Below are 47,034 nucleotides of genomic sequence, written 5' to 3' on the forward strand. Positions count from 1 at the left end.
GCGCAATCTCGTCGGCATGTTGCGGTCCGCCACACGAGCGCCGCCGCCGTACACGTTGCGGGGACCATAAAAATTCGAACCAAACCCTCTCATCGCTTCCGGTATCGGATCGGCGAACGAAAGATTCTCCAAGTCGCCATCGAGCCCCTCGGAGCCATAGCGATACAATCCGATCGGCTTTGGTCTTAAGAAGCGAGCCATGTTTCGCGAACTTTCTCATCTCTTGGCGTCATCGCGATCGACGGACTCGATCGAGGCAATCACACGCGGGCCTGGATCTGCTCTCGGATCTTGGCGTCGACCGGCTCCGACACGCTGGCCCAGATCACGATGCCGGCGGTCTCCTCGACCTTGCCCTCGCCGCAGGCCCTGGCGATGGCGATGCGATCGCGGGGTCATTGGCTCGACCACCAGGTGCACGAGGTCGGCCAGCGTCTGGTGGCGGTAGCGCGGCAAGTTCGCCAGCACCACCTCGCCGACGCTGGCCTGGATCCTGGTCTTGAACGCAGTGATCTGCGCCAGCAATTCCGGGTTGAGCGCGCGGTCCTTTGCGGCCGCCGGCTCGGCCGCAGCGCCACCGTCGATCCCGTTGAGCGCCGGCTTGTCGGCTGTCGCTGTCGTCCCGTTGGTGGTCTTGGCCATCGGTCTTTCCTCTCCGCTCTTCAATCTGCCCAACGGGGCATGTCGTGTTCACTCGGCAAGCGAGTTTGCTGTGATGGAATGGGAGAGCCGTCCGCGCGCGAATGCCTCTCTCCGTTCGCCTCGCGGATCGAAACGGAAAGCCGGTATCGTTCTGTCGCAGGTGATCGGAAACAGCCCCACTGTCCCTCCCCTTGCACGTTCATAGAACGTTAACTTGTCTACAACCTCAAGACGAAATCGCCGTAAGCGCGAAAGAATGTTGCTGGATTTGTCCATCGGTTGCGCGTCGCGTCTGTTGACAAGCACCCGCGCGGCTGACTTTGGAGCCGTTTGGAGAAATGGGACTCGGCCCTTTGTCCGCCATGGAACCAGGCCTTCGCAGACGGTGCGATGATGGATCGCGCCGCAATATGCGGGTGCATTATCGTGCGGCGCGGACTGAAGTCTCATCGCCATGCTCGCTCGGGGCGAAGCCGCAGAATGTCTTTGTTGCAGCAACGCGGCCAGGCGATCGGACGGACGCGTCAGGCGCGTCGAGCCGCCGGTCGGCAGATCAATCCGACCTGTCGCTGCGTCTATCAGCCAAATCTATGAAAAGCTGGAGCGGGTGAAGGGAATCGAACCCTCGTATTCAGCTTGGAAGGACGTATTTACATCCTTCACGGCACCAACTTCCGCGTTAATAAGTTATTGATAATACTGAATATACTGCAATAATAGCACTTGGGAGCGCTCCAAGAACGCAGGGGTGATTTTTATGGCTGTTTTGTATGAGCGTTGTACAAGGTTGGCACTCCCGACGCCGCCCCCGAAGTTCCTGCGTAAGTCGCTACGGCTGACCGACGGCCACCTCTATGACGCTGTTGCAATGAGTGAAGACGAGCGGCTCGCTCGCACTGTGGTTGAGCTGGGAGACAACAAAGCCAAGGGTCTCACGATCCGCATCACCCCGCACAAGCCAATCTGGTACGTCCGCAGAAAGGAGAAAACGCTTCGCCTTCGGGATGTTCGTGAGCTCTCGCTGGAGGACGCCCGATACGTTGCGGAACAGATCACGCTCGGCGCCAAGCGCAATAGGGACCTGAACGACCTGGCGCACGTTCTTCTCGAGTACATGCCTCTCCCTACTGAGGGCAACCTTGTTCGGGATCGTGACGTTGAGGCCAAGTTGGACCACATATTGGCTTCCCGGGATAAGGCGAAGGCTATACCTGCACCAAAGGCTATACCTGCGCCGCCGTTCTGGACCTGGAAGCAGCTGACCGACGAGTTCTTGAACGACAAGAAACCGGACCTGAAGGCTTCTTATCGCAAGGCGTACGAGCGCTACCTGAGACTCGAGGAATTCGGACCGATCAACAACAAGATGGTGCGTGACATCGAACTGAGCGATCTGGAGCGAGTGCGAAACTCTATCCACATCAATCACGCCCCATCCGCCGTAAAGCGCGCATTACAGCAATCCAAAGAGATGTTGACATGGGCCTGGAAGAACCATGCGACCGCTTCCGGATTGGACAAGGTGCAATACCAGTGGTGGGACCGGTGGTCTTACCGATACAAGCCTAAGAAGCGGCCCCCCCGTAGTCCCACCATCGAGGAAATCGCCCGCACCCTTGTCATCGCCGAGCGCTATAGACATTTGGCCAATGGCGAACACGACATCCATCCAGGAACACTCGGCGCGCTCTGGGCCGTGGCTTTGACCGCGCAGCGAACCGGCGCGTTAACAAAGCTTGGGACGGGCCGGCTCTTCCCAACTGACAAGCAGTACCGCAAGCTCACGGGATGGAAGATCGCCAATTGGAAAATGGAAGAAATGAAGGGAGGTCGAGATGGCGGCCGGCCCCATTCACTTCCAATTCCACCCGAAGCGCTCAAGATCATGTACCGGTACCACAAAGAAGCTGGCGGAGAATCCCCGTGGATGTTCCCTGCACGCTCCCCCGACAAACATGTGGGCAAGTCTTCGCTCGATCAGTTGATCTACCGGCTCCAAGGGCAGGTCTACGACCACACAGTGAGGCAGAAGCCCCACCGCAAAGGGAAGCCCGGGCCGACGCCGCGCCCGTTGAAGGTGAGGCCAAACCTGTTCGAACAATTCGGCATCCGTCCGTGGACTCCGCACGACTGCCGGGACACGATCACGACGTTCCTGGAAGACCGCAGACTGGGTGGCGCTGCGAGCGCCATACTTGGCCACAAACAGCCCAATTCGGATCCGGATCGGGAGGAGCGCGAGAGACTCGCTAAGGTCACGGAACAACACTACAATCACTCGCAACGCATTCGATTGAAGGCAGAAGGCATGTCCTTGTGGGTGAAGGCCCTGCTAAGCGCCTACAACCGGGAGCAGAAGCGCCTTCAGCCGAGCTTTCAACGCCGTACCGCCGCATAACACGAAGCGCTTCGCTCGGTAAGTCGCGCTCCGCCACGCGAGATCAGGCCGCTCCCTGTCCTTCTGTCGCGAATGGGGGATGCGCCTTCGCCCGAAATGCATCATACTCGAGAGCACGTCGCGCGCAGGAAATCCGAATAGCCAAAATAACTCGGTTCCCCACTGCCGATTCGAACCGCTAAATGACGTAAGCCTTGTTGTGCCGCAGCACGAAATGGACGCGACAACCCGAAGTCAAATGGACCGAAGGAAATAGCGAAATCGTGCCATCGGCCTCCGAGCGAAATTTCCAAGCTGGAGGCATCGCCTCTGATACGCTGATCCTCCTCACCTCCCCGCAGTCATCCGGACAGTTCATGAGAAGCCACTTCGCACCCGAGGTGCCTTTCACCATGACGATCCCGTTGCTTGAAAGCAACGGCTTGGCCTCGGCCTGAGAACTGACCCAATGGATGGGACCGTACTGCACGACGCAGCGATATGCGGGTGCCCGCGAAGGGGGCGTACGAACCTCCGGTGCCGTTGTCTGTGGCGGCGACCTCTTCCAAAGAGAGGCCAGCCATTCGAAAAAGGCCATTAGGAAGCGCATAGGCCAGCCTCTGCACTCAGAATCAGTCCGGCCGCCAATCGATAGGCTTCAGGATTCTTTTTGCGCGCCCACCAAAGCAGATGAGCGGCCACCATCAACTGATATTCAATCTCACCGACGATTGCTCCCATCTGCATTCTAACCTGGCAGACGGCATCGAATCTGCCGTTACCTGGTCTTGGCATCATCTTCGGAAGGAGAAGCGGTGGCGAGTAGAGTTCGTGTAGAAGCCTGTTGTCCAACCGCCGTCCGGCATCGGGATCGAAAGCGATCGAGCACTCCAGCTCGGCGGGATCCCGGGAGGCTGGCGCAATGCCGCTGCGGAGAAAATCAATGAGGACGACTTCGCCCGATTGCCTGACAAAAATATTCCTCAGATGAAGATCGCCGTGCGAACAAACTTCATTCACAGGCACAGGGGGCATATTCCGCAACTTCTCAAGCAGAACTTCGGGTCGTGGCACGCTCGCAGCGTCCGGCAGGTTCGCGTGCGCAGCACCATAATCCTGCGGAGCACTCCTTATTATGCGAGCAGTGTCGAGAACGTAATTGCCCAACGCATAGCTTTTCGTCGTCGGATGGGACCGCCAGACTCGCAGCGCATCGTCAAAAATGGAAAGTACGGCCCGATTCAGATTATGAGATTTCGCATATTCCGACAGCAGCATAGCACGATCGACAAAGTGCAACACCAGTGCCGATCTCTCCGTGCCTGGAGCATAGCGCACGGGAATCATAGGAGGCACGAATGGAAACGGGATCGTGTCGGAACATAGCTCCGCAATGTTGGCGCGCTCCGAAGTTACCCTTTGAGCAGTATCGACCTTAACGAGGTATGGCACCGGGTGAGGTGCCGTCGGTTTCACAGCATCTACGCGATAAACCGTATTCTTACGCGGCTTCGTCGGGTCGTCTTTATCGCGAGCTATCTTGCACACCGATAGTGATTCGCAGTCCGAGAACGCGCGCTGGATTAGAGCTCTATCCTCGATGTTCACGTCTGTGCCGATCTCCAAGTCTCGCCAAGCGGGGCCGGGATCGTGTTGAAGCACGCCTTTTACCGCCAGACCGATCTGGGCTTTGTCGGAAGCATACGCGGATGAGCCAAAGTAGCTTGGCCCGAGGATGTCCATGCCCTTGGCCAGATCATCCGCACTACCTTCGACGATTACTGCAATGAGCAAAGCCTGCTTTTCAGCCGAGATCTTTACGGCGTTGATAATTTTTCGAAGGAGCTGCTGAGTAGGGAGATCGTTGATCAGAGGCCCCGAGAAGATCATGACGGCTCTGGAGCCTGCGGCATGTCCTTCAATCTGCGCCCGCAAGACCTCAAGATCTTTGGCATCGAGTTGAATTGGCTTCAGGCTCAGCGCCTCCAGCTCTGCGGCGAGATTGGACGGAGCTCCAATACACAGTACCGCCGTTCTCGGCGCATCGATGCGAGGCAGCTTGAGCGCCTCGCCGACGGCTACTTGTTGCGCCACGGAATCGGCCACGAGTCACCCTTAGCTAAAGCGCCGCGGCTGGACGAACAAACGATGCAATCCTTGAGCGGGACGGTCGCAACGCCGCGCACCGTACCTTCGCCGATCACGTAGTTCTGGTGTCGTGCTCGCATGGGAAAGCCAGCGACTGCCGCGAGAAACATCGTGACCGCCAGCGAGGACACCGTCGAATTCAAGCTGATGACGGCAGGCTGCGGTTGGGCATCGCCAATAATGTACCGATCGGCAGCTCGTTCGGCGTCCGACATGAGTTCGCGCCGGACCATCTCAGGATCCAGAAATCCATTGCATTGAAGGCAGGCCAGAGAAGGAGCAAGCATCTGGACCCTTCCCGCCATCGCCTTGATTCGTCCCCCTTCCGCATCGATGCGGATGCCGACGTCGATCGTCGGCAGCAGATACTGATACGCGATCTGATTGAGGACCATTCTGCTGCCGTGATTGTCGGTGCAGCAGAAGACGAAATTACAGCCGAAGAGCCTTGCCGCGGCGGACTGGTCAAGCACCGACCCCGCAACCTCTTCGGTGTCGGTCGCTCCCATCCCCGATCGTCTGACCGCGTCCGCCGCAACTGCAACCTTGCTCCGCCCAAGGTCCGCATGCCCCGAGCCGACCACGCGGTTCAGATTGGTCTCTTCGAGGACGTCGTCATCGATCAGAACCAGCTTCCCGACGCCGAGATATGCAAGCTCCTGTGCAATGACCGATCCCGTGCCTCCAAGCCCCACAACTCCTATCGTCAGCGAGCGTAACAGAGACTGCCCTTGCTCACCCAAGGCCCGAACATTCCTGTCAAAGACGGCCTCGCTGGCCTCTTCCGCGGCCTCAATCCCGAAGAATTTGACAACCGAGGAGACCTCGGAGATCTCAGCCAAAGCGTGGATGTCCTCCTCTGCCCGATAAACTCTTCCAGAGAAGCCCTCTTGGCCCAGCACGAGCGTGCCGTGCGGGCCACCCGGAGCGCGCGCGAAAACCGCAGGCATCAACACGGCCTCGCCCTTGTCATCGACGGCGGAAAAATTCGGAAATTGATCGAACGGATGCGTATGGCAGAAGAAGGCACACTGAGACGATTGCCGAGCCTGCTTCAGAGGTTTGGCGAGGAATTCGGGCTTGAGAACAATCCGCATCTCCGATTGCGTCTCGTAGGCGTCTTGTGGAGCGTGAACCACGGTCTCCACGAGAAAGCGGCCCGGCCCTCCCCGGTTCGCCAGAAGAACGCAGCTTGCCTCCCGCGGCGAAGCGGCCATGAGTTGGCTTTTCATGCCCGTGAAAGACGAGCCTGCGAAAATCAGCGATGATTTCAAACGCCCTGCCTCAACCGATCGAGTACGACTCTCAGATAGGTATGCAGTGTATCGACGTTTGGATTCCATTTCGAGACATGCCAGGAAAACCAGAGCAGGTTTGGGCCGAGCTGGTTGTTTGGCTGGGCATTTTGCGGCAGCCCCCCAGATGAAAGTCTCACGTCCGCATCGACCCAAAAGCAATCCGGCCGCGCCTGCGGGTACGCCGCCGGGGCCACAATCCGCACTGTGGTGGAAGGTTTGTTCCACTTTCCGGACGGCTCCAGTGGAACGTTCGGAATGGTGATGACTGCTCCACCCGGTCCGGGCTGCATCTGAGCCTGCGGGTAATCCCGCCTCAGGGCTTCGAACTGCGCTTGTATGTGCGGTGTCATAAGCCAAACGTTGCCGGCGGAAGGGAATAGAAGCGTTGTCCGTCTTCAATCTTGACCGACTTGTCGTTCGAGATTGGCAGATCGTCACCAGGCTGCTCCAGAAACAGCTGATAATCGCTTTCGATGCCACCTAAAGCGCGGATCTGCGCACCACTCAAGTGCGGCTGGTGCACGATATGCGCGGTGTCATTGATGAAGATCGTGGGGTCTTTGGGCTTTCTAACTTTTGAGACAAAATGCTCAACGCCGGCGCCCGCGAGATCAACCGAAGCATCGTCAGGGGAGATCTCGCGATCCGTCGCGTGGCCCTGCGTCCACAGCGCAACCTTGCCTGCGTCCAGGTTCGCAACATGATAAAGCAACGAGCCTGACAAAGGCGAAATCGGCCATTCGTATTCGACGCCATCGATTTGAAATCGAAAAAGTCGATCGCCCGGAATGACGTAGAAGCGTTGCACCTTGGTGTGCTGCAAATCGATTTCGTCGCTCTGCCTGAGCTCTCTCAAACCGCCATTTTCCGGCGTGTAGAGCACAAAGAAGCCGTCGATCGGCTCCTTTTGCGCCGCTTGCACAATATCGGCACCTGTCGGATGCGACTTGCTGAGTTGACGGTTTTCTTCGTGCAGCGTTTCATCGATGATAACGACCGTTTCGTGCCTGGTTCCACCGTTGTGCTCAGACATGAACACCCCTCCTTCGAATCCACCAAACTCTGCTGCCTCGTTTAGCGAAGCTCATGCAATGTTGTCAATACACACAACAAAATGTTTACTATAAACACAATTGTGCTTCTCGTTGACAAGAAGGCTCGCTTGAGACAAACAGACGTATGGGCCATCAGACGATTTATCTCACCTTCGGCAAGGCCGTGGCGACGAGGCGAAGAAAGCTCGAGCTTACACAAGCCGAATTGGCGGCTCGCGTCGGCATTTCAAGGGCGTCGCTGGCCAATATAGAAAGCGGTCGCCAGAGCGTGCTGTTGCATCACGTTTACGGCTTGGCGGAGGCCTTGCAGCTGGACAAGGTGGCAGATCTCCTTCCTTCGTTACCGAAGGCTCAGCCAGAGGAGGATGTTGGGATGTTTCTACTTTCTGACGACAGCGTCACTCCCCTCGGCAAGGCCCAAATCCGCGAGCTCATCGAGAATGCGTTGGCCCATCGCGGAAAGAAGGGTGACGCGTGAGGGCCGATCCGGACAAGGCGCGAAAGGCGGCTCGAGCGCTAATCCGAAACTTCGGGATCAGCGCGCCACCGGTGCCGGTCGAACGCATCATCAAGGCACGGAACATCGTGCTGCAGCACGCGGCGCTGGACGACAATCTCTCCGGTATGGCTTACATACAGGATGGCGTTGGCATCATCGGCGTGAATGCGCTTCATCACCCAAATCGTCAGCGGTTTTCGGCTGCTCACGAACTCGGCCATCATGAACTTCACGGAGCGGAGATAAGAAAGGCGGTTCATGTCGACCGAATGTTCCGAGTTCTCCTCCGTGATGATGTTTCGTCTCAGGGCGTCGATCCCCTTGAGATTGAGGCCAATGCCTTCGCCTCCGAACTGCTCATGCCCAGTGAACTTCTCATGAAAGTCGTTAACGCCAGCGGGCTCGACATCGAGGATGAAGCGGGTATTGAGTCCATTGCGCGTCGATTCCGCGTCAGTGCCGCAGCGATGCGCTACCGATTAGCTAATAGGTTTTGAAACCGCTCGCGTCCCCTTCGTGCTAGCTAGCGTTTGGTCTCGGCATCTCCGTCCGAAGGTGGTTCGAAGAATTTCTTCGCCTTCAGATGCCCCTGTAGCGCGACTGGGCGATACGGACCAAAGCTCGTGTAATTGCGCACCGACTTCATCGCGAGCCGCTGATAGACAGTTTCATGAAGTTGCGCCGTAGCTGGAACATCGCGCACCGCCTTCGACCAGTGCAGCGACGTCCCGCCCACGCCGACCATGCACTCGTCGTGCATCATGCCATCGGCGGACGGGTAAAGCCGTAGCATGTCCTTATCGACCAACACCCGACCTGGCTCGGGTATCTTCTGTGTGATGAAGTCAATCATCCAGGCAAGCGTGACATCCGACAAGCGAGACTCGTTTTCCGGATAGCTGCCGCCAATATCCGCATGGTTGCCGGCAAACCAGATCTGGTCGAATTGCTCCGGTTCGCCCTGCCTGTCCGGCCACTTCACGGTTCCGCTGCCGCCCCATGGCACTCGTTTGAAGTCCTTCCGCCCTTCGTCGATCGACTGCAGATGCCGCGCGTATTGAACATCCGACGCAAAGTGCCGGTCGTAGGCCCAATCAGGAAAGAAACGTTGCCACCCGATCGCAGCAACAGCATCCCAGATGCCAATGAAATAAGCCGATGCGCCCACGGCGCGCCCGACTTCCGACCTGTGGGAGGTGCGGAACTCCCCTGCCCGCTTGTCGATCTCCGCGCTGTCCCGCGGCATGCCGAGCCAGTAGACGCAGGAGACCCCCTCCTTAGCGATACGCCTCAACGACTTCGGATCTAGGCTGATGGATTCCCCGTTTGGCTCCTTCCTCGGAATCCCGCAGGCCTCGAGCACGTGCGACAGGCACCTGGCGGTATAGGCTCCGCGGCTGAAGCCGAACAGATAAATGCGATCGCCCGGCTCCCAGACCCCGACAAGAGCGACATAGCAATCGACAATCTTCTTCGTAATGCCGAACCCGAACATCTGCTGGACGGTCTCTTTGAGACGGCTCCAACGACTGCTCCGGCCCGGCGCCGGGGTCCCGATGCCGGGGACATAGAGCGCCAACTGCTGTTTGGGGTCGATTATGGAATCGGGCCCGGTCCGCGTCGCCCGATACAGCTTGTAAACGTTGGTGCGGCTTTCGTCGGGCAGGAGACCGCCCTCGTTGCCCGTACCGTCGGCGAACACCAGAATGTTCTTGCTCATGCCAGCCCCTCTCACGTGACAATCGGCTCGATCGCCGCGTCTTGTATGGCGATACCCGTTGCGTCCGTGAAGATCGCAGCGACATCACGGGCCTTCTGCCGATAGGCGTCGTAGGTCTCTTGGCCGATCAAGGGAATGGCTTCGGCAAGGCTGGCCACCTGGCCCTGCTTTTTCGCGACCGCGGCCGCCTTGAGCTTTTGCTCCTCGGTGCGAAGCCCGACAATCGCAGCATTGAGATCGGAGATATTGGTTGGCGTGACAAGCTTGCCGCCAATGTAGACGACCTGGCTCAGGCCAACGATGCCCAATATCGTGTTCGGAACGACGAATGTCGACAGCTGGTTGACTCCGGCTGCGATCAGTCCGCCGATCACCACGAGGCCAAAGATGAAGCTTTGGTAGCGGTAAACATCGAAGACACCGTCTGTTGAGAAGAAATCGCGCCACGTCGCGTTCGATGGATCCACAACGGTCTTGGCTACCGGAATCCAGCCGTGCCTCAAGAGCCATGCCCGATTGTCGGCGGAGAGCGTATTACGCTGGCTATCTGTTCCTTTTGCAATCGTCGCCCCGATGCCGCTGATACCGAGGAGCGTCAGGATCGAACCGGAGAGATCCACCAACGTGCCCGTCTGTAGCAAGAGCAGCGTAATGAGCGCCGCAACCGCCAGTGAGAAGGCGAGCGTCTGGAAGGTTGAAAGACTGCCCTTCCCGTCAGGTCCCGCAGAAACCTTAGCGGGGTTCAATGCGCTGAGAAACGATGCAAACGTATGATCTTGTTTGCGGAGCGCGAACGCGATCCAGAGATACAGTATAAGCACCTCCGCGATCACCGCGAAGATGCTGAACCAATACGGGCTGAGACGAACGCTTACAGAGGAAACCCGCCAGGGAGATTGGCCGACCGGGTTGTTGCAGGTGTAGAGATAGAGATCGACCCGGCTCCAGAACCAGGCGAGATCGTCGGCCATGTTCAGCGTGACAATGGTCTGATCTGGCTCCAATAGATGTCTTTGCACCAGCGGGGCGGACTCGGTCGCACGGTGGGTGACGGCGTCTTGCCGCTTGAACAGATAGGTCTCGTCCCCGTAGTCGATCCCCGCAAAGTATCGGACGCCGTCCTCGTATGGAGCCCGCACCCCAACGTCGACACGCTGATTCGTCGGCAAGAAATTCGTCGCAAGCACGATGGCGGCCCCGACAGGATTGCGCCCGGATCGCAGCTCGACAGCAAACTCGTTGGGTTTGACGCATTGCTTCTGGGGGTCACTCGGCGCCGCGGCCTGAGCCGAGGCGCCCGCCGTCGGCGCCGGCTTGGGATCGCCCTGATCGGTACGCTGTGGCTCGGGTTCCGGAGTCTGATGCCCCGCGGCGTTGGCCGGCGCCCCCTGTTGCTGTGCGCGCACTGGTCCGCAATAGATCGCGCCCACCAGCGAAAGCGCACTGGCCACGACGACAAAAGATCGTGTCATTCATTCCCCCAGCCTGGACCAGCCAGACACGAAATTTACTGAAAGTTGCATCGCAATCGCAAGCCAACCCGCTTTGTTGTCCCCGTCTATCCGGCTCCGCCAACTGGCGCGCTCGAGGCAGCATCCGCCTTTGACCAGAGAGAGATATGCGTCTCGATCGTGAGAACGGCCGCTCGGCCAAACAAGCGAAGATAGAGGCATCGTGCCACCGCATGAGGCGGCCACGCAGAAACCGACAGAAGGACGACAGCCTGACTTCGGCTCTAGATTTCAGGAGAACTTGCGATGATGCGCAATCGTTCTGCCCCCGACGCCAATGAAACGCTGATGCGCGATCGGCTCCCGTCGCACCGCCGGCCTCTGTCGGTCGCCGAATTGCCGGGCGAAGACATCGCGTTGATCGAACGCGCCGAGGTCATGACCGATAAATCGTATAGTCTTGGGGATATCCCGAACGTCGAGAATGAAGTCTCGATGCATGTCCTCGCGACACGGTCTCAGGCGCTTGCCATTGCGACGGCATTGGGACTGATTGCCACGCCAACCGCCGAGTGAATGCATTCCCGCAACCGTCGGACATAGTCCGTGCGCTCGTGGACCGGCCTTCTCATCATGAAGGAGGGATGCTCGAGGCGCATCAGCGTTGGCCCGGCCCGATCGCCGGCTTCAAGTCGTGTGCTCTGGACCCTCTGGAGAGCCTCGCCCACGATTGCGCTCAGCCCGATCACGACGTCGGACCTAGAGAGCTTCCACAAGGCGTGCCCCTCCAGCTCCTCGACGAGTTCACCACAGCTCGGATAGCGCTCCCGGCCTTCCTTGTCGAACAGCGCGCGCGGTATCACGTTGTCGAAACGTATGATGACGTCGCTGGACGCTGCCGTGGCGTCGATCGCGTTTCGCAGGAACTTGCCCGAGCGAGACTGGGGAGAGAATGCGGGAAACGGCTTGGACGTTGCCGGGTCGAACTTGCGGCATGGTCCCAGAAACAAAATCGTCGCCCGCTTCATCGCAATCGCTGCTCCCGCATGATCATCGCCAGATTGCGGCGAATGACGTCGACCGGCACGTCGCCGAACTGCAAGCCGGTCGAAAAGTTGAACTCGTCCCGATCCGGTGGACAGTCGGCGTCATCCATCCGGTCCGAATAGTCCAACATGGCCTCCGGCAAGTGGCCAGCATCGACTAGCCGCTGCCAGTCCGGTGTCCCCGGATAGGGCCGGTATTCGAACACGCTGCAGCGGAAACGCCCCGGCAGTCCGTCCGTCAGGTCCCAAAGCCGCCTGATCAGCGCCAGGGTCTCCTGATGCTCGTCGCGGGTCTCAGTAGGCAGTCCAAGGATGAAATAACCTTTAACATCGATCCCGACCCGGCAAAGCCTGGTCACGGCGCGCACGACCTGAGCCACGGTGATCTTCTTGTCCACGTGGCCCAAGACTCGGTCGCTGCCGCTCTCGATGCCCAGGGCGACCTCGCGGCACCCTGCTGCGCGCATTAGATCGAGCAGGTCGTCCCGCGCCGTCGCCAGCACGTTGATCCGCCCGGTCGCGTCCCAGCGCATATCGATGCGGGCATCGACAAAGGCATGAAGCGTCGTGCGCATCAGCCTCTGGTTGGCCAGAAAGAGATCGTCGACGAACCGGACCCTCTGCACGCCAAGCCGGGCCCTGAGATCATGGATCTCCTCCATGATGCTGTCAGGCTTTCGCATGCGGATGGTGACGTCCGGATTGCTGCTGATCGCGGCACCGCAAAACGAGCAGTCGAAAGGGCATCCGCGCGATGCCACCATCGCCGATTCCAGAACTCCGCCGTCGGAATACGGGTCCTGATCCAGGTGATCCCTGTCCAGGAGCGGCATCGCGTCGAGGTCTGGCGCCAGCAGAAGCGGGTCATGGGCGCGCACGCTCGGCATCACGACCGTCCGTCTCTCGCGCCAAAACACGCCCGGCAGCGCGGCACGCGATGTCACATCGCCGAGCAGGTGCGGGACACGCGTTTCGGCTTCGCCGAGGACGAGCGCATCGATCCGCGGAATGCGGCAATCCTCAAGGATCGCACGCGGCAGGGCCTTGGCCTGGTGGCCGCCGAGCATCACGGATATCGCAGGATCGAGCAGTTGCAGGAGACGGACACTATGCACGTAGGTCGGCGCCAGCAGGTTGAGCCCGACCCAGCGTGGCGAAACACGGTTGATCAGTGCGGCGACCTGGGACAGACCAAGCCCCCTCGCCTCGGCATCCAGCACCCGGACCGAAAAGCCGCTCTGGTTGGCACAAGTCGCAATATAGGCCAACCCCAGCGTCGGCAGCGTGAAGTCGTTGCGCCGCGGCGCCTGGTCGTAATCCTTGAGGGGCGAGTTCACCAGGACGAGGTCGATGCCGCTCTCGATCGGCGGCTGCGGCTTCGTCACGAGCCGGCCCTCTGCCAGATGCCCGCGATCTCGGCGGCAAGCTGCCGCGCCAACGCGGTCTTGTCGGGCGATGCGTCCACCATCCGCACGTCGTGGCCATGCCCTTTCAGGAACGCGGCGGCCGCATCGTATAATTCGATCTCCTTGCAAGGCTTCAATCGATCCTTGAACCAGTCCGACCTGCCAGGACGGCTCTCGCGTCTCGCCGCCAGCGCCTCCGCCTCGAGCCGTAAGACGAACGTGACTGATCGTGCCAGCACGAGCCGGTTCACGTCGTAGAGATAGGTGACGGGCACACCTGCAAAACGCTGATAGACCAGTGTAGAAACGACGAAGCGGTCGCAAAGCTGAGGCCGCTGCGCCCCCTCTCTCAGCTCGGCGCGGGCCGCTGCGGTCGCAAGGGCAAGGGTCAACGGCCGATCAGGCGCCTTAGCCAGGTCCCGGATTTCCCCACTCCAGCGGCCGCTGTCATTGTTGCTGCACAGATCGAACGAAACCTTCGCCCGGACCAGATTGTCCGAGATCAAATCAAGCAGCGTGGATTTCCCGATGCCGCTCGGCCCTTCAAGGGCGACGATCGGAAACCTGGCCACGCCCCGGCTGAAATCGCCTACAAACATCGCTTAGAAAATCCGCCATGTCATCGAGGCCCCTCGGCGGGGCCTTCTCCATCCTGACGCCGGGAATGCAATCCCTAGGTGAAATGAAGGCATGATGCGCCATTGCCGCGATTCGGACCACGACTTTCAGCCTACGGGCGCCATCCAACGGACAGAGACGTCCCAGACTGGCGCTGGCGTTCAGGATCCGCCGCCGGCTTTCGCCACTTCGCCATCGATGCCGGCGTGGCGGTCCTTCCGGCTCGGTCAGGAGCCCGGCGAGCCTCAGTCCTTCAAGGATTCCTTCAAGCCGCTGTTCTCGGACCGTCGCGGCGAGCAGGGCAATAGCCTCCTCGCGGCGGACCGTGAAACGGACGTCGCGCGCCCGATGAACCAGAAGTCCGAGCATGGTCGGTGCATCGGCAACATGGTGGCGTAAGGTCGAGACCGCCTCGTCCGCAAGATAGACAGCTAGATCGGCATTCCGTGGCGGGTTACCGTCGTACTCGACCTCGGCGCGAGCCCTGATCGCGTGCCAGACCTGTTGCGTCTGCCGTTTCGCCTCCATCGAGAGCATGAACACGGCGTCGGCGAGCTTTTCGCGGGGCAGGCGTCTCAATTCGGCGATGCGGGACTGGATATCGTCTGCCGAACTGTCCTGGTGTGCGAGCGTCTGCTCGACGCCGGTGGCTGCCTTGCTCTTCGGAAACCGAACCATCGTCATGCTCTCCGGCAGACGATTTATCCCGTGGAGTCACCGGATTGAAAGCGCGAACTTGTGCGCTGTGCGTGCGGCATCGGCTGGATCGAAGAAGCGAACGTCTCGATCGGCCCACGTCCTCAGATAGCACCAACGTCGCGATCCGCGCGCGCTTGCGCATCGTAAATCTCGACCTGCAGCATCGGAAAACGCCGCTTCAGGTCCCTAGCGCCGCTTTCGACCCCGTCCCTCGTCGCGAACTCTGTTTTCACACAGCCGTCGACGATGATCGCGAAGCCGTTCGCAGGCAGGCCTCTTGTTGAATTCCGCATGTCTCGCTCCAGATCTCGGAAGAGAGCTTCGATCGATTGCTTAGGATGAGTCCCGTTCGTGAAGCAAGCCAAAGGCCTGCGCCTACCGAAACGATTTTCAGTGTTGAAGCAAGGTGGGGACCGCCGCGAATAGAACAACCGCCATGCTCGCGAGCGTCGAGCCGGTAACGACAACGTAGGCGATGAAGTGCCCGCCAATCGAACAGCTCTTATTGGTGCCTGACATTACGACCCTACTCCGTTCTAGAAGTTCATTGAGACATAGCCTGAGTCGCAAAAGCATCGGCGGAGCAAATCTTTTCGGTCGTTTACCCCTGATTAACGACTCGGGAACCTCTGGCCTTAGCTCTCCGAGCCCACATTTCGCAGGCCGATTCGCCTATTCTCCGCAAGCCGGTTGATGCCGGCTCCTCCCCGATCAGGCAAACGCTGCCGATACCGCGTGGGCAACTACGCCGGTGCCGAATTCCTTACTCATGGTCGCACAAGGGAGTCTTCGCTTCCGCAACAATCCTTTCCGCCCGCGACATAACCTGCAGCCGTCCTAAAATTCGGTTTTTCCACACGCAGCCAGAAGATAGCGAATCCTTCGAAGCACTGGAATCAGCCCAGCCAAAGTGGCAACATGGATGCACTGCCGTATGCGTGGCAGGCGCCGTCGCCCAGGAGCGAGAGCGGACGTGGCCGTATCTGAATCCTTCCTCACGGCACAATATCGGCTCCGTGGCACTCTGGCCCGCCGGGTCAGGGAGCTGCGGCTTTCGGCTCAGATGAGCCAGCGCGATCTCGCTGATCGCGCCAGGGTCCGCCAGGCATTAGTCAGTCAGATCGAACTCGGCGACGCCAACCCGACCCTGGACTCGCTGCTGAAGATAGCCGCAGCCCTGGAGGTCGGGTTTGTCGCACTGTTCGCCTCGACGGAGGACTGTAAATCGACCGAAACGACCGCCGGCGTCTCCGATTTACCATGACCCTGGGCAGCCATTTCTTTCACATTGATACTTTATAGCGTATCCCTATATCCTAAACAGACCGGGCGAGAGCCTGAGTTCCGCCCCCATCGCACGCGGAGAAGACGCGGTGATCGAAGTGATTGTCAGCAGGGACGGCCGCGTTCTCGGCAGGTTCGATTTCGATGAGGAGACGATCGTGCACCATTGCGGGGGACTGATCTGTCTCCACGGCGGAGCCATGCGGGAAAGTCCTTCGCCCGCGGGACTATGGCGGCGCTTGGCGCATGCGGCCGGCTACCTCGCCGAAAAAGAAGGTTTGGAGAACGTCCAGGCTCTGGAGCGCCTGCTCATGGCGGGACGCAGCACATCACACATGTCGCCGTTAATCGCTCGATATCGGCAGGTAGCGTGACGTCCGTAGCAATTGAGGACGACGATCTCTACCAGCTGCAGCACGACAAGAACGAGAGCGAGGCGGACTATGCCGCCCGTTGCGAGATGCTCGGTTGCGACCGGCGGGGGTTCGTGCGCCTGCCGCGTCGCACCTGAAAGCGGCGACGATCAGCATTAATGGAATCCGCGAAAGCAGCACGCTGCCATATCTTCGACGCAATGTTTTGATACTATATAACGTATCATCATTCTTATCAATCTTCGATCAAAAAGTGACGCAAAAAATCGGCACTCGCAAACGCGGCAACCGAGCCGGCGCACTCGCCGAGTGCGCCGTCCTGGATTCTTGATCTGAGCAAACGTGCGCCCTCGCGGTACTTTCAACTCGCTCCGATGCGGCGCTGACATCGTGAACTCGTGCGCTGAGACGCCCGATGATACGCCCCAGCGGATACAGCTTGCTTCGAGGTAAAGAAGGAGACGCCCGACATGTTCATCGATCACCACCGTCCAGAGCACCGTCGCCCTTCCCCGCAACGTGTTCAGGACATTCAGTCATGCATGGCAAACTCCTCCGCAAAGCGGCAACACCCCCGCTGTTTTTTAGCCCGAAGTGTAAGGTCGCCATTCCCATCGAAAGCCTCCTTCAACGTGACGCGCTCTGGGAGGCGAGCCTTGATGCGCAGGTTCGTGCGATTCACTATCGGAAGGCTCCGAACCCATATGGTACGCCGCCCGCGCTGATGAGTGTGGTGCTGCGAAGGCCGGATGGCGAGTTCCTGCTCTCTGTCTGTCAAATGCGGCAGCGCCGGTCCGCCAAACAGGCCGTTGAATTCAGCGAGGTGCTTGCAGCGAACGGGCTTCGTCTTCTGGAGCGCGACGCGGCCGATATCTGGCGTGAGCCGGTCTATTCGACCGTGCAGGCCGTCTGGTCCAACCAACGTTACAAGGTTACCGTTTGCGACAGGCTGAGCATCGGAGCAGTACTCGCCGAATACGGCCCGCAAACGATCGTCGAAATCGAGGAGCGTGCGCGGCCGCGCTCCAACATCATCGCCGCCGTGTGTGCGCTGGCGTGCGAAGGCCTGGTGGAAATCGACATCCGCGGCGCCCCCTTGGGTCCACGTAGCATCGTGCGTGGTCCCTAGAGAGATTTGCGACGGCTACACCACTGAGAATACGTTCTGCATCGAGCAGAATGGATCCTGCGGATCGATCCGAAGGCCGAGGCTGCACGCCGGGCCCCTCGACGACGGAAGAAAGGGCTAAGTGTGGCAAAGGCCAATTCGTCAACGACCCGATGCCCGTGCTGAGGCTCGCCCAACGTGCATGCTGTCGCACTCGGCATAGACGAGTGTCCCGAAGAACTAATCGACCGGATCGTGCAGGCGCTGAGCCAGGCCGAGCTGCTCGACGACCATCCAACCGATGAGGACTGAAGCGTGCTGTTGTGGATCCTGTCAGATCTGCATGTCGACCTGACCCGCGGCTGGGATCTGCCATCCGGCGACGCGCGGCCGCGGTTCGACGTCTTGGTGGTCGCCGGCGATCTCATTCCGCGTGCGGAGCGCGGGGTGAAGTGGCTGCGCGAGCGCGTGACGGACCGGCCGGTGATCTATGTCGTCGGCAATCACGAATTTTACGGCACCGACATCCAACGGACCCTGGAGAAAGCGAAGGACGCGGCTGCCGGCACGAACGTGCACGTCCTCGAGAACGAGACCGTTCGCATCGAAGGCATCACGTTCGCCGGCGCAACGCTCTGGACAGACTTCGCCCTCAATGGAGACGCGCATCGCGCGATGAGCGTCGCCGCTGATCGCATGAACGATTACAAAAAGATCAGGATTGCGGCCTACCAGCGGCGTTTCCAGCCACATCACGCCCTTACACGACACCTGAAATCCCGAGCGTTTCTGAAGGCCGAAATACGCAAGCCGCGCGGCGACGGAAAGCTGGTTGTCGTCACCCATCACGCGCCCGTGCCCGTGCCCGTGCCCGCGATGTCGCATGAAAGCCGAAGATTGTATGCCGATCATGGACTCGACGCCGCCTACCGCAGCGATCTCAGGTCACTGATGTCGCCGGTCGCCGACGATGACTGCGGCGCGCTGTGGGCGCCGGACCTCTGGATCTACGGGCATACCCATGAGTCCGAGGACACCGTGATCTTTTCAACGCGCGTGGTGTCGAACGCAAAGGGTTACGGTCCGTGGCTCCCGCGGCAGCGCAGTTGGGACAACCCGCACTTCGACCCGAACTTTGTCATCGAAATCTAAAGGAAGGCTGGCCCTGGCCGTTCCGACGACCGCCCGAAACCAACCCAACGCAAGGTGCCCTATTGCGGTTCGGTCTATCTACCCTCGCCTAGACAATATCCACCGGATGCCACTTGTGTTGGGAATTTGGCGCAACCTCCGCAAAAGTGGCGAGCCCATACGTTGGACATGGTGCCCTGGTGATCCTGCGACGCTCTCGCTGCAATGAACATAGTAAACATTTCGGACGTTCCAAAGGTGTCGCACTACAGGATCGAGACCAGCGCGACCAGCAATCCGCTCACCGCGCACCATTCATTGCCTCGTCCGCGAACACACTCGCGCTCAATCTATATGGGCTCTGCTGGCTTAGGCTTCCCAAGAGATTACGAAAGCAGATGCCACGTAGCGACCTCGACTAAGAACGGCTTGAGCCAGGTCTGCTGGTTCGATTGGATTGGTGCTTCGACCGCGTAGTGCCGTTCGCGGGACGTTGGCTCTGCTGTTGCTTTCGATGACTGGAGGTCAAGATGAGTAGAGCCGCCTGGGACGACGACCACTCTATGGGATTGGTGACAGACCACGCGGAGTGGAAGCCGGTCCTCGCAGTTTTGGCGTCCGAGGGCATTCCCGCAACCGCGGCAACGGTCCAGCAGGAGCACAGGTGGGATCAGCAGGCGCTCCGGTATTTTATGGGACCTCACGTCAAGATCGAGATAAGGGACGCGCGGACCTGGGCCATGAACGAGTCCGAGCGTATCGGGCTGGAAGAGAAGCTTCGCGCGGCCGCGCCGCCAGAGTGGAACGGCCCTGACCTCGCAATACTCTGGTGCAGGCCGGTGGCCGGCGAGTGGGCGAGCGCTTGGCTCGATGCGATCGATAAACTCTGGCGCGACTGGCGCCGACGGCGCATCGCGGACGACGCATTCGAGGACGCTCGGGAGGCCCTATCCGTCCTTAATCGGCGAGTGTGGGACGAGGCGGAGGATCACGGGCCGCTCCTGCCGAACATTGGCGACATCCTGGCCGATGCGCGCCGCCATCCACCAGCGGTGAGGCAGATTCCCCCCTTGCCGCCGGGCCAAGTCGACGCTGCAGAGGTGATGGACGTCTTGCGTCGCGTCGTGGCCGGTTCCGCGCGCCCGCAGGTTGTCTTTCCAGCGAATGGCTGGAAGCATCTTTCGCATGGTGTCGGCGAGTTCATTGTCGACGGCTGGTCGATCGAAGCATTCAAGCGCAATTTCGGGATGAAGTATGTGCAGGAGGCTCGTTCGCCGGATGGGCGAACGGGCGACTACGAAACGTTTGCGTCGCGCGAAGGCGACCCGTTCAGTCTACTCGAAGACGATGAGCAGGACGCGATCTGCGAAATCCTGGAACTGCTCTAGGCGTTTGGGGGGTCATAGAATGTCCGAGGTCTCCTACTACACCTGCCTTTCGCGACTAGGCGCGGACTGGTGGACACTCGTCATCACGGATTATCTGCTCAAGCCACTCACCCTGGCTGACGAAATCCGGCGCGAGCCTCACTACGCGAAATCACGGTTCGTCTGGTCCTACAACGGCCGCCACCGTCCCGCCGGGATGGGCATGCGCATTCTTTGAATTGCTAATCGATGACGGACCGATGCTGCTCGACCAGCTTTCGCTCGGGGTGACCGCGAGCCGTCGCCTGCGGTGATCGCGTTCGACAGCGCGTATCTCCTCACCCTTGATGTGGTGTCCGGGCCGCTTGGCCTGAAGACGATCGCCAGGAGCCATTCATGATCCGCAAAGCACTTGCGAAATCTCACCCCCCCAAAAGCCCACCCAGAGCAAGGCGCCGGGCTGCGGTGAAGAGAGAGCGCACTCTGCCAAAGGATACGGCTGTCCCGGTCGGGGACTGGAGCGCGAATAAGCCCGCTGATTTTTCTGCTAACCCGGTCCCAAACGCCGCGAATGGTCTTGTCGGCGGCGAGTCGCCCGTATCGTGCGCGCCTGTCGCGACGAAGCATCGCCTCTCTGCGGAACACTCGATCGTGGCGAGTGCAATACTGTCTGCGACCAGCGCACCGGTCCGGCGCCGGTTGAAGGGCGAGCCCGGGCTTGGGCTCGTTGTGTTGGTCCCGGGCCCGAGCTGGATCGAGCCGGTTCGCGAGCATTTCGCGCGGTACTTCGGCGCGCCTTGGCGGATCATCGCCACCGAGACCCTGAAGACTCCGCAGCTCCAGGCGGCGCGCAACAGGGAGATCGCAACCGACCTCGCTCGAGGCCGGTCCGTAGTCGGGGTCGCAGCGGAGCGTGATGGATTACCAACGGCGCTGACGACGGCAGCCGACTTGACCATTCGGATCACTTCGCCCAGAGGCGAAGTGATCGCGCGCATGATCAGGATGTTTACCGGTCGGCGCCTCGAGGGCGCTGTCGATGAGGCCGTCGTCACCGGGCTCGCATTTCACGATCTGGTCGCCGCCTTCCGCACAGAATCCTCGCCCATCGAGATCGTTGCGCGCCTTCGCAAATCTTCGGCCGCAGTGGCAGGACCCGGGACTGCAGATCGGCTGCCGAAGCTCCAAGACGCTGTCGAATACGGTGCGGCTCGGACCTGGGGCTTGTCCTTGTCGAAGGACATCGCCGACTACCGCGCCGGGGTCCTCGATTGGGAGAGTGTCGACCGCGGTGCGGTGGTCTATTCGGAACCAGGCCTTGGCAAGTCGCTATACGCGCGCATCTTGGCGCAAGCCTGCGGCGTGCCGCTGGTCGCCTATTCGATCGCCGATCTCTTCGCGAACTCCCCAGGATTTTTGGATTCAGTGATCAAAATTTCCCGTGCCATGTTCGAGCGCGCCGCCGCGGTGGCACCCTGCATTCTGTTTCTCGACGAAATCGACGCACTGCCGAACCGCGCCACCATGTCGCCGCGCGGTGCGGATTGGTGGACGCCTGTGATCACTGATTTTCTGCTCAGCCTGGACAACGCGGTAGCCGGCAAGCGTGCCGGGATCGTAGTGGTCGCCGCCACCAACAACATCCAGGGTGTCGATGTGGCCCTGCTGCGTCCAGGCCGCCTGGAGCGGGCGATCGAGATCAGCCGTCCCGATCACGAGGGCGTGTTGAATATCCTGCGTCACCATCTCGATGGACAGCTGACGGAGGCGGATCTGACCGACGTCGTGCAACTGATGGATGGAACCACCGGCGCCGAAATCATGATGGCCGTGCGTGGCGCGCGCCGGATTGCCCGCAACGCCAACCGCTCCCTGGAAGTCGACGATCTCGTGCAGGCCACAGCACCCGCCGGGGACATCGCGCCGGCCGCACTCAAGCGGATATCCGTTCACGAAGCGGCCCACGCGGTCGCTACGCTCGTAGTTCCTTCCGGGGACCTCAAGCGCTGTGCTGTCGGAGGCAGTGGCGGATCGGCCGGTCGGACGCTGATAAAGTGGGAAACCGACGATCTAGTGACACGTGACGCGATCGAGCGGCGTGCGATCGTCATGCTCGCTGGGCGCACAGCGGAGCGTCAGTTGATCGGCGATGTCGGGCTCGGCTGCGGCATGGCCGACGATTCGGACCTCGCTCAGGTCACCCAAGTCATCGCGAGCCTGCACGCATCGAGCGGCCTCGGCGACACCTTGGCATATCTCTCTTCATACGAGGACGTCTTGCATGCAGTGCGCGGCGATCGGGAAATCCGGTCCAGGGTCGAGCGACACCTGCAGATTCTGCAAGCTCGTGCCGAGAAAACTGTGCGCCGTCACCAAAGCGCGATCCTCGCGGTTGCAGAACAGCTGCGCAGTCGCCGCGCGCTTTCGGGCGCGGAAATCCGCCGGATTGTCGAGGCAACAACGAAGCCATCCCCGGAGGCGACAGAATTCAATCCGTATTTCGATTGTTGGCCATGGCTTCAGAGGTCCAAATGACTGAACAGGATCCGAACCGTCACGACGAGTTGGCGCGGAGCAATCGATACGTGCGCTACATCACGAGCAACGCGTGGCGCAACAATCCGGCGCGCCTCGCCGAACTCGAGGCCTCCGGTATGCGTTGCCGCATCTGTAACGCAAGCGCGCAAGATACGGAGCTACAGGTGCATCACCGCACCTACGCTCGGTTCGAACACGAGCTTGCGGAGGATCTGACGACGCTCTGCGTAAACTGTCATGTCGACTTCACGCTCATTTTGCGCGGGCGTCGATACGCATCGTGTGTACCCAAGCGCGCCGATTTCCCGCGCCCGCTCGTTGATCAACCCGCAATTGCGGATCCGTTTCATGGAGAAGGCAATGGTGAGCGACTTCGTAACCTTGCGCTTAATCGGCATCCGTCCGCTTCTGATGCATGCTGGCCGCTTGTGCGATCCGCTGGACCCAATCGCGTGCGAGCTCGCGAGGATAACGGGGAAGCGGCTCAAAACCGCTTCTGATCATCGCGAGATCGCGCGCATCGAGTGGTATGGCGGTCTGTGGCTCGCCGACGGCGCGCCGTGCATTCCCGCCGAAGCGATCGAAGCGGCATTCATTGCTGGTGCGAAGATGCAGCGACGGGGCAAACAGGCGGCGGCTGGAATCGAAGTCGACGGCCCCGCCAAGCTATTCTACGACGGCCCGCAGGATATCGACGAATTGTGGAAGCAGGAGCGCTTTCGTCTGCGCGTGCCGGTGCGTGTTGGCACGGCGCGCACCATGCGAACGCGACCGCGGTTCGACAGTTGGAATGTCGATTTCAAGGCGTCCTTCTTGCCGAGCCTGCTTAGCCCGTCATTGATCGCCGACATTTTTGCAGCCAGCGGCTTTGCGCGCGGCATCGGCGATTGGCGGCCGAAGTTCGGAAGATTTCGTGTCGAGTGTCTCAACTAGCGGTTACGTGGTGGGGCGTGGCCCGGCCTGCCATGGCACGGTCCGGCGTGGCTAGGGGAGAGACGGCGCAAGTCGGCTGCTCCAGATGGCACCGGTGGCCTCTCGTGCCGCCGGTGCTCCACATCCGAGAAAAGCAAAAGGCCACCGTCCCAAGCGGTCGCAGCTGTTGTGCGTCCCGACGGGGATAGTGGCTCGTCGACGCATGGCTCGACGCGACGTGGTCACGTCGTTGAATTGACAATCGAGGGAAGGAGTTCGTCCAATGCAGAGGAAGCACCGACGCTATGCTCGAGAGCAACGTGGCCGTGAGCGGGGCGCCGAAGACCCCTTCAGCTACTGGCGCCGGCTGTCACCGGATGACCTCAACGGTCGGCGGCGCGCCGCTCTTGCACGCGGCATTTCGAGGATGGGGTCGATCTTTCCTGCCTGGCAGGCGGCCATCGCGGGCGATGCAAGCGCTGCGGTCGGCATCGTGCTGCGGCTCCGGCCGCCATTCCGCGTCTCGGGACGAGTGGATCTGGCTATGAGCCTGCTGCTCCACTGCGCATTCGAGAACGTCAGCGCCGCGCTGGTGCTGTCGCATGCGCTCCGACGTGTGCACCTTGCCCGCATCGGGCGGACACGACTGGCCGAGTCCTGGCTCGAGTATCACCGGCGGCTGGCAAAGTCTCGCCGAAAGACCGGCATCGCCAGCGGCGGCCACCGCAAGCCTCATGCAAGCCGTGATCCTGCCAGGATCCGTGCTATCCGCAAGGACGAGATCCAACCGGTTAATGATCCATCGGGAGGTTCAGATGACGCAGCGTAGCAAGGATTCACCTCCAGCCCGGGTGTGCGCTCGTCCGGACCCGGCCCAGTGGAGCGACGACGAACTATTGACGCTGAGCGAGGCGGCCGCCCTGTTTTGGCCGATGGGCCCACTAACCTGCACCTCGCTCCGAACTGCCGTGCGCGACGGCAAGTTGGAGGTAGCTGAGATCGCCGGCAAGCTCCTCACTAGCAAGACGTCGATTGCCAAGATGAGCCGATGCGACATTCGCTCGGGCGGCGTACCCACGGCGTCCGAAGCGTCTCGGGTTGTTCCTGTTGGAGCGGCAGCTCCGCAGACGGTTGCCGAGTTTCGTCGGATGATGGCGGAGGGGCGTATCTAGCTTTGCCTCTCTCAATCGGGTCGGGGGGCGAGTTCTTTTGAAATGGCAATGTAATCCTTGACGCGATCCGGCTTCAGTATGACTTGAGGACGGCGCACGACCACTGGATCATCATGATCACGGAGCAGCAAGACGCCCACCGAGTTTGCTCGAAGGATATCGAGAACCGTGATGGCTAGCTTGTCATCACCTTCCGCGAGGTCGGGACCAATGACAATGTAGAACGACGGAAGATAGGTTGCCAACAGGGCGGATTGCGCGAGCAAATCAAGCGAATCGCGGCCGAACTCCCGGATGTAGAGGTCGGCACCCCCAAGAACGAATCCTTGCTCGTTTTGAAACTCGAATCCTAGGGGATGAAAGCAACGAAATCCAAAAGGCCGCCGCTGAGCTACGGCACCACGACCGAACAGTCTCGGGGCTTGAAGCGCTATAGCTTCGCTGCACGATTCAATAAAATGCCTGCGCTCTGCTACGTTTGTGGATCTAAATCCTTCCGCTTTCTGCAGTTCGCGCCGGATATCGCGCAAGGTCATCTTTCGTTGTTTGAGAGCCTTAAGTGCCGCCAGCCCAGCGGCCGGATCCCGACCATAGAGGCGGATAGCCAATTCAGTGGGGGCAAAGGTCGGAGGGAGAAGTTCACCGGGTGCAAGACCATGAGTGATCTCAATTTGGCCTAGTCTGTCGAGTGCCGCGACATACCGGCGCAGCATGAGCTCGGAGAGATGTGTCGCCTCGGCCGCGCGCGTCCAAATGTCAGGGTTCTTGGAGTGGGCCAGGCTCCCCTCGCGCATGGTCGCGCCGATGGCATGCCAAGGCAGGCCACTCTCCCGGGCCTCGCGCAACCGGATCTCGAGCTTTTGCTTCATCACAAAAATCTTTGACTCATTTATAGTACAGTACTATCAATTCGCCTGGTGGACTATTGATAGCACATTACTAGGTAAGAATTACACGCCGGACGCACGTACAAGAGGCTCGTTGAGATGGGACAACATTTTTCTGGGGTAAACGGGTTTGCTCCGGCGAAGCCGCTCGAAGCGTCTGACGCTCAGATGTTTGCCATCGAGCGCTTCATGGCTACCAGCGAGATGGAGCTTGTCGAAAAATATAAGTTTCCGAAAGACGAGGAACAGGGCAAGCGGTTGTCCGCCGAGTTTGCAGGCCTGATCCCGGCAAATATTCTCAAAATCGACGGGGGTGAGATCGACTGGCGCGAGGCCATCACCCGATTCTTGGTTTGGCAGGGCCACCCGATCAAGACGGCGCACTCGCTCGCGGATGTAGCGCATGCGTTATCCGAGCTTCATTCGAACCGACGCGGTCCGAAGCGCAAGGGCCCTCGCCTTTATCCGCGCAATAACTTCATTTGGATGACCGACGGCTTCGATCGCAGGACGACAGGTTTTCCCTACAGGAAGGGAGAGAATTACAAAGCGCACGTTGGAGCCAACGCCAAGCTCTCTGAAATGGTCGAAGTTCGCGTCCGGGCTGTGCTCGGCCGCGTCCTCAAGCGAGATGTCACCGTCTCTCAAATGTTCACCTGGTGGCTGCGGAAGAACATGCCGGGCGCGCGTCCGGATGCTCTGTCGAAGGATCGCTACAATACGGTCGCAAACGAGCTTGAGCATCTCGAAGAATACATGGGCAATGACACACTCGAGTGTCTGGGCTGGAGCACAGGCTCCCAGTACATCGAGTGGGCCACCGCGCGACAAATCAAGTCGCAATCGCCCGACGCCGATCCGTCAGAAATCCGCTATATCGCGCGAACAACCGCCCGGATGCATGTGCAGACCCTGGTCATGGTGGTGCGGTGGTACTTTCAGGAATGCAATATTGATCCCGTTGTGATCAAGATCCCAAACGTGCGGAGGCCGGCCGTTCAGTACCTGACTGCCGAGGAAATCATCCGGTTGATCTCCGCGGCGCGAGGCAAGATCTACGACTTATCGGGTAACATCATCGGCCACCACGACAAGCATGAGCGGTACGAATGCGTGGTGAGATTCATTATCATCTATCTGTACGGAGGCACGAGACACGCCAACATCCTGCTCCTCACATGGTTTCAAGACATCATCTTCGGGCACATTAACGCCGAACTAGGTCTCATCGAACGTCAGGGCGCCGGCGCCGACATTACGCCGAAGCGAAAAGGTGCGTCCTGGTTGATCGGTTCGCTGGTCGAGCTCGCGAAACGCTGGTTTGCGGAGGACGAGGTCAAACGCAAGCAGTTCCCCGGCCGGTATGTCCACATCATTCATGATGAGGAAGGTAAGTCCCTCGCGAACCTTGAGCCTGGTAAGGACCGCGACATCAGGCGACGCATGATCAAGCGGTTCGACGAAGTGCGGCAGCTCGCTGGCCTGCCGCACGTACGCCCTCATATGCTCAAACACTCGGGTGTGACCTTCGCAGTGCGTGCTGGCATGCCGTTGGCTGACGTCGAGCTTTCCTTTTCAACATCGCTGGTAACGCTCTGGACCTACTACGTCCACTTGAGGCCACAATTTTCGACACCCCGTCAGTACGATCCGGCTCTGCTCAAGCTGGTAAACTTGCGCAAGCTCTCGTCGAAACCACTGTCGCGCGTGCTCCTGGTAGAGGCCGCCCCGGCGCCGCCAACCCAGGTGATCGCCGGCATCGTGAGTGGCCATGCGTAGGCCCTTCGGCACCGTATCGTCAAAGCCATTGGCGGCGCAGAACGTCCTGCGCGGTGGCGACATGCGGATGCTGTTGCGAGAGAATTTTTGGCCTGATGCGAGCCGCACAACGGACATTCCCGCTGCTGCGCTTCCGGCCGCGCTCGCCCTCATGGCACTCGCGGGCGTACCTCTGGCCATGGTGATGGAGATCAAGCTGGCGGACGCATTGCCGAAGGGCAAGCCGCATACAATAGTCATCGAAGCTGGCAAACGTTCAGAGCTCGTTCGGGTTTCGCGGGCGGTTGCCCTCCTAATTGAGTCCTGGAAGCGCGTGCGGCCTCAATCTGCATCGGATCGACTATTTGTCGCCTACGGAGGCGCTCCCATATCACTTCCCCTGTTCGGGAAGGTTACACGAAAGCATTTCAGGCACCTCGGATTGAAGGGATCGGTCCAGTCCCACGCCAGACGATTTTTTACTGAATGTTTCTTCGGCAGTGTCCGCGCCAAGGCGCTTGGTCCTATCGAGGCTTCCGCTTGCGCCTTCGCGTTAGATCGTTACTTCACGAAATTTGACCGTCGCCAGCGCCGAACGCTTCCCAGCCAGGAGGACGAGCGGATCGTTCGGGACTACAGCAATCCCTTCCCGGATGCGAGCAAGCGCTTTTTCGACGACCCCCACGCGCTGTCTGATGCGCGGTCGCGCGGGACGGCCCTGCCCGACCGCTACCTGGCCTGCTTTCGCCCAAAGAATAATGCTACCGCCTATGGATTACCGGCGGACCATCCCATGCGGGTTGATCTCGCGAATATCGAGTGGTCTCCTGACTGGCCGATGCGCGATAAGCAATGCCAAGCCGTCTACCGGCGCTATCGCGAGGACATCCGGCGACACACCGGCGACAGTTCGGTATCCATTCAGGAATGGGCAGCGCTGTTCGGAATCGGCGTCAGGCGCTACAGAAAAATGGTCAACCTCGACGCGCTCGGCGCCGCCCAGCTCACGTCGGATGAAGCGAAGCGGTTGGCCCGCATCGAAGCGATCGTCTGGCCCTCACAATTAGCGAAACGTGCTGATCTGCGTCGGCAGATCCTGCGCAAAGAGGCCGGGTTCATTTTTGGGCTAATCGCAGCCGGCAAGCTCTTGAACAAGCGCGCCGCCGACCTGCTCAGGATAAGTGCTTCTGACCTTGGACGCATGAAGCGCGAGTATGCCGCGGGCGTTTTTGATCACTGGATTCAGGCAGCACCTTCCCGGGCAGATACCTTGATGTGGAAAGAGTTTGTCTACAGCAAATGCTCCGACCGCCATGAAGGGCAAAAGAACGTCGACTTCATTCTCGATCTTCGCTGTCGTTACGGCGTGCCGCTCTCCGACGAGGTGACGAGAGATGCGTTGCGCCGGCCGACATCACGCGGCGCGCCGGGTTTACCGAATGCGAAATCCACCGGCAGATTCGTTCTCTCACTCGGCGAGATCGAGCTGGCACGGCTGCGGGACATAAATGCAGCAAAGTGGCCCTCCCGCGGTCGGCACCACTTTCGCTTTAAGCTTCTGAGAGAACACGGAGCATTCGTGTTTAAGCTTGTATGTCAGGGGCGGTTGCGAGGGATCGACGTGGAGCCTTTGTTTCGCTTGGAGCAAAGAGAGGTGGGCGAATTGCTTGCGTTATACCGCGAGGGCGACCTGGAGCTGGCGCTTCACAAGCTACCGCGAGCCGAAGAAAAAGCTCGGATGAGGCTCTTTCTGGACGATCTTGCCGAGCGCGGTGCTAAAAGCAGTCTGGCTGACTTTTGTCGCGACTTTCGTCGTCGTCGCAGGATCTACATGCCCTACCAACTCGCCCGGGCAATGCTGCGCAAAATCGCAAAGGAGGAAGGCCGTCCCATTTCTCTAGCGTGGAAGCCCGAACAGGCGAGTACAATGGCGCGTCTTCCGCTCAAGGCCGAGGAGCGGCAGCGACTGAGGGCGCTGGCCAACATTGACTGGGAGCGCGCCCCGGACATTGCCGCGCTTCGTCGATCCGTGCTGAAGGCGGACGGCGGTTTTCTCATCGATCTCGTGGCCGACTGCAAGCTGCCAGCTGCGAACGCCGCGGCCCTCATCAATGTCGACGCGAAAAGCTTCAGGGGCATAAGCAGCGACTGGCGCGCCGGATTTGCCGCCCGGCATATTGAGCCTCCACCGACCGGCGAAGAGCGGCTTCGGCAGATCGAGATCGTAAGGCAGGAGGTCACTTGCGCCGGCCGGACAGACAAGCTCGGTCATTTTATTCTCAGGGTGGGCAAGTTAGGGGTTCTTCTGCCCCGTCATCAGATCAGCGACTTGCGGACGAGATTGCTGTCCGCGTCAGCCTGATCCGGTTCTTCTAGAGAGAGTCTCTTGAATTGGGGCCCGCCGGAAAGGCGGGCCACTTCTTTTGCCTTCGGCGGCGGCGCGTAGGCGCGCCGCTTGGATAGCGTCACCTTAAAAAACCGGCGATCGCGCGGCCGATTCCAAGCTTTTGCCCCCACGCGCGCTTGTGCCAGCAACGACGAAAGCGAGGAAGGCGCGGGGTGATTTCATCGGCTGAATTTTCAATTGTGACCACATTGCGACCGCGAGGCGGACTGCCACATTTGCGCGGAATCGACCGGCTCGCGTACGTAAATTCGTGCATCAATTGGGTCGCAGGCGGTCATTTGGCCACCTGTAGGCGAATGAAAGTGATCGAAATGACCTGAAAACCGGCATTTTGCCACCAAGATAGATGGGGCAGAGTGCGCATGTAGTGGTTTAGCAAAAGTATGCGCATCTGGCTGAGAATGCAAATGTCCTCGTGAAATCAGTTCCTTACGTTGCCGAGCGGCTTCCGATAAAGTGTCCGTGTACCGAATTGCGTGCAGAAATTACGTGCGCTTAGATGAGATGCCGCCGATTGGATTGAACTAAACTCGCCCGCAAATCACAGCCGAGCGCTTCACTTGGGCGACCCGGGATGAGAAGATAAAAATATAAAAATAGGGACAGCTTAAAACCGAGGGCGCCTTGCCCCGTACCGCCCGCCTAATTGCAGTTGGTCACCCCCACCACGTGACCCATCGCGGTTTAAAGCGTCAACGCGTGTTCTTTGACGAGTCGGACTACGGAAGCTACCTGCGCATCCTGCATCAAGTAACGCAGCGAACCGGCACGGCGATCTGGGCCTATTGCCTAATGCCCAATCATGTTCATCTGATCCTAACCCCCTCCACCCCCGAGGGCCTAGGTCGCTGCATGGGCGAAGCGTCTCGCAGCTTCGCGCGGCTCGTAAACCGCAGGCAAGACCACGTCGGCGCGCTCTGGCAAAGCCGCTTCTATTCCGCAGCACTCGGTGAAGCGCACCTGCTTGAGGCGGCTCGTTACATTCTGCTAAATCCGGTTCGCGCCGAGCTGTGCGGGCATCCAGCACTCTGGCCATGGTCGAGCTACCGCGCACACCGGGCCGAATGTTCGGACATCGTCGAGGTCGCAGCGCTTGCTAGCCGCGTCTGCGACTGGGAGGCATTTCTCGCCAAAGGCACGACGCGAGATGCGGCCAACCAGATCCGGACCGCCGTCACGACAGGTCGCCCGATGGGAAACCGAGGTTTCACGGAGGACATCGCCCGCGCGTATGGCGTGAAACTTCCTGATCGAGGGCCCGGACGCCCTTCAAAAAAGGCGAAGATCCCAGAAGCGTGATGCGCGACGAAGCGAATAGTGTGCGGCCGGCTTTTTGCCGCAGAGCCGCATCGCACCTCGCGGAGATCGCGCTACCCATTCCTTGGCTTTTGGGAAGGATAAGACGATTGCGGCGACCTAGCAGCAGTCGCCGCCTCCACGTCACAAATGCGCCTGGTGGCAGAGGTTCGCCGAGTTGCTCAGCGCGGCAGCGATTTCAAAGGGCGACCCGGTCTCTTCTTGGCATCCTTTTTCCGGACCCGTGCAGGCGGCTTCGTCCCCTGTGTGAGTACGGTACCTTGCGGCAGCAGGAGTTCTGCGACCTGCAAGTCTAGTGCGGAGGCGATCTTGTGCAGCGACAGCAGGGTGGGATTGGCTTTTTCGGCCTCTATCTCGCTGACCAGCGCCTGACGCAAGCGAGACTCGTTGGCAAGGTCGTACTGCGACCACGATTTGCGCAGCCGAAATTCTTGCACGTTATGCGCAAGCAACTGCCTGGTATATGCCGGAGTCCGACGCCTCATCCGGCAGGATGATGCATTTCGCGCGGCCGGACAAAACACGCTCTACCGTATGAAATACGGTTTAGCGTGTCCTATGCACCGATTTTGTTGATGGGCCCGCACTCTTTGCGGCCTCGCTGGCGGGGGCGAACCAGCCCAAAACCTGTGAGGCTCGCCTTATCCGCAACCGCCGTCGCAACTCGGAACAACCCGTCCCATGACCCGGCCAATTGGAACGGCCTGGCAGCGCAGCCGGCGCCGCTATCGATAGTCAGGATTTCGAAGATGGTGCGGTCGCCGGTTGTCAAGTCGGCAGTTCACGCTCGTAGAGAGAATAAAGTCGTGCCGCCAAGCATCGCTTCGGGGTAGCATACTCCCCACGATACACGGACCTACAAGAGCGCGTCGCAGCCCCGAACTGCAAGAGGCCCTCATGTTAACCAACATTCAATTCTATCTCGATCAGATTGCCTTCGCGGCTGACTTGTCGCGCGCATTGCCTGGAGAGGCTCTCAAGCGGTTGCAGGATCTCGAACGAGAGATCGCAAATTGCGAGCGAAGACGGCTGGCAGAAGCGCAGGAAGCGGACCGCGCCGCGCAAGCGAGTTGGGCAAATCTTTCAGCACGGCTTTCGGGCGTCGGCGTTCGGCCAGATCCCTATCGGCCGCGCCAGATGCCGACCCCGGATGCGCGATCGCAGCCCTTCCTGCAGTTCGCGCGTCGAATGGCATGGGTGCGGCAAACGATGAAACCACTCGCCTTTCATCTATTGATTCCGCTCGAACCCGGGGTTGAGGCGCAGGCCCGCGCGATCGGACCGGATCTGGGGTCTATCCTGGACCGAAGAGTAGACAATGTTCGGGCGCTCCAGGACGCTGCCGCATCGGCCGATACCTTTATTCAGCTTTCAACGGACGTGCCCTCTCGTTGGGAAAATCCATCCACCATCCAGCGTGAGCTGAGCTTGGAAGCGATCGGAGCACTGGAACTCGCCGGGCGCGCCGCTGCGTTTCTCGACCAGAACAAGAAGGCCGCCGACTTCCGCATGCGGGCCGCAACGCTATGTCGGGAGCTTCAACTCGTCGAACGTTGCGACAGCAACATCATCGCCAGAGTCTGGGCGGGAGTTGCGGCGGATGAACCCGCGGGAGATATGTTGGCCATCCTCGATTTCCCATTCGGAAGGCCCGTGCTCTGGGATCCGACAAAAACCGACGTCCTATCCCTGATCGGCACTCCTTCGCGCAAACCGATACCTTCTATATTAGCTGGCCTGACGTTTCCGGTGCTCCAAGCATACGATTACGGCCCAGCGACGACTTTGGTCGGCGCAGAAGCCCGGGTGGTGCGGGCTCGGCTGCATCAGGCCTTGAACGAGGATCAAGAAGCAATTCGGTTGCTTGAAGAAGCTAAGGCTGTCGTGGAGCCCAAAGGGCAAGTCGAGTGCCCCGATCGGAACGCGTTCGCCACGATAATGCTGAAGGCCATGACCCTTCAAACGGAGGGCAATTCTTATCTTGCCGAAATTCAGCATCTCACCGAGCTGACCCGCAAACGCGCATTAGCGATGTCCTATTGTGAAACGGCGGGGCTGGCCTACGCCGATATCAATCGGCAGAAATCTGACCGTTACAAGCGAACTGCGATACAGATCGCCAGTATGTAGAGACACCGCGATATGAGCGAGACGGTGCTCGTTTCGATGCGGCTTGAGGATGTGCGCTCTGCGCTCGGCCGCGCACGTCGAGGATCGATTGAAAGTGCTTTGATTGAGGAAAGCAAGTCGATCCTGCGGGAGGCGGAGCGTATCGGCAAACCCGCTCTTGCGGCGCATGCCGCAGCGTCGCTTGCGCGTGTTCTGACGAGCGACGGACAGATAGATGCGGCACTGGCGGCGATCGCGCGCGGGCGGCAGGCAACGGCGGGTTGCGATGTCCCGGCCGCTTCCGTGGAACTGGATCTGCGGGAGGCGGAAGCGCATCAGCAACGCGCATTGTCGGACCCGGTGAGCGACGTCTCGGGTCGCGCCTGGCAGCGCGCGTTGGCGTGTTGCCGGCGGGCTCTGAGCATCGTCGAAATTGAGCGTGTGGGCGCCGATGCGCCCTATCTGCAGGCCGGGTTCATGCGCGGCCGTACCCGCCTGTACGAAATCGGTACAATGGCATTGCTCGGCCTTGGAGACAAAGCGGCAGCCATACAACTGCTGGACAGTGCCAAGGCTCGCGGCCTCGCGCCCCGCGGAAGCCCTTCAGCTCATATGGCAGAGGCGCTCCAGGCGTTCCGTGCAGCTGCGGACCCGCAGCCGCGGATGCAGGCCTGGCGAGCATTGATGAGGCGGCGGACCGCCCCACAGACATTCTCCGGCGTTGCCATTGCGGATGCTCAAGCAGCCCTCGACGAGGATCAAGCGGCTCTGTGGTGGGGCTGGCTCGATGATGCAACCTTGCTGATCGCCGCCTTCGATCGCGATGGGTGGGATGCAGCGGCTTATCCCGTATCAGCCAGGCTCCGTCTGATGATGCGATCGATCGCTCGCGAGGTCATTGAGGGAATAGGCGGCGGCTCCGCAATGGCGGCCATGGAGCGGCCCTCGCTCCGTCGCCTCCTGCTGCCGTCCTGGGTTGAAGCAATAGTTCTTAGGCGCCGACGGATCGTTCTCTGCCCTCATCGTGTGCTGCACGGCCTTCCACTGCAGCTCATACCGACCCGTGAAGGCCCGCTCGGTCTGGCACGCGGGATATCGTTCATGCCGTCCCTTTCTGCTCTGACCACGCCCATTCCGGTAGCTCGGTCGGGGCTGGCCACGGTCTACGCGACCGAGTTTCAGGACAATCGAAGTCTGCCGGAGACTGCAGAGATTGCGACGGCCGCATCGACGCAGGAGCGGGAGCGAGGTGGGGTGACCATCTCGATCAATGCCAACCTGCCGGCGCGAGATCTCGTTCTCCAGATGTCTGACAGCGGAGAGCTGCGGAAAATGCGCGAGGTCTGGTTTTGCTGCCACGGACAGAACCTCCTCCAAAGCTCACCTCTGGAGAGCCAGCTGGAATTGGGTAAGGAGTACCTGGATGGCCTGGATTTGGCGACGCTTGATCTCGCCGCCGACATCGTCGTGCTGCTCGCATGTCACGCAGGAAAGCGGGCCGTGAGGGCACTCGGAATGCCGAGCCTACCCGCCGACGACCTCCTTGGATTACAAGGAGCCTTGCGGGTCGCAGGAGCGCGGCAACTCCTTGCACCTCAATGGCCCATCGAGCCCCGCCTGCTGGCAGCCGTGCTTCCCAGAATGCATGCGCTCCGAAGCGAGCCGAGGGACATCGCACTGCAAGTCGCCTTGGCGGAATTCGTCGCACGCGGGAATTCGGTTGAAAAGCTCCCGGCGCGCTGGGCTCCGTTACAGCTCATCGTATTCGGACAACCACACCCCTGAAAGGAACTCTTATGTCCGCTGCCGAGCCACTTCTTTTTCAATTCACGGCCGATCCAGACACCTCGCCAGCGACGCTGGAGCAATATCGCCACGCTCTGGAAGCTGAGTTGAAAAAAATACCGGACATTGAGATCGTGGAGACAGCTGAGACCAGAACAATGGGCGACGGCACCATTCTCGGCGTGATCGCGCACGTCACACCTTATTTGAAGGATGGAACGCTCGCTGTCGGCGCTCTGACGACATTGCTGGTAAGTGTGCGCAAGCTGGCGACCGAGCTCGGTGTTTGGCGAGACGTACTCATCGAGCCGAAAGGACACCGAAAGGTGAAGCTGACTGAAGGAAAAGAGGCTGAAATCGCTTCGAAGGTACGACCTAAAAAGCGGAGCGAAGCGAAATCGAAGCGTTAACGTGTCTATGGGGTGAGCGGAAATCGACAGACGAACACCACGTGGACAAGACATTCAGACAATTCGATGACATCGCTAGGCCTGAGTTGTCTTTACGCCTGAATCTCAACGATCGAATACGGCAACTCCGATCCGATGCTCAAACTGGCGGATAGATCGCCTGAGGACTGATGTCGAACGCACTAAGACTCGGCGGCCCGCCGTAGGCTGGCCAGCGAGGCGTCGAACCCTGCTGTTAGGAGCACGATCGCGATCACCGCCGCGTCGCTTGCAATGGCTTGACCGCTCGACCGGCAGATCATACGCGTCCGGGCGAGACCCTGGTCCCGCAAGCTCGCCCTTGACTCGGTGGTTGGCAGCCAGATCGAGCGAGAAACGACGGCATTGAGTTGTTGCTGCGGCATTTGTATCTTATAAAATGCGGCGTGGCGTAGGTTAGAGAAACTGACCAATTGTCTTAATCCGTTAGTGATTTGGAGCGCTCGCCAGTGGTGTTGGAGAAGAGCAATGGCCAAAACTAGACCATTTGACGCATCCGAGTATCTGGACAGTCCTGAGGCGATCGCCGCTTACCTAAGCGAAGCCTTTGAAACCAATGATCCAGGCTTTGTCACCGACGCTATCGGCATTGTTGCCCGCGCGCGCGGTATGTCCGCTCTTGCTAAGGATACAGGTCTTTCACGCTAAGGCCCTTAGTCCAGAGGGACATCCCGAGTTCAGCACCATTATGAAAGTACTTGGTTCTCTTGGCGTCGAATTGCACGCCCAACCGAAAGGCGTATTCGGGTCCCTGCCATATAAGGGGCCAGCAAAGTCGATCGCGGATATGGAGGCGGGGATCGCCGCGGAGGCGAAACGGCGGCATGCTCGCAATCGATACTAGTCTCATCATGCGCTATCTGGTGGGCGACGATCCCACCTGCCATTGGCGCGGCAGGTCAATCCGTCGATAATCCCCCTGGTGCTTTTGTGCGCGTCCAACGACGTGCCGAGCAGAGATCGCCGGACAAGCCCTCATTCCGGCCCTGCACTGACATTGAACAATTGTTATATTTTGCTCAACGCTGGTGGTTGCTATGGTTACGCGGACCCGCACGTCTACAGAGACCAAGGAGCACATTGCGCTTAAGCGCAACCGGCTGGTGCTCGAACAGGCGCGCGCTGTCGGGCTGCTCGGTGGGGCAAAGAAGGCGCGATTGTCCGGCCGGGTGCCCGCAGGCCTGATAGAAGCTGCAAAGAAGCGGGCTCACGTATCTTCCGATACCGAACTTCTAGAGCTCGCGTTGTCGCGTCTGGCACTCGAGGACGATTTCGGCGCGCGCCTTGTCAGGCGCAAGGGAAGCGTCCCGGCAGACATCGATCTTGCCATTTGATCTCCAGGGAACGTTGCGGAGGCTGAAGCCGGACAAGCGTTTGGAGCGGTTGACGCGACGAGCAGATTCCGAGCTTGCTTGGGCATCCGACCGCCAACACTTCTTCGGAGATGCCTCCTTATGCGACTCCGGATCGGCAAGCCTGTTATACAGATGTCGGTTTGGGTTGAGTCTGAGTCATTCACGCTGGATTCGAGTCTGCCACCTCTCTGGGGCAAGAACGACGAGCGCTTTGCGTGCGCGAGAACCACACCGCGGCAAACGCGGCTCCTCCAATGGCGGCGGCACGGCGTAGTAGGCCATCAGCTTGAGTTGACCGCTGAGCTTGGACTGGTGTAGCGCGATCTCTTGGACGGTCTGAAGACCCTCTGTGGACCGAGCTTGACGAACCGAGAAAAAATTCGGTGGCCGGCGTACCCTGCTCGGCCTTCGAGCACGCTACCCGCTGACGGTGGTGCGAAATGGCACCTGCAAGTGCGGCTCGACCACAGAGCCCGGCGGCCATTCGGAGCACCTGTACTCGAAGCGCGAAACGGCACAATTCTAGTGGTGCGGCAACAGGCATAACGCGCCCGCCAATAAAAGTGTTATTCAGCGCGCGGTTTGCCCCCCGATCGGCGCCAAAGGTTGACCGCGGCCAACGCAGCCGAATTCATTGAACCATCACGGGAATGTTCATCAGGTATGGCGTCAATTTTGTAAGCTGATGGGGGTCAAAGTTCGGCGCTTATTCACAGCTAAACCCACCGCCTCCGCCACCGGCCCGATTCATATCGCTTTGGAATTGGTCTAGCTTTGCGCCGAGTTGCACCACGAGATCGTTTGACATTTGACATCCAAAAGGAAGGCGCGCGGTTATTTCTGCCACGCCAATGAAAATGCGCGGTATTGCGTGATAAACACGTTGTGTTAAACGGTGCCCATCGACAATGAAGGAGCGCCGCGTTGGCTAAGAAAACGAAGAAGACCGTTCGCCGCGAGTGGACGAAGGACGATATTAAAAGCCTTAAGTCGCACTCAAAGGCCCGCACTCCCGTCGCGAAAATTGCGAAGGAAATGAAGCGCACTGTTGGCGCGCTACGCCAGAAGGCGCTCAATCTAGGAATGGGGCTTGGGCATCAGCGGTGATTGAAGGTTGGCTGTATCGATTCCGTCAGAAGCGACTAGCCAGATTTCGATATTAAATTCGACATCAATCCGACGCGATCGGGTGCAGACTATCGACCCTGCGATGAGGCCTTGGGGGGAATTCATGGCCTCGCACGTGAGGTTGAGGGCTCGCTTTAGCCAGCCCCGGCGGGCCCTCCCTCTCTTCCGTCAACAAGACTGACGTACGCGCAACATTTTCCAGAGTGTGACATCACCGACATTGCACCCTGGCAGAGTCGCGATAGGGTAGTTCTGCCGGGGCTGGATCCCATATTTCACTTACAAATTTTAGCCCGGCAGGCCGCAGTGGTTCGCCGCTGCGGCCTTTTTTGTTTGAAAAGCAAATTGGGTGCGTCACCCGATCCGGAGGTTCTCCGCCGAGTCTTTGCCGCGATTGTTCACGACGTCGTAGCTCACTTTGGCGCCCTCTGCGAGCGAACTGAAACCAGCCTTCTCCACCGCTGAAATGTGGACGAATACATCCTTGCCGCCGTTATCAGGCTGTATAAACCCATATCCCTTCGTGGGGTTAAACCACTTTACCGTACCCATAGCCACTTAACTTCTCCATTTTCAAAAGCCAAAACTAGTGCTCGAATTTCGACGAAAGAAAGGCTGGGCACCCGACCATGATAAGCAGTTGCGCTCGCAGTTCGAGGGCGACGTCGACCGGCTCAGTGTCAAAGCTGATCAACGAGCGCGGCTCGCGGTCCAGCGGACTGGCGAAGAATTTTGAGCGGCCCAACGCCTTCGCCAACTCGATCTTTAAATCCCGCAACTCGTACGGATCGCTGATGGAGAGAGGTCCGCATCTAGCTCGAAGGCTAACCCGATCGGTGTATCCTTCAGCCGGAGCGTCCCCGCAGTTTGCCTCGCAACTACGCGTGCCCAATCATGAGCAATCAGTGCCAGCACGTGTCCGTTCTGGGTCGTCTTGGCAAAGGCTCCAGGGACGATCTTCTCGAAATACCCCTCGGCGATCGTTGTCGGCTCGTCTATCACGCAGCGTAGCCCTAATTAAAGATCCGGCTTTCTCCGCTGGAGCGCTGCGGACTTCAGTATCAGCGGCCCGCAAACTTCGCCTCCATGGCGGCTCGTTTCGCCGCCCTTCTCCCGCTTGCTCCTTTGCAGGGCTCTGGCAATCGCGAGTGGACCTGGATCGTCTAAGTTTAGACCGCGGAGGGTATGGCGCGGGTGAGCGGACGCAAACATTTGAGCCAACCCGGAGGTCGCCTACTGCCCGTCCATAAGCATGTAGCTGCAGTTGTCGGCTTTCTTTGCCTTTTCTGCCGTACCGTCATCGGCCCAAGCTGCGCCCAGCGATGCAAGGGCGGCGCCCGCGATTATCGGTGTACGCATCTCATTCCCTTTCCTGGACGCGCTCCGGCCCTTCGATCCTAGGTGGCGAGGTGGTACATGGTCAGCATAGCCGATCTAAGGCAGCTCAGTGGTGCGATGGCGCACCCTTAGCTTGCCCGCTGGGCTATCTCGAGGCCCGCGCAAATGATCATTCCCCACAAGGCGAAATTAACCTGCAAAGCGAGTGCCATTTTTGGCCTCCCGACTTCGGCCCGTAAACGAGCGCGCGACGTAGCTCGAACATTGGGTCCATGACGCGTCAAAGGAAAATCTCCTCTCGCTATGGAGTCGATAGCCAATCGTTATTGGCGGAAGTGATAGGTCCGCCACGTGAACCGGCGGGCCCTGAAGCGCGGGCGCATTGCGATAGAATCGTGCCACTATGCCCGTCTAGTCTCCATCCTTTCGAGAGGCTACGTGATGTCTCATTTCATGATGGACTGTTACTTCCCCGATGTGACGCATCCCGGCGGATTGGCGTGCGATTCTTTGCTGATCAGGGCCTCCAAGGAGGCCGATGCGATCGCAGAAGCCAAGAGGATTGCGGTCTGGAAGAAACCTGTCCGCTTCGACGTGCGATCCGTCAGCAGGGACGGAGACAAAATGATATTCGCTTCATAAACGAGCGCAGAACCGAAGCCCGCCCCCCTCTCTCTTCGAGGCTCCCTCTCGTGCGTTCCGGCACCGTAGGCAGATTAAAGCAAAGTGCGAGCTCGGCGGTACCGTCGGTAAGCTAGGCCAGCACCGGTTCGGGACGATAGGCCGACGGCCCAGGCGCCGAGTACAGTGGGTCGTCCTCGGGGTGGGTAAGCGTCATAATCGTGCCGTAGACACGCCCCTGCAAGTTGGGCGCCAAAGTCGCACGCTCTCCTATTCTGAGCTCGAAGCGCTCCACATAGGCCTGCTTGACTCCAGAGGGCCGAAGCCCCTTCCCTTTGATCGCGTCCGGGTCCGTGAACAGCCCTTAGAAGAAAACGCTGACGTGTACTGTACGGTTGCCTACAATCGAGCACAACTGAAGCGTGAGCGGCACAAATCACTACAGCTGCTCGTCGCCACACCTCTTCGATTGCCGTGACGGCGCGACAATTCAGTGCTCTTCAGTCTTGAGCCCGCCGACATGCTTCTGGGTGTAGAGCTCGAGGCCGATGCGGCCGATTAGATCGAGCTGGGTTTCAAGGAAGTCGATGTGATGTTCCTCATCGGTCATCAGCGTCTCGAACAGGTCTCGCGTAACGTAGTCCTTGACGCTGTGGCAATAGGTCGCCGATTCCTCATAGAGGGCACGTGCGCTCATCTCTGCGGCGAGATCGCACTCGACAATCTCCTTGACGTTCTGGCCGATGCGCAGGGGATCGAGCACCTGCATGTTTGGGAAACCATCGAAGAAGATGATGCGGTCGGTGAGCTTGTCAGCGTGCTCCATCTCCTCGATGGACTCCTTGCGCCAGACCTTAGCCATCTCTAGGAGACCCCAATTATTCAGAAAGCGGTAGTGCAGCCAGTACTGATTAATTGCCGTGAGCTCGTGACGCAGTGCCTTGTTGAGATACTCGATGACTTTTGGGTCGCCCTGCATGATGAACTCCAATACTTGAGGCCCGTTCTTGCCCTCGCAAGTTTAGAACGATTCTGACGAAGAACAAGCAGACAGGCATTCTCTGGGCGTGAAACTCAGAGGCGCCTGTCCAGCAAATCAAGGGAACCTAAGGCTATTTTCGACGCGAGTTTGCGCTCATTTATCCTTGGTCCGACCATGCGGGCAGCCAGCCTGACAGGCTAGTGCACCCTCCCCGTACGCCCCGTCGATAATCGTCCTCATGGTGTGCGCACAACGGCCGCATTCAGCGCTGCAACCGGGGTGCCCATAGATCTGCTTGGCATGCGCAGCGCGGCGTCAGCAGTGTTCACTGCTTGGCGGAGATCCCGGTCGCTGAAGACATTACAGGAGCAGATGATCATGAAACTCGAAGGAAGACCCTCAGTGATACGGCGTCACCGATAGGAGACGAATCCAGTGCGCGTCGGAGGCCCCAAACAAGGACAAGATGGTTGCGTGTCGACCGCCTGGGAAGTCGGCGTTGACCTTTGATCTTTTGACGTCAGCAAAAAATCTACTTGGTCAGTCGGGGGCGACCGGTAACTACAGATCGGACGGAGGACACAGAAGCACCGCTACACGCCGGCGGAAGATCAACCCTTTCGGTTAACTTGAGTACTGTCGCCGCACAATTCCCCCCACTATGGAAACCATAAGTACTGGCTATTGGAAACTTTCGAGCCGCGCTGCGACCTTGACAGTCACTCAGTCGAATAACGACCAGTACAACCGTTTCAGCCAACACGAGCAGGAGACCCTGATGTCCGGACCCAATCCGCTCGCTTCCAAACCAGGAGAGATTCTGACGCGCTGCTCGAGCGTTTCACTCCGAAGGTCAGCGCGATGATGCCAGTGTATGACCAAAATCCCGTCTTCATCACGAGTGACGGACGAACTACCAACGAAATCGCCGCCCGACTCGATTGCGATCTCGAGTACAGATTGCCGCTCAAGGCCAGCGCGCGTCATGTGTACGTTGCCGGCGATTTCGCCCTGATCGTGCTGGATCGGTCAATCGGTGGCAAAGGTCTAAGTCGCAAATACGTTGGAGGCTCAGCGAGCGGCGTCATACGTCGCGCGGATCGACGGTGGCAGTACCTGATCGACAATAACCAAAGGACGGCTGTGGCAGCGCTCAGCGATGCACCCACTCGTCAGCTTGGCACCAATATCACCGCCACCTAGTGAAGCAAACCAACCGGAGAACTCGGTCCTGAAATTCTTTGGAAGACGACCGATTCGCTACTCCATGCAAAACTTGCCACCAGTGATCAGCCAGTCTCACCGGAGCGGAATGCTCCCGCTTGCATTTTCATCAGCGGTAGTTTCCTTGGTGGTCTCATTCGCCGCAGCGGCCGCTCCGGTCCCCCTTTACAACACCTACCGGACAGAAGACGGGTTCACTAACGCCGGTATTTCGATGGCCGTCGTCGCGTACGCCGTTGGCACCATATCCGCACTGTTGGTGCTGGGGCGGCTGTCTAATCATCTGGGCCGGCGAGTCACTGCGATCAGTAGCCTCAGTCTTCTCCTGCTCGGCTGTGTGCTGTTGCTGAATGTGCACAACATCGACACTCTGCTGGCCGGTCGGCTCCTCGTGGGCCTCGGCACCGGGTTGGCTAGCAGCAGTCTGACCTCCTACATCGTCGATGCGGCACCCAGGAGACCGGAATGGTTGGCGTCCGTTGTCACCAGCCAAGGACCGATGCTCGGCGTCGCCATCGGCGCCATAGCATCTGGCGCCCTTGTCGAGTTCGGCCCCTGGCCCCGCGAGCTAATCTACCAGGTCTGCATTTGCTTCCTATTACTGTCTGTTGCACTCATCGCAATCAGTCCGGAAACAACAACTCCGATTCCGGGCGCTTGGCGATCGCTGTTACCCGAGGTCAGCGTACCGGCGCGGGTCAGGCATCTGCTCCCTGTCGCCGCGGCCGTGTTTCTGGCCACATGGGCCAGCGGGGGCTTCTACCAAGCGTTCATGCCTGCCCTTGTACACGATGAACTCAACACGCGTAGCCCTCTGATCCTCGGGCTCGTGTTTGCTGCCTATATGTCCCCCAGCGTTCTCGGCGCTCCCATCGGTGGGTGGTTCACGTCTGCGGTAGCCCAACGCGTCGGTATGATCACTTTCATGGCTGGAATGATCGGCATCAGTACTGCCATCTCGGCCGGCACACTGGTGTTGTTCATCGCCGCGACCATGGTTGCCGGTGCAGGCCAGGGCATCGCCATCAGCGCAGCCACTCGCGGCCTCCTGCACGGCAGCGACCAGGCCGAACGGGCACCGATCTTCAGCACCATCTACCTTCTCTGCTACAGCGGCGCTGCCTTCCCTAGCCTCATCTCCGGCCAGCTTTCGAATACGTTTTCGCTGGTGCAGATCACGCTCGGATACGGCGGACTTGCCGTCGTTGCCACCCTGTTCACTGTTCTCGCTGCACGCAATCCGCGCGCCGACGGGACGGGAAAGAACACGTCCGATGGCTCGCGCGCTGCCGATTCACCAGTACAGGAAGCACCGTCATGACAATCGTCGCTGTCCTGGGCGCCGCCTTGTCCGGCTGAGCGCAGTTTGGCGCCGTAACATGCCAGCAATGAAACGATGAGGAGATCATTCCATGAAAGCGATCGTTGTGATGGACCAGGCTGCGGGAACGGCGGGGATGAAGCTAGTGGAACGGCCAGAACCGCAGGCGGCGATAAATGACGTCGTTGTTCAGGTTCACGCGTCTGGATTCACCTCAGGTGAGCTGACCTGGCCTTCGACCTGGACCGATCGGCTCGACCGTGATCGGTCGCCGACGATTCCCGGCCAGGAGCTGGCAGGTGTTGTCACGGCTCTCGGCTATGGCACGACCGGACTTTCGGTGGGACAACGGGTGTTCGGTCTCGCGGATTCGTATCGCGGCGGGACCTTGGCCGAGTACGTGGCCGTGGAGGTACGCAATCTCGCACCGCTGCCGGGCGACGTCGATTTCTCTGTGGGTGCGGCGGTAGCGATGCCGGGCCTCACCGCTTGGCAGGGACTGTTCGTGCATGGTCGGCTTCAAGCGGGGCAGAGCATTCTCGTGCACGGCGCGGCCGGCGCAGTCGGCTCGATGGTGACGCAGCTTGCACGAGATGCCGGTGCTTACGTCATCGGCACGGGACGGGCCGCCGACCGTCAGAAGGCACTCGATTTTGGCGCACAGGAGTTCGTCGACCTGGAGAAGGACGATCTCGAAGGCGTTGGCGGAGTCCACCTGGTTTTCGATGTCATCGGCGGCGACATCGGGAAGCGTTCCGCAGGTCTGGTTCGAAACGGAGGAACGCTGGTGACCATCGCCGGGCCAACCGAAGCGCGGCCAGCCGATGGCCTGGCCATCGACTTTGTTCTGGTGTCCGATCGCACCCAATTGAGTGAGATCGTTCAGCGAGTACGGGACGGACGGCTTCGTCCAAACATCGGCAACATCGCGAGCCTCGACGAGGCAGTCGCCGCATTCAATCCGACGCGGCGGATCAGCGGGAAGACGATTATCCGAGTTCGTCCGTGAGGAAGCAGCGAAGGCGAGCGGCCCTCCGCTCGTACATTGATTATCGACGCTTTCCCCGCAAACCGTATGACGCGTCGCGGCAAGCGGTGCCAAACCATTCGATCGTCTCTCAACTGATCTGCACGGTCGTGCCCGGCTTCATCCCCGACCTCGGCCGAATCGTTGCCCGCTGTTCTGGATCCAGCGGGCCAGTTCGGCTCGCATCCTGGTGGAGGATTAGTCCTTTACCGACCCGGTGCGGCTCCGTTTATCTAGGAGGAAGAAAGTGACAATCGACCATCCAATTTTTGCGCGCTGGCCGGCTCAGTATCCCGATCGGCTTCAACTCTTTTCCACCTCCACACCCAATGGAGTGAAGGTCGGCATCATGCTTGAGGAAACGAGCCTTGCTTACGAACCGCACCGGATCGACATCCTGGCGAACGAAACCCACGACCCGGCCTTTCTCGCGCTGAACCCCAACGGAAAGATTCCCGCAATATACGACCCTGATGGGCCCAGCGGAACGCCGCTCGCGCTGTTCGAATCCGGCGCAATCCTCCTCTACCTTGCCGACAAGACCGGACAATTCATCTCAGCCGATCCAAACACCCGGTATGAAACAATCCAGTGGGTAATGTGGCAGATGGGCGGAGTTGGGCCGATGTTCGGCCAGGTCGGCTTCTTCAACAAATTCGCCGGCAAGGCCTATGAAGACAAGCGCCCGCGCGACCGTTACGCAACCGAATCAGCGCGGCTGCTCGGTGTCCTAGACCAAAGGCTCGCGAGCCGAGACTGGGTAATGGGCGCTGACTACAGCATCGCCGACATTTCGCTGCTCGGCTGGGTGCGCAACTTGATCGGCTTCTACGAAGCACGCGATCTCGTCGGCTTTAACCGCTTTCTTCATGTGCAGGCGTGGCTCACCCGCGGGCTCGCCCGGCCGGCGGTGCAACGCGGGCTGAAAGTGACAGCTGGCTAGAAGGCCCACGAAGAAAAAGGAGGATCTCCATGATTGAAATCACTGCTGATATGGAGGCAATCATCAACCAGGCGATATTGTCGTTTGTCGCAACAGTCAATGAGGATGGAACGCCAAATCTTTCGCCGAAGGCATCCTTGACGGTCAAAAACGGCGTTCTCTACTTCGCCGACATCGCCTCGCCTCGGACAGTATTGAACTTGAAGCGAAATCCCGCTGTCGAAATTAACGTAGTCGACATCTTTCAGAGGCGCGGCTATCGCTTTAAGGGCCGTGCATTGATACTGCCGTCCGACGATAGCGAGTCCTTGATGATCGCCAACTGGGTTCGGGCGACGAATGGCTCAGAGTATCCTGTCGATCACGTTGTCAAAATCGAAATCACTTCAATCAGCCCATTGCTATCTCCAGCCCATGTCTTTGCCCGCCCTCCTCGAGGTCAGGGTGAAATCAGGAGCACCTACTATCAAAAGTACGGTGTGAAGCCCATCGGGACATAAGTGCCGCTACGCCAAAGATAGAGACCGGCCGAAACCGAGAGGCAAAAAGCCCGCAAAGATCCGAATCTTTATCTCGACCCCGGCGCACCGCAACTTTATCGATGGCCGCCCCATCGAAGTAGCGTCAAAATCGTCACTGGAGATAGCCCAAGAAGCCAAGCCACAGCCGGCGCACACGTGGCGATCGACTTCTCTCGCCGATGGGACCGCTCAGCTGCCGCCCACGGCGAATACTTCCACCAGAAAACTGATAATGACCGCCTTGTCGAGCTCGGCCGCGCTTATCTCATCGCCGTCCTGGCGGATTGCCTCCCGCCTAGACCCAGGTAAATTTACTCGTCGCTGATCGCGCGCAGAATCGCCGAAACTATTTTGGGAACAAAATCGGCCGGGGGACCTATGCGCCCCTGCCATCCTTTTTACCGAGTACGCATCGCCATGCTGCGAGCCGCTCGGTCGGATGCTGATTCATCCAGTCGGCGAGCTGCGGTGCGCCCATTAGGCAGGACTGCATCGAGATATCAGCGAAATTCGAGGTAGTGACGGTCTGCTCGTGGCAATTTGCTGGAGACGACAAGCTGCAAAGTACGGCGATGATCGCAATCATGATACGCCCCCATCGCCGCGATCGATTTCTGCTCCGGCCGGCATATAGATTGCGGATGCATCGTCTCGCCGCTCGGGGGCCGGATCAGTTGGCGGAAAGACGCTGTCGTAGAGGGCTCGGGCATCTCGAATAAGCCGAGCACGCTCCTGCTCGGGCCTTGGAACAAATCGCCTAACCTCTCCCATTTTTCACTCCTGTCATGCTAAGCTGATTTTCTCTCCAGTGACGTCGTCCTTTGACATCGCGTCCGAACCCGCGGCAGCAACGAGCGACAAGAACTAGTGACGAGACCGATACGTAAGACAGCGGTCGTTTAGCTCGGTCGAGTTAATACGCCATGGCACTGCGTTCCACCGCGCGGTCGGAACGATCCGCGTAGATGTAGAGCGGACGCGCCGTGCCTTCCACAACTTCGCGGGAAATCACGACTT

The 47,034-nt window shown here is 59.6% G+C and carries 49 protein-coding genes and 2 pseudogenes (1 of these 51 cut by a window edge); 29 read left to right on the top strand and 22 right to left on the bottom strand.

Annotation, left to right across the window (positions count from 1 at the left end):
- On the bottom strand, nucleotides 1-201 hold the 5' portion of the coding sequence (locus Q0687_RS31580) for a DUF1629 domain-containing protein (protein WP_298885584.1). 429 nt of this gene lie to the left of the window's left edge; the window shows 201 of its 630 coding nt (coding positions 1-201); the start codon lies at nucleotides 199-201; the stop codon falls past the left edge of the window.
- A 15-nt stretch (nucleotides 202-216) separates the two neighbouring features.
- Nucleotides 217-642, bottom strand: coding sequence for a hypothetical protein (locus tag Q0687_RS31585; RefSeq protein WP_298885586.1), 426 nt, complete (start codon nucleotides 640-642; stop codon nucleotides 217-219).
- Nucleotides 643-1,399: 757 nt separating this feature from the next.
- Here Q0687_RS31585 and Q0687_RS31590 point away from each other — a divergent pair.
- The gene (locus tag Q0687_RS31590) at nucleotides 1,400-3,040 is read left to right on the top strand and encodes a hypothetical protein (protein WP_298885587.1); all 1,641 of its coding nucleotides are present in this window, start codon (nucleotides 1,400-1,402) and stop codon (nucleotides 3,038-3,040) included.
- Nucleotides 3,041-3,218: 178 nt separating this feature from the next.
- Here Q0687_RS31590 and Q0687_RS35920 read toward each other — a convergent pair whose 3' ends face one another.
- The 5 genes from Q0687_RS35920 to Q0687_RS31605 are packed head-to-tail and all read right to left on the bottom strand — an operon-like array spanning nucleotide 3,219 to nucleotide 7,498.
- Nucleotides 3,219-3,629, bottom strand: a complete 411-nt coding sequence (locus Q0687_RS35920) for a DUF6527 family protein (protein ID WP_363324025.1) — start codon at nucleotides 3,627-3,629, stop codon at nucleotides 3,219-3,221.
- On the bottom strand, nucleotides 3,617-5,125 hold the full coding sequence (locus Q0687_RS31595; protein WP_298885589.1) for a phosphotransferase: 1,509 nt from the start codon (nucleotides 5,123-5,125) through the stop codon (nucleotides 3,617-3,619). The genes Q0687_RS35920 and Q0687_RS31595 overlap by 13 nt, the downstream gene beginning before the upstream one ends.
- Nucleotides 5,098-6,441 carry a ThiF family adenylyltransferase gene (locus Q0687_RS31600; RefSeq protein WP_298885591.1) on the bottom strand — a complete coding sequence of 448 codons (1,344 nt, stop codon included), beginning with the start codon at nucleotides 6,439-6,441 and terminating at the stop codon, nucleotides 5,098-5,100. Before Q0687_RS31600 ends, Q0687_RS31595 begins: the two co-directional genes overlap by 28 nt.
- Nucleotides 6,438-6,815 carry an E2/UBC family protein gene (locus Q0687_RS35925; RefSeq protein WP_363324026.1) on the bottom strand — a complete coding sequence of 126 codons (378 nt, stop codon included), beginning with the start codon at nucleotides 6,813-6,815 and terminating at the stop codon, nucleotides 6,438-6,440. Before Q0687_RS35925 ends, Q0687_RS31600 begins: the two co-directional genes overlap by 4 nt.
- Nucleotides 6,812-7,498, bottom strand: a complete 687-nt coding sequence (locus tag Q0687_RS31605) for a multiubiquitin domain-containing protein (RefSeq protein WP_298885593.1) — start codon at nucleotides 7,496-7,498, stop codon at nucleotides 6,812-6,814. Before Q0687_RS31605 ends, Q0687_RS35925 begins: the two co-directional genes overlap by 4 nt.
- Nucleotides 7,499-7,644: 146 nt before the next feature.
- On the opposite strand from Q0687_RS31605, the gene Q0687_RS31610 reads away from it, so the two are divergent.
- Together Q0687_RS31610 and Q0687_RS31615 are read left to right on the top strand one after the other, a co-directional pair.
- Nucleotides 7,645-7,998, top strand: coding sequence for a helix-turn-helix transcriptional regulator (locus Q0687_RS31610; RefSeq protein ID WP_298885595.1), 354 nt, complete (start codon nucleotides 7,645-7,647; stop codon nucleotides 7,996-7,998).
- Entirely contained in the window at nucleotides 7,995-8,516 is a 522-nt protein-coding gene (locus Q0687_RS31615) for an ImmA/IrrE family metallo-endopeptidase (protein WP_298885597.1), read from the top strand. The genes Q0687_RS31610 and Q0687_RS31615 overlap by 4 nt, the downstream gene beginning before the upstream one ends.
- Before the next feature lie 26 nt (nucleotides 8,517-8,542).
- Here the strand turns inward: Q0687_RS31615 and Q0687_RS31620 are convergent, their stop codons facing one another.
- The gene (locus Q0687_RS31620; RefSeq protein ID WP_298885599.1) at nucleotides 8,543-9,739 is read right to left on the bottom strand and encodes a DUF2235 domain-containing protein; all 1,197 of its coding nucleotides are present in this window, start codon (nucleotides 9,737-9,739) and stop codon (nucleotides 8,543-8,545) included.
- 11 nt (nucleotides 9,740-9,750) lie between these two features.
- The gene (locus Q0687_RS31625) at nucleotides 9,751-11,211 is read right to left on the bottom strand and encodes a hypothetical protein (RefSeq protein ID WP_298885601.1); all 1,461 of its coding nucleotides are present in this window, start codon (nucleotides 11,209-11,211) and stop codon (nucleotides 9,751-9,753) included.
- A 285-nt stretch (nucleotides 11,212-11,496) separates the two neighbouring features.
- Here Q0687_RS31625 and Q0687_RS31630 point away from each other — a divergent pair, with 285 nt between their 5' ends.
- Nucleotides 11,497-11,766 carry a hypothetical protein gene (locus Q0687_RS31630; protein ID WP_298885603.1) on the top strand — a complete coding sequence of 90 codons (270 nt, stop codon included), beginning with the start codon at nucleotides 11,497-11,499 and terminating at the stop codon, nucleotides 11,764-11,766.
- On the opposite strand, the gene Q0687_RS31635 is transcribed toward Q0687_RS31630, so the two are convergent.
- The 5 genes from Q0687_RS31635 to Q0687_RS31655 all read right to left on the bottom strand — a co-directional run bounded on the left by Q0687_RS31635 (nucleotide 11,709) and on the right by Q0687_RS31655 (nucleotide 15,252).
- Nucleotides 11,709-12,218 carry a hypothetical protein gene (locus tag Q0687_RS31635; RefSeq protein ID WP_298885605.1) on the bottom strand — a complete coding sequence of 170 codons (510 nt, stop codon included), beginning with the start codon at nucleotides 12,216-12,218 and terminating at the stop codon, nucleotides 11,709-11,711. The two genes, Q0687_RS31630 and Q0687_RS31635, sit on opposite strands and share 58 nt — an antisense overlap.
- Nucleotides 12,215-13,621 (bottom strand): radical SAM protein, encoded by a 1,407-nt coding sequence (locus Q0687_RS31640; RefSeq protein ID WP_298885607.1) that lies wholly within the window; start codon nucleotides 13,619-13,621, stop codon nucleotides 12,215-12,217. Before Q0687_RS31640 ends, Q0687_RS31635 begins: the two co-directional genes overlap by 4 nt.
- Nucleotides 13,618-14,241, bottom strand: a complete 624-nt coding sequence (locus tag Q0687_RS31645; protein WP_298885609.1) for a hypothetical protein — start codon at nucleotides 14,239-14,241, stop codon at nucleotides 13,618-13,620. The genes Q0687_RS31640 and Q0687_RS31645 overlap by 4 nt, the downstream gene beginning before the upstream one ends.
- Entirely contained in the window at nucleotides 14,186-14,944 is a 759-nt protein-coding gene (locus Q0687_RS31650; protein ID WP_298885611.1) for a hypothetical protein, read from the bottom strand. The genes Q0687_RS31645 and Q0687_RS31650 overlap by 56 nt, the downstream gene beginning before the upstream one ends.
- A gap of 116 nt (nucleotides 14,945-15,060) precedes the next feature.
- Nucleotides 15,061-15,252, bottom strand: a complete 192-nt coding sequence (locus Q0687_RS31655; protein ID WP_298885613.1) for a hypothetical protein — start codon at nucleotides 15,250-15,252, stop codon at nucleotides 15,061-15,063.
- A 680-nt stretch (nucleotides 15,253-15,932) separates the two neighbouring features.
- Here Q0687_RS31655 and Q0687_RS31660 point away from each other — a divergent pair.
- The 11 genes from Q0687_RS31660 to Q0687_RS31710 all read left to right on the top strand — a co-directional run bounded on the left by Q0687_RS31660 (nucleotide 15,933) and on the right by Q0687_RS31710 (nucleotide 24,845).
- A complete protein-coding gene (locus tag Q0687_RS31660; protein ID WP_298885616.1) occupies nucleotides 15,933-16,223 on the top strand; it encodes a helix-turn-helix transcriptional regulator in 291 nt (96 codons plus the stop codon).
- A 109-nt stretch (nucleotides 16,224-16,332) separates the two neighbouring features.
- Entirely contained in the window at nucleotides 16,333-16,617 is a 285-nt protein-coding gene (locus tag Q0687_RS31665) for a hypothetical protein (protein WP_298885618.1), read from the top strand.
- Nucleotides 16,614-16,754, top strand: a complete 141-nt coding sequence (locus Q0687_RS31670) for a hypothetical protein (protein WP_298885620.1) — start codon at nucleotides 16,614-16,616, stop codon at nucleotides 16,752-16,754. The genes Q0687_RS31665 and Q0687_RS31670 overlap by 4 nt, the downstream gene beginning before the upstream one ends.
- Nucleotides 16,755-17,155: 401 nt before the next feature.
- The gene (locus Q0687_RS31675; protein ID WP_298885622.1) at nucleotides 17,156-17,746 is read left to right on the top strand and encodes a hypothetical protein; all 591 of its coding nucleotides are present in this window, start codon (nucleotides 17,156-17,158) and stop codon (nucleotides 17,744-17,746) included.
- A 294-nt stretch (nucleotides 17,747-18,040) separates the two neighbouring features.
- Nucleotides 18,041-18,877 carry a metallophosphoesterase gene (locus Q0687_RS31680; RefSeq protein ID WP_298885624.1) on the top strand — a complete coding sequence of 279 codons (837 nt, stop codon included), beginning with the start codon at nucleotides 18,041-18,043 and terminating at the stop codon, nucleotides 18,875-18,877.
- A 509-nt stretch (nucleotides 18,878-19,386) separates the two neighbouring features.
- Entirely contained in the window at nucleotides 19,387-20,244 is an 858-nt protein-coding gene (locus Q0687_RS31685) for a hypothetical protein (protein ID WP_298885626.1), read from the top strand.
- A gap of 19 nt (nucleotides 20,245-20,263) precedes the next feature.
- A complete protein-coding gene (locus tag Q0687_RS31690; RefSeq protein ID WP_298885627.1) occupies nucleotides 20,264-20,461 on the top strand; it encodes a hypothetical protein in 198 nt (65 codons plus the stop codon).
- A 461-nt stretch (nucleotides 20,462-20,922) separates the two neighbouring features.
- Nucleotides 20,923-22,758 (top strand): AAA family ATPase, encoded by a 1,836-nt coding sequence (locus Q0687_RS31695; RefSeq protein ID WP_298885628.1) that lies wholly within the window; start codon nucleotides 20,923-20,925, stop codon nucleotides 22,756-22,758.
- A 240-nt stretch (nucleotides 22,759-22,998) separates the two neighbouring features.
- The gene (locus tag Q0687_RS31700; RefSeq protein WP_298885630.1) at nucleotides 22,999-23,694 is read left to right on the top strand and encodes a hypothetical protein; all 696 of its coding nucleotides are present in this window, start codon (nucleotides 22,999-23,001) and stop codon (nucleotides 23,692-23,694) included.
- A 262-nt stretch (nucleotides 23,695-23,956) separates the two neighbouring features.
- On the top strand, nucleotides 23,957-24,502 hold the full coding sequence (locus Q0687_RS31705) for a hypothetical protein (protein WP_298885633.1): 546 nt from the start codon (nucleotides 23,957-23,959) through the stop codon (nucleotides 24,500-24,502).
- Complete coding sequence (locus Q0687_RS31710) at nucleotides 24,489-24,845, top strand: hypothetical protein (RefSeq protein WP_298885635.1); 357 nt, start codon at nucleotides 24,489-24,491, stop codon at nucleotides 24,843-24,845. The genes Q0687_RS31705 and Q0687_RS31710 overlap by 14 nt, the downstream gene beginning before the upstream one ends.
- A gap of 11 nt (nucleotides 24,846-24,856) precedes the next feature.
- Here the strand turns inward: Q0687_RS31710 and Q0687_RS31715 are convergent, their stop codons facing one another.
- Complete coding sequence (locus Q0687_RS31715) at nucleotides 24,857-25,714, bottom strand: hypothetical protein (RefSeq protein ID WP_298885637.1); 858 nt, start codon at nucleotides 25,712-25,714, stop codon at nucleotides 24,857-24,859.
- Nucleotides 25,715-25,831: 117 nt separating this feature from the next.
- Between Q0687_RS31715 and Q0687_RS31720 the strand changes: the two genes are divergently transcribed.
- The 3 genes from Q0687_RS31720 (at nucleotide 25,832) to Q0687_RS31730 (ending at nucleotide 31,196) form a co-directional block, all read left to right on the top strand.
- Entirely contained in the window at nucleotides 25,832-27,511 is a 1,680-nt protein-coding gene (locus Q0687_RS31720) for a hypothetical protein (RefSeq protein ID WP_298885638.1), read from the top strand.
- Nucleotides 27,504-29,852, top strand: a complete 2,349-nt coding sequence (locus Q0687_RS31725) for a hypothetical protein (RefSeq protein ID WP_298885640.1) — start codon at nucleotides 27,504-27,506, stop codon at nucleotides 29,850-29,852. The genes Q0687_RS31720 and Q0687_RS31725 overlap by 8 nt, the downstream gene beginning before the upstream one ends.
- A 714-nt stretch (nucleotides 29,853-30,566) precedes the next feature.
- The gene (locus Q0687_RS31730) at nucleotides 30,567-31,196 is read left to right on the top strand and encodes a transposase (RefSeq protein WP_298885681.1); all 630 of its coding nucleotides are present in this window, start codon (nucleotides 30,567-30,569) and stop codon (nucleotides 31,194-31,196) included.
- A gap of 179 nt (nucleotides 31,197-31,375) precedes the next feature.
- On the opposite strand, the gene Q0687_RS31735 is transcribed toward Q0687_RS31730, so the two are convergent.
- Nucleotides 31,376-31,699, bottom strand: a complete 324-nt coding sequence (locus Q0687_RS31735) for a helix-turn-helix transcriptional regulator (RefSeq protein ID WP_298885642.1) — start codon at nucleotides 31,697-31,699, stop codon at nucleotides 31,376-31,378.
- Between the two features lie 412 nt (nucleotides 31,700-32,111).
- On the opposite strand from Q0687_RS31735, the gene Q0687_RS31740 reads away from it, so the two are divergent.
- The 6 genes and pseudogenes from Q0687_RS31740 (at nucleotide 32,112) to Q0687_RS31765 (ending at nucleotide 38,019) form a co-directional block, all read left to right on the top strand.
- On the top strand, nucleotides 32,112-33,344 hold the full coding sequence (locus Q0687_RS31740) for a hypothetical protein (protein WP_298885644.1): 1,233 nt from the start codon (nucleotides 32,112-32,114) through the stop codon (nucleotides 33,342-33,344).
- Nucleotides 33,345-33,356: 12 nt separating this feature from the next.
- Nucleotides 33,357-35,108 carry a CHAT domain-containing protein gene (locus Q0687_RS31745; protein ID WP_298885646.1) on the top strand — a complete coding sequence of 584 codons (1,752 nt, stop codon included), beginning with the start codon at nucleotides 33,357-33,359 and terminating at the stop codon, nucleotides 35,106-35,108.
- Between the two features lie 11 nt (nucleotides 35,109-35,119).
- Nucleotides 35,120-35,518, top strand: coding sequence for a hypothetical protein (locus tag Q0687_RS31750; protein ID WP_298885648.1), 399 nt, complete (start codon nucleotides 35,120-35,122; stop codon nucleotides 35,516-35,518).
- A 507-nt stretch (nucleotides 35,519-36,025) separates the two neighbouring features.
- A pseudogene (locus Q0687_RS31755) lies at nucleotides 36,026-36,401 on the top strand (addiction module antidote protein).
- Between the two features lie 193 nt (nucleotides 36,402-36,594).
- Complete coding sequence (locus Q0687_RS31760) at nucleotides 36,595-36,891, top strand: hypothetical protein (RefSeq protein WP_298885650.1); 297 nt, start codon at nucleotides 36,595-36,597, stop codon at nucleotides 36,889-36,891.
- Between the two features lie 945 nt (nucleotides 36,892-37,836).
- Nucleotides 37,837-38,019 (top strand): hypothetical protein, encoded by a 183-nt coding sequence (locus Q0687_RS31765; RefSeq protein ID WP_298885652.1) that lies wholly within the window; start codon nucleotides 37,837-37,839, stop codon nucleotides 38,017-38,019.
- A gap of 375 nt (nucleotides 38,020-38,394) precedes the next feature.
- Here the strand turns inward: Q0687_RS31765 and Q0687_RS31770 are convergent, their stop codons facing one another.
- The 4 genes and pseudogenes from Q0687_RS31770 to Q0687_RS31780 all read right to left on the bottom strand — a co-directional run bounded on the left by Q0687_RS31770 (nucleotide 38,395) and on the right by Q0687_RS31780 (nucleotide 41,361).
- Nucleotides 38,395-38,598: a cold-shock protein gene (locus Q0687_RS31770; RefSeq protein ID WP_298885654.1), complete on the bottom strand. Its 204-nt coding sequence runs from the start codon at nucleotides 38,596-38,598 to the stop codon at nucleotides 38,395-38,397.
- A 207-nt stretch (nucleotides 38,599-38,805) separates the two neighbouring features.
- On the bottom strand, nucleotides 38,806-39,042 hold the full coding sequence (locus Q0687_RS35930) for an HK97 family phage prohead protease (RefSeq protein WP_363324027.1): 237 nt from the start codon (nucleotides 39,040-39,042) through the stop codon (nucleotides 38,806-38,808).
- A 1,447-nt stretch (nucleotides 39,043-40,489) separates the two neighbouring features.
- A complete protein-coding gene (gene bfr / locus Q0687_RS31775; protein ID WP_298885656.1) occupies nucleotides 40,490-40,978 on the bottom strand; it encodes a bacterioferritin in 489 nt (162 codons plus the stop codon).
- 156 nt (nucleotides 40,979-41,134) lie between these two features.
- A pseudogene (locus Q0687_RS31780) lies at nucleotides 41,135-41,361 on the bottom strand ((2Fe-2S)-binding protein).
- A gap of 490 nt (nucleotides 41,362-41,851) precedes the next feature.
- Here Q0687_RS31780 and Q0687_RS31785 point away from each other — a divergent pair.
- The 5 genes from Q0687_RS31785 to Q0687_RS31805 all read left to right on the top strand — a co-directional run bounded on the left by Q0687_RS31785 (nucleotide 41,852) and on the right by Q0687_RS31805 (nucleotide 45,996).
- Complete coding sequence (locus Q0687_RS31785; protein ID WP_298885658.1) at nucleotides 41,852-42,184, top strand: hypothetical protein; 333 nt, start codon at nucleotides 41,852-41,854, stop codon at nucleotides 42,182-42,184.
- Between the two features lie 109 nt (nucleotides 42,185-42,293).
- Nucleotides 42,294-43,526, top strand: a complete 1,233-nt coding sequence (locus Q0687_RS31790) for an MFS transporter (RefSeq protein WP_298885660.1) — start codon at nucleotides 42,294-42,296, stop codon at nucleotides 43,524-43,526.
- A 91-nt stretch (nucleotides 43,527-43,617) separates the two neighbouring features.
- Nucleotides 43,618-44,535 (top strand): NADP-dependent oxidoreductase, encoded by a 918-nt coding sequence (locus tag Q0687_RS31795; protein WP_298885662.1) that lies wholly within the window; start codon nucleotides 43,618-43,620, stop codon nucleotides 44,533-44,535.
- A gap of 265 nt (nucleotides 44,536-44,800) precedes the next feature.
- Nucleotides 44,801-45,496: a glutathione S-transferase N-terminal domain-containing protein gene (locus tag Q0687_RS31800; protein ID WP_298885664.1), complete on the top strand. Its 696-nt coding sequence runs from the start codon at nucleotides 44,801-44,803 to the stop codon at nucleotides 45,494-45,496.
- 29 nt (nucleotides 45,497-45,525) lie between these two features.
- Nucleotides 45,526-45,996 carry a pyridoxamine 5'-phosphate oxidase family protein gene (locus Q0687_RS31805; RefSeq protein WP_298885666.1) on the top strand — a complete coding sequence of 157 codons (471 nt, stop codon included), beginning with the start codon at nucleotides 45,526-45,528 and terminating at the stop codon, nucleotides 45,994-45,996.
- 397 nt (nucleotides 45,997-46,393) lie between these two features.
- Here Q0687_RS31805 and Q0687_RS31810 read toward each other — a convergent pair whose 3' ends face one another.
- Together Q0687_RS31810 and Q0687_RS31815 are read right to left on the bottom strand one after the other, a co-directional pair.
- The gene (locus Q0687_RS31810; RefSeq protein ID WP_128935376.1) at nucleotides 46,394-46,603 is read right to left on the bottom strand and encodes a hypothetical protein; all 210 of its coding nucleotides are present in this window, start codon (nucleotides 46,601-46,603) and stop codon (nucleotides 46,394-46,396) included.
- Nucleotides 46,600-46,788, bottom strand: coding sequence for a hypothetical protein (locus Q0687_RS31815; RefSeq protein ID WP_298885673.1), 189 nt, complete (start codon nucleotides 46,786-46,788; stop codon nucleotides 46,600-46,602). Before Q0687_RS31815 ends, Q0687_RS31810 begins: the two co-directional genes overlap by 4 nt.
- Nucleotides 46,789-47,034: the final 246 nt, after the last annotated feature.

It is taken from the genome of uncultured Bradyrhizobium sp., from assembly GCF_936928535.1.
Taxonomy (GTDB): Bacteria; Pseudomonadota; Alphaproteobacteria; order Rhizobiales; family Xanthobacteraceae; genus Bradyrhizobium.

Bases quoted from the DNA above. Each gene is read 5' to 3' on its own strand.
- Q0687_RS31585 (WP_298885586.1), bottom strand. From the start codon at position 642: ATGGCCAAGACCACCAACGGGACGACAGCGACAGCCGACAAGCCGGCG.
- Q0687_RS31590 (WP_298885587.1), top strand. From the start codon at position 1,400: ATGGCTGTTTTGTATGAGCGTTGTACAAGGTTGGCACTCCCGACGCCG.
- Q0687_RS35920 (WP_363324025.1), bottom strand. From the start codon at position 3,629: ATGCGCTTCCTAATGGCCTTTTTCGAATGGCTGGCCTCTCTTTGGAAG.
- Q0687_RS35925 (WP_363324026.1), bottom strand. From the start codon at position 6,815: ATGACACCGCACATACAAGCGCAGTTCGAAGCCCTGAGGCGGGATTAC.
- Q0687_RS31605 (WP_298885593.1), bottom strand. From the start codon at position 7,498: ATGTCTGAGCACAACGGTGGAACCAGGCACGAAACGGTCGTTATCATC.
- Q0687_RS31610 (WP_298885595.1), top strand. From the start codon at position 7,645: ATGGGCCATCAGACGATTTATCTCACCTTCGGCAAGGCCGTGGCGACG.
- Q0687_RS31620 (WP_298885599.1), bottom strand. From the start codon at position 9,739: ATGAGCAAGAACATTCTGGTGTTCGCCGACGGTACGGGCAACGAGGGC.
- Q0687_RS31625 (WP_298885601.1), bottom strand. From the start codon at position 11,211: ATGACACGATCTTTTGTCGTCGTGGCCAGTGCGCTTTCGCTGGTGGGC.
- Q0687_RS31630 (WP_298885603.1), top strand. From the start codon at position 11,497: ATGATGCGCAATCGTTCTGCCCCCGACGCCAATGAAACGCTGATGCGC.
- Q0687_RS31635 (WP_298885605.1), bottom strand. From the start codon at position 12,218: ATGAAGCGGGCGACGATTTTGTTTCTGGGACCATGCCGCAAGTTCGAC.
- Q0687_RS31645 (WP_298885609.1), bottom strand. From the start codon at position 14,241: ATGTTTGTAGGCGATTTCAGCCGGGGCGTGGCCAGGTTTCCGATCGTC.
- Q0687_RS31650 (WP_298885611.1), bottom strand. From the start codon at position 14,944: ATGACGATGGTTCGGTTTCCGAAGAGCAAGGCAGCCACCGGCGTCGAG.
- Q0687_RS31655 (WP_298885613.1), bottom strand. From the start codon at position 15,252: ATGCGGAATTCAACAAGAGGCCTGCCTGCGAACGGCTTCGCGATCATC.
- Q0687_RS31675 (WP_298885622.1), top strand. From the start codon at position 17,156: ATGCATGGCAAACTCCTCCGCAAAGCGGCAACACCCCCGCTGTTTTTT.
- Q0687_RS31685 (WP_298885626.1), top strand. From the start codon at position 19,387: ATGAGTAGAGCCGCCTGGGACGACGACCACTCTATGGGATTGGTGACA.
- Q0687_RS31690 (WP_298885627.1), top strand. From the start codon at position 20,264: ATGTCCGAGGTCTCCTACTACACCTGCCTTTCGCGACTAGGCGCGGAC.
- Q0687_RS31700 (WP_298885630.1), top strand. From the start codon at position 22,999: ATGTCGACTTCACGCTCATTTTGCGCGGGCGTCGATACGCATCGTGTG.
- Q0687_RS31705 (WP_298885633.1), top strand. From the start codon at position 23,957: ATGCAGAGGAAGCACCGACGCTATGCTCGAGAGCAACGTGGCCGTGAG.
- Q0687_RS31710 (WP_298885635.1), top strand. From the start codon at position 24,489: ATGACGCAGCGTAGCAAGGATTCACCTCCAGCCCGGGTGTGCGCTCGT.
- Q0687_RS31715 (WP_298885637.1), bottom strand. From the start codon at position 25,714: ATGAAGCAAAAGCTCGAGATCCGGTTGCGCGAGGCCCGGGAGAGTGGC.
- Q0687_RS31720 (WP_298885638.1), top strand. From the start codon at position 25,832: ATGGGACAACATTTTTCTGGGGTAAACGGGTTTGCTCCGGCGAAGCCG.
- Q0687_RS31725 (WP_298885640.1), top strand. From the start codon at position 27,504: ATGCGTAGGCCCTTCGGCACCGTATCGTCAAAGCCATTGGCGGCGCAG.
- Q0687_RS31735 (WP_298885642.1), bottom strand. From the start codon at position 31,699: ATGAGGCGTCGGACTCCGGCATATACCAGGCAGTTGCTTGCGCATAAC.
- Q0687_RS31740 (WP_298885644.1), top strand. From the start codon at position 32,112: ATGTTAACCAACATTCAATTCTATCTCGATCAGATTGCCTTCGCGGCT.
- Q0687_RS31745 (WP_298885646.1), top strand. From the start codon at position 33,357: ATGAGCGAGACGGTGCTCGTTTCGATGCGGCTTGAGGATGTGCGCTCT.
- Q0687_RS31750 (WP_298885648.1), top strand. From the start codon at position 35,120: ATGTCCGCTGCCGAGCCACTTCTTTTTCAATTCACGGCCGATCCAGAC.
- Q0687_RS31760 (WP_298885650.1), top strand. From the start codon at position 36,595: ATGGTTACGCGGACCCGCACGTCTACAGAGACCAAGGAGCACATTGCG.
- bfr (WP_298885656.1), bottom strand. From the start codon at position 40,978: ATGCAGGGCGACCCAAAAGTCATCGAGTATCTCAACAAGGCACTGCGT.
- Q0687_RS31790 (WP_298885660.1), top strand. From the start codon at position 42,294: ATGCTCCCGCTTGCATTTTCATCAGCGGTAGTTTCCTTGGTGGTCTCA.
- Q0687_RS31795 (WP_298885662.1), top strand. From the start codon at position 43,618: ATGAAAGCGATCGTTGTGATGGACCAGGCTGCGGGAACGGCGGGGATG.
- Q0687_RS31805 (WP_298885666.1), top strand. From the start codon at position 45,526: ATGATTGAAATCACTGCTGATATGGAGGCAATCATCAACCAGGCGATA.
- Q0687_RS31810 (WP_128935376.1), bottom strand. From the start codon at position 46,603: ATGATTGCGATCATCGCCGTACTTTGCAGCTTGTCGTCTCCAGCAAAT.
- Q0687_RS31815 (WP_298885673.1), bottom strand. From the start codon at position 46,788: ATGGGAGAGGTTAGGCGATTTGTTCCAAGGCCCGAGCAGGAGCGTGCT.